Here is a 54,325-nt window from a genome sequence, read left to right on the forward strand (position 1 = left end):
GGCGAGGGCTTTCTCGTTCTCGATCAGCGGATCGATGACCGCGCTGATCGCCGCCGCGACCGGGTCGACGACACTGTCGTCGGCGTCGTCGGGGGAGTCTTCGGGAGTGGCATTCGAGGTGGCCATAGAGACAGAGAACCACCCAGCACCGACATCACCGATGTCAATGAGTCACTGGTGGAGAAGGTCGGAAAGACACACCTGTGGAGGAGGGCCGGCAACCCGGTCAGGCGAAGATTTCGACGGCTTCCGCCACGCTCGCGGGTCCGGAAATGAGGTGCAGCGTCGTGCGTGCGCCGGCTCCGGTGCGGATGAGTTCGGCCAGCACCGCGGCCACGTCGGCGCGGGGGATGCTGCCGCGCGGCTCGGGGTGCACGGCACCGCTTTCGTCCGGTCCGGTGCGCTCGAGGCGCACGAGACCGGTGGGCTCATCATCGGTGAGGGTGCCGGGGCGCACAATGGTCCAGGCGAGGTCGCGGTCCACCACGTCGATCTCGGCTCCCAGCTTGGCCTGCAGGTAGGCCAGGAAGTCCGCTGGCACTCCGTCGGGAGTAGCACCGTCGCGCACGAGGTCCGCACCAGTGGACGAGATCTGTAGGAAGCGGGGAACTCCGGCGGCTTCGGCGGCATCCGCCAGCAGCACCGATGCACCGAGGTCGACGGTGCCCTTGCGCGCATCGCCGCTACCCGCTCCGGCGCCGGCCGCGAAGACGGCGACGTCCGCGCCGGCCAAAACCGCGGCGAGGGCGTCGACGGAACTACTCTCCAGGTCGAGCACCACAGGCTCTGCCCCATCCAGCAGCAGGTCGGCGCTCTGCTCCTCCGAACGGATCAGCCCGAGGACGGTGTGGCCGGCACCGGTCAGGGCCCGCGTCAGAGATCGAGCAATTTTTCCATGTCCACCAGCTATAACGATTCGCATACCGAAGACAACAGGTGGATCGTCAACGGAATTCCCTCCCCCGGCGCAGGATAGGCTCGGCACCGTGTCAGAACCATCGCGCCGGGGGGCGTCGCCGCGTGTGCGTCGTCGGCGCGCCCTGGTCGCCGCCGGCGGGCTGCTCGTGATCGTTCTCCTGGCCGCCGCCGCCATCCACGGCCTGACCGGGAGGGATGCCACCCTCGCAGCACCCGGTCACAGGACCTCGTCGTCGGGACCGTCCACCGCCGCGACCGAGCCGCCGCGTCCCTCACCCTCGGCCACGCCCGTGGCCGCGCCGGCGCCCACCTTCGATCGTGAGGCGCACTCGATCGACGACCCGAACAGCATCTGGGTGGTCGTCGACAAGCTGCGTCCGCTCACCCCCACCGACTACATCCCCAACGACCTCGTCGAGGTGCCGGTGGCGTTCGCCAACCCGCCCGCTCTCCGGCACGAGGCATCTGGCGCCGTGGTGGCGCTGTTCGCCGCCTTCACGGCCGAAACCGGCCTGGCTCTGCAGTCCCAGAGCGCGTACCGCAGCTTCGAAGCCCAGACCCGGGTCTACAACGGTGACATCGCCACCCTCGGCCAGACCGGGGCAGACCTGAGCACGGCCCGGCCCGGTACCAGCGAGCATCAGACCGGTCTCACCATCGACATCAGTGCCCAGCCTGGCCAGTGCTCCCTCAGCGCCTGCTTCGGTGACACCCCGCACGGGCAGTGGCTGGCCGTCAACGCGTGGCGGTTCGGGTTCCTGCTGCGCTATCCGGCCGACAAAGTCGAGATCACCGGGTACGAGTTCGAACCCTGGCACTTCCGCTACATCGGGATCCCGCTGGCCACCGAGATGCACGACACCGGCGTCAGCACACTCGAGGAGTTCTTCGGTCTGCCGGCCGCGCCCTCATACGGCTGACTCAATGCGCGTGCATGGATTGCGCAGGCCCCGTACAGGTCCTTGCCATGAGCGGATGGTTGACTAACGGGTTCCAACCCCGCCGACGAGAAACGATTTTGTGCGCCCCGTTCCCCTTCCCGCTTCCCATGCATTCACCAGACGCCAGCTCAACCGCCAGCGGAAACGGACCCAGCGCAGGCTCCACATCGCGATCGTGGCGAGCCTGACCGCAGGCAGCACAGTGGTCGCGATCGTCGCAGGCCTCGCCGTCGACGGTGCCGATGTCCAGGCATCCGCCGGCGGAGGTGTGGCCACCGCCAGCGCGACGCCGACACCGACGCCCAGCGACACCATCACCATGCAGACGACCGTGGAACCGGCCCAGCCCATCGTGCGCAGCGCCGTCATCGTTGCCGACGGCTCCCCGGCCGGTCCGGTCACCGGCGGCACCGTCGTCACCGTCACCGGTACCGACCTGGCCGCCGTCACCGCGGCGAGCTTCGGCGACAACGCCGCGCAGGTGGTCTCGGCAACCGCGGATGCCGTGACCTTGCAGGCCCCCGCCGCCGCCGGACTGGCCACCGGCCCGGTGACGGTGAGCCTCTTCGTCAGCAGCGGTGCGTCGGTCACCGTGGCAGGGGGAACAGCCGCGGACGGCACGTCGAACAGCGCCGCCGCGACGGCCGCCATCGCCCGGGCCATCGAGCCCTCCGCAGAGTCCGCCATCACCGTACCGGCAGTGACCGCCGCAACGGCGGCGCCGACCCTCACCTTCACCTACGTCCCGGACCCGAAGATCACCGCGCAGATCGACTACGTGCTGGCGCACTGGCAGAACTACAACTCGGATGTCTACGGGTCGATCTCCGGCAACGACTGCGTGAACTTCACCAGCCAGTCGCTCATCGCCCGCGGTTGGACCATGGATGCGGAGTGGAACTTCACCGCCGGTACGTACAGCACCGCCTGGGCCAGTTCGACGGCTTTCGCCGCATACCTGACAGCTCACCCGGAACGGGCCACCCCGCTCACCTCCGCGCAGCGCGCCGAGGTGAAGGTCGGCGACATCGTCCAGTTCGACTGGGACAACTCCGGCGACAAGGACCACACCGGAATCGTGACCCGGGTTGAGAGCACGGCCACCGGTGTCGAGATCTACTACGCGGGGCACACCAACAACACCGATTACCGTTCGGTCGACGAATCGGTGGAGCTGACCGGTGCCGGCGTCACCTACTGGAGCGTGGCCTGAGGCCGACGGAAGAACTTTCCTGAGCTGATGGGTGGCTCACCGGCCTGTCCCAGACTGTTCGAGGCATGATGTGGTTTGCTTGAGAATTCGTCCCCCCCCCGAATAGAGGTAATTGTTGTGGCTGTAGCTCGACCAGCACGGATCGGCGTGGCCGCCCTCGTTCTCGGCGGAATCGTCGTCGGCGCCGTCGCCCTGGCCACGTCCGGTGGGGACCAGGTCACGACCGCAGAGTCCGCCAACACCGCAACATCGACCGCAACGCCGACGGCCTCCGCCACACCCACGGCCGAACCCCGCCAGACACCGGCGGCAACGGCCGAACCCGTCGCCGTGGACCCCGCTGTGCAAGCCCAGCTGAACTACGCGCTCGCGTACTGGACCGACTACAACACCGACGAGTACGGCGTGGTCACCGGCACCGACTGCGTCAATTTCACCAGCCAGGCCTTGATCGAACGCGGCTGGATTATGGACGAGGCCTGGTATGCCTCCGGCACCGGGTCGGACTTCGACTTCTCATCGCCGTGGGTGAGTTCGACGGCGTTCATGAACTACGTCGCAGACTCCGGCCGGGCCACCGCCCTGACCGATGACCAGCGCGACCAGGTGAAGCTCGGCGACGTCGTCCAGTTCGACTGGGACAACTCCGGCGACCGCGACCACACCGCCATCGTCTCGCGCATCGAAGGCACCGGCGACGACATCGAGATCTTCTACGTCGGGCACACCGACGACACCGACTACCGGTCGGTGGACTACGCGATCACTGAGAAGCACCCCGGCGGGACCGCCTACTACTGGAGCATCCCCTAGCCCAGCCTGCCCACCCACACGCGGCAAAATGCCCCTTCACGGATCGTGAAGGGGCATTTTCGCGCAGCTGGCGGGTAGGGCGTCAGCTGATCGCGGCGTCGACGATGGCCTTCGCCTCGGACTGCACGAGCTTGAGGTGCTCTTGGCCCTTGAACGATTCGGCGTAAATCTTATAGACGTCCTCGGTGCCGCTCGGGCGGGCAGCGAACCAGGCGTATTCGGTGAACACCTTCACTCCGCCGATCGCCGCACCGTTCCCGGGGGCGTTGCTGAGCGCGCCGATGATCTTGTCGCCGGCGAGCTCGGTGGCCGTGATGGCTGCACCGTCGAGCTTGCCGAGGGCCGCCTTCTGCGCGGGACTGGCGACGGCGTCGATGCGCTCATACGACGGCGCCCCGAAGTGCTCGGCCAGTTCGGCATATCGCACGCTGGGTGACTTGCCGGTCACGGCCACGATCTCCGCCGCGAGCAGGGCCAGTAGGATGCCGTCCTTGTCGGTGGTCCAGACGCTGCCGTCGAACCGCACGAAGCTGGCGCCGGCGCTCTCCTCGCCGCCGAAGGCGACCGAGCCGTCGATCAGCCCGGGCACGAACCATTTGAAACCGACGGGCACCTCCCACAGCTCACGGCCGAGGAACCCGGCGACCCGGTCGATCATGGTGGAGGAGACGAGGGTCTTGCCGATCGCGGCATCCGCCCGCCAGCCGGCGCGGTGGCTGTAGAGGTACTCGATGGCCACGGCCAGGAAATGGTTCGGGTTCATCAGGCCCGCGTCGGGCGTGACGATGCCGTGCCGGTCGGCGTCAGCGTCGTTGCCGGTGAGGATGTCGTAGTCGTCCTTGTGCGCCAGCACCGAAGCCATCGCGGACGGGCTGGACGGATCCATCCGGATCTTCTCGTCCCAGTCCAGGGTCATGAAGGCCCAGGTGGGGTCGACCAGGGGGTTCACCACGGTGAGGTTGAGCTCGTACCTGTCGCGGATCGCGCCCCAGTAGTTCACGCTCGCGCCACCGAGCGGGTCGGCGCCGATGCGGATGCCGCTGGCCTTGATGGCCTTCATGTCGATGATGTTCTCAAGGTCGGCGACGTAATTGCCACGGAAGTCGTAGGTCTCCACGGCGCTGGGCTCGGCCGCCAGGACCGCGCGCATGTCATCGGCGATGATCTCGTTGGCGCGGTTGGCGATCCAGGAAGTGGCGTCGCTGTCGGCCGGTCCGCCGTGCGGCGGGTTGTACTTGAAGCCGCCGTCCGCGGGCGGGTTGTGGCTGGGGGTGACGACGATGCCGTCGGCCTGGTCGTCGTTGCCGGCCCGGTTGTAGGCCAGGATCGCGTGGGACAGCGCCGGGGTCGGCACGAAGTCGCCGAACTCGTCGACCAGGACGCGCACACCGTTGCCGACCAGCACCTCGAGGGCGCTCGTGGTGGCCGGGGCGCTGAGCGCGTGGGTGTCCGCGCCGATGAACAGCGGACCGGTGATGCCCTGGCCGGTGCGGTACTCCACGATCGCCTGCGTGGTCGCCAGGATGTGGTTCTCGTTGAAGGCGGTGTTCAACGAGCTGCCGCGGTGGCCTGAGGTACCGAAGACGACCTTCTGGGCGGTCACCGAGACATCCGGTTTGAGGTCGTAATAGGCCCTGATGAGGGCCTCAACGTCGATCAAATCGGATTTTTGGGCCGGGGTGCCTGCTCGTTCGCTCATGGTCCCCAGTCTTGCACTCCAACTAGGCTGTGAGCCATGCCAGAGACTCCCGATGTGCACTACAGCTTCCTCGGCCCGGCGGGAACCTTCACGGAGGCCGCCCTCACGCAGGTGCCGGAGGCCCAGGGCCTGCCATGGCGGGCCGTCAACAACGTGGGCGAGGCGTTCGCCGATGTCGTGAGCGGCCGCAGCGTGGCCGCGATGATCGCGATTGAGAACTCCGTCGACGGCGGGGTCAGTGCCACCCAGGATGCGCTGGCGAGCGTTCCGAACCTGCGCATCATCGGCGAGTACCTGGTGCCGGTCAACTTCGTCCTCGTCGCCCGGCCCGGCACGACCCTCGACGACGTCAAAATCGTCAACGCGCACCCGGTGGCGTATGCCCAGTGCCGCAGCTGGCTCGAGACCACCCTGCCCCGGCACGGCCACATCCCCTCCTCCAGCAACGTCGCCGCCGCGGCCGCCCTGTTCGAACCGGGCGGCCCGGCGGATGCCGCGGTGGCGCCGCCGGGCATCGAGAAGCACCACGACCTCACGGTGCTGGCCCGCGACATCGGCGACAACCCCAACGCGGTGACCCGGTTCGTGCTGGTGGGCCGCACCACGGTCATCCCCGCGCCCACCGGCGCCGACAAGACCAGCGTGATCGTGGAGCTGCCCGAAGACCACGCCGGCGCCCTGCTCGAACTGCTCGAGCAGTTCGCCACCCGCGGTGTCAACCTGAGCCTGATCCAGTCCCGGCCGATCGGCGATGCCCTCGGCCGCTACCGGTTCGTGATCGACGCCGACGGCCACATCTCCGACGAACGCGTCGCGGATGCGTTGCTGGGCCTGCGAAGGTTCAGCCCCAAGGTGATCTTCCTCGGCTCGTATCCCCGGGCCGACCGGCAGCCCAACGAGTTCACCTCCCGGTATGACGACGAGGTCTTCATCGAAGCCAGGGACTGGTTGCGCGGCCTGGTGTCGGGGGAGCCGACGGCGTGACCGGGCCAGGGGGAACCGAGTCACCGGCCTTCGACCCGCGCCACGACGCCAGGTTCCAGCGTGGCTACGCACCCGGCGCCGGCGCACCTGCTCCGGCCGGGCCGCGCCTCGTCGGCGGCCCGGCGGCGCCGGTGGTCTCTCCCGCCATCGCCGCGGCTGACGGCGACCCGGACGTCGAAGCGAATTCGTTCGACGACCTCGCCTTCGACACCGAAGTGTTCCAGGACGAGCTCGAGCCATCCAGGTGGAACCCGTTCATCGCCCTGCTCTGGGCGATCGGGCTGCTCCTCCTGGGCGGCGCGCTGACGCTGCAGTGGCAGGCCGTGTCGAGCATGTTCAGCAACGCGTCGTACTCGGGAACCGGCCAGGTGCCCCTCGAGATGCAATTGCAGCAGCTGAGTTACATGGCGTCGCCGTCGCTGCTCACATCGGGCCTGATCATCATCGCCGGCCTGTTGTTCTGGCATGCGTCGGCCTGGCGGGTGCGCCGTCGCGCGGCGCCGACGGTCTGACGGGATCAGCCCGTCGTCACCGGCCGGCGGGTCGGCACCCGCACCAGCAGCGCCCCGGCATCCGCCCGCAGGAACACGCTCTTCACCAGCCCGAACTCGTCGCCGTCCAGCTCGAACTCCTGCGGCTTCTCCGGCACGATCCGGATGTCCGTGCCCAGCAGGGTGGTCATCGACCGTTCGTTGTCTTCCTCGGTGAACTCGATGATGCGCCGGCCCACCGCTGAGCGGCGCAGCACGCCGTTCTGCCAGGTGACCCGTCGCCAGATCTTCAGCCAGCCGAGGAAGCCCTTGGGCTGCAGCACCGCGATGTCGAGGATTCCGTCGTCGATGAGGGCGTCGGGCAGGAATTGGATGTTGCCCGGCAGCAGGCCGCAATTGGCGATCAGGATGGTGCTCACCTGCGCCTGGTGCTCGCTGCGGGTGCCCAGGTTGTAGCGAATCCGGAACGGTTCCGCCTTGGGAAGGGCCCGCATCCCGGCATCCACATATGCCAGCCAGCCCACCTGCTTCTTCAGGTCGGGACGGGTGGTGGCGATCATCTGGGCGTCCAGACCGAGGCCGGCCATGACCAGGAAGACATGGTCATCGATCCGCTCGTCCGGGTAGGTCACCGACGCGACGCCGAGGTCGATCGCCCGGGTGTCGCCGGTGAAGGCGATGTCGATCGCGTCCTCGAGGCTGTTCAGGGGCAGTTGCAGGTTTCGGGCCAGCAGATTCCCGGTGCCCACCGGCAGCACGCCCAGCGGCACCTCCTCCCCTCGCAGGGATTCTGCCACCGCGCGCACGGTCCCGTCTCCGCCTGCCACGAGCACCAGGTCGACGCCGTGGCGCAGGGCCCGGCGGGTCACCCGCTGCCCGGGGTCCGCCACCGACGTCTCGAACCAGAGCGTCTCGCCCCAGCCGGCCGCCGCAGCGGCGGCGATCACGCCGGCGCTCAACCGGGCGACATCCGTTTTCACCGGGTTGTAGACCACCGCGGCCCGACGCTCGGCTGGGGTGTCGTCGCTGGGGGCCGAATAGGAGGGCTGCACCCGCACAGGCTAGCAAGGCAGGCCAGAGCGCGCTTGTAGACTAACCGGGTGATTGATCCGGTGCTGCTACGCGAAAATCCCGACCTCGTCAAGCGATCGCAGGAGGCGCGAGGCGATTCCGTCGACGCCGTCGACGCGGCGCTGGCCGCCGACGCCGAGCGTCGGTCCGCCATCACGAGCTTCGAAGCGCTGCGCGCGTCGCAGAACGCCTTCGGCAAGACGGTCGCTCAGGCCCCACCCGCCGAGAAGAAGGCCCTCGTCGCCCAGGCGCAGGCCCTCGCCGCCGAGGTCAAGGCGGCCGGCGCCGTCGCCGCGGAGGCCGAGGCCCGGTTCACCACGGTGATGCGCAGTCTCGCGAACCCGATCATCGCCGGCGTGCCCGCCGGCGGCGAAGACAACTTCACCACCCTGCGCACTCACGGTTCGATCCCCACTTTCGACTTCGAAGCCCGCGACCACCTCGAACTGGGCGAGATGCTCGGCGCCATCGACATGGCGCGCGGCGCCAAGGTGTCCGGCGCCCGGTTCTACTTCCTGCGCGGCATCGGCGCCAGGCTCGAGATCGCGCTGATGAACATGGCACTCGACCACGCCCTCGCGGCCGACTTCATCCCCATGATCACCCCCACCCTGGTGCGGCCGGAGATCATGGACGGTACCGGCTTCCTCGGCGAACACGCCGACGAGATCTACCACCTGCCCGCCGATGACCTCTATCTCACCGGCACCAGCGAGGTCGCCCTCGCCGGGTATCACAGCGACGAGATCCTCGACCTCACCGACGGGCCGCTGCGCTACGCCGGCTGGTCCACCTGCTACCGCCGCGAAGCGGGCTCGGGCGGCCGGGACACCCGCGGCATCATCCGGGTGCACCAGTTCAACAAGCTCGAGATGTTCACCTATGTGCTGCCCGAGAACGCCGAAGCCGAGCACGACCGCCTGGTGGCGCTGCAGGAGAACATGCTGCAGGCCCTCGGCCTGAGTTACCGCGTGATCGACGTCGCCGCCGGGGATCTGGGTTCCAGTGCCGCCCGGAAGTACGACATCGAGGCCTGGGTGCCCACCCAGAACGCCTACCGCGAGCTCACCAGCACCAGTAACTGCACGACGTTCCAGGCGCGGCGCCTCGACATCCGCTACCGCACGGAGTCCGGAAAGACGGCACCGGTCGCCACCCTCAACGGCACCCTCGCCACCACTCGCTGGATCGTCGCCATTCTGGAGACGCACCAGCAGGCGGACGGCTCGGTTCTCGTGCCGGAGGCGCTGCGACCGTACCTCGGCGGGCTCGACGTGCTCACACCGCTGCGATGACCGTCCTCACCGACGCTCCCTGGCTGATCGCCCTCGACATCGACGGCACCACCCTGCACGAAGACGGCACCATCAGTGACGCCGTCATCCGGCAAATCCACCGAGTCTCGGATGCCGGCCACGAGATCATGCTCGCCACCGGCCGAAGCGCCGCCGCCACCCTGCCGGTGCTCGACCGGCTCGGTATCACGCCGCGCTTCCTCGTCTGCTCCAACGGCGCCATCACCCTGCACCGGGACGCGGATGCGCCGATGGGCTACCGGCGCGAATGGGTCGAAACCTTCAACCCCAGCGAGGTGCTGCTCTCCATCCGGTCGCACCTGACCAACGCCCGCTACGCGGTCGAAGACGAGCACGGTTACTACCGATACACCGAACCGTTCCCGGACGCCACCATCGGTATCGACAGCGAGCACGTCGACTTCGACGAGCTGCTGAACCGCGACGCCACCCGCGTCGTCGTGGTGTCGCCCGACCACGACATGGACGACTTCCTCGAGGTCGTCGAGCAGATGGGCCTCAACCGGGTCAGCTACGCCATCGGCTGGACCGCCTGGCTCGACATCGCTCCCGACGGCGTGAACAAGGCCACCGCCATGGAGCGGGTGCGGGCCGAACTCGGCATCCCGCGCAGCCGGGTGATGGCCGTCGGCGACGGCCGCAACGACATCGACATGCTGCTCTGGGCGGGCGCTCAGGGGCGCGGCGTCGCCATGGGCCAGTCCCCTGAGGACGTGCTCGAAGCGGCCAGCGAACTCACCGTGAGTGTCTACGACGATGGCCTCGCCGTGGTGTTGAGCAGCCTCTAGCACGCTCGCCGATCCCCATGCAGGACCTTGCCAGATAACAGTGTCAGGCTGCACATTCCGTGATCGGCTAAGATCGGGCGCAGTTCGAAGTTTGATCCCGCCTGTCACTAAGCGGCCCAGCATCGAACACGGGAGGGCTGTCCGAGCGGCCGATGGAGCCAGTCTTGAAAACTGGTGGGCAGAAATGTCTCGTGGGTTCGAATCCCACGCCCTCCGCGCCGTGAGGCGTTGTATCTGCATAACGACGAAAGGATCTGCGTGAGCGACCAATTGCGCCCCCGCTCGAAACGATCGAAGCAGATCAGCCCGATCGCCCGACACGGACGGCTCAAGCGCTCCAACGCATTCGCCAACGTCGCCAAGGTGCTCGCCGCGGCCCTCGCCGTGGTCATGGTCAGTGGAGTGTCTGTCGCGGCCCTCGCCACCCTCAACGTCGCCTCGAGCATCAAGGAGGGCGTGGTCCTCGACAACGAAACCGACGGTCCCATCCCGCAGATCGATTCGATCGATGGCGGCGCCAACCTGCTGCTGGTCGGCAGCGACAGCCGGGTCGGCCAGGGCGACGGCTACGGCGACCCCGAGGTGGAGACCGCCGTTCTCAACGACGTGACAATGCTCATGCACATCGCGGAGGACCACAGCAGCGCCACCGTGATCAGCTTTCCCCGCGACACATTCGTGGCCATTCCCGAATGCACCGGCCCCGAGGGCGAGACCTACTCCGCCATGAGTAGCCAGAAGATCAACACCACGCTCAACTACGGTGGCCTGTCCTGCACGGTATCGACGGTCGAGGCGCTCACCGGACTCTCCATCCCGTACGCCTCCCTGATCCAGTTCAACGGCGTCGCGGCGATGTCCGAGGCCGTCGGCGGCGTGCCGGTCTGCATCGCCGAACCAATTGTCGACGAGCACACCGACCTCGACCTCGCGGCCGGTGAACACGAACTCAAGGGCCTTGAGGCGTTGCAGTTCCTGCGCACCCGGTATGGCGTCGGCGACGGCAGCGACCTCGGCCGTATCAGCAACCAGCAGGTCTTCCTGTCCTCACTCGTGCGCACCCTGAAGAGCGCTGAGACGCTGAGCGACCCGATCAAGCTCTACTCCATCGCCAAGGCCGCCGTCGACAACATGGAACTGTCCACGTCGCTGCAGAGCATGGACACCATGGTGTCCATCGCCATGGCCCTCAAGGACATCCCGCTCGAGAAGGTCGTTTTCGTGCAGTACCCGGTCAATTACGTCGACGGCGGAGTCGCGCCGGACGAGATCGCCGCTGCGGATCTCATCGAGGACATCAACAACGATGTCTCTCCGACCCTTGCTCCCGGTGAGGCCGACTTCACGTCGGTGGGTCCCGTCGAGGAGCCGGTCGACCCCGCCGCACCCGTCGACCCCGCCGCACCGGTCGACCCGGCCGCCACTGAGGGGGCCCTGTCGTCGAACGTCTTCGGTCAGGACGCCTCAGAACTCACTTGCTCGGCCGGCCGGGCCCTGGAGAACCAGTAAGCGATCGCACCGTGGCATCCGATCGACCGATGTGCAATTGGATGCCGCGGTGCGGTTAGTATGGTGGATGTGCGTTTGCGAAAGCTCTCGCTCGGGAGACGTCGCATAGCCCGGCTTAGTGCACCACCCTGCTAAGGTGGAGTGCCCTTCACAGGGCACCGAGGGTTCAAATCCCTCCGTCTCCGCACTTCGAAAAAACCCGCCAGGTCACCTCGACCTGGCGGGTTTTTCCATGCCCGGTCGGGGCGCCCTCGTGTACGTTCGCCGTCTCATGGCACAGTCGAGAGCTCGACGATATTCACCGGGGTCAGGCCGACGGTGACTCTGTCGGGGTCGATGCCGGCGTCGGCCAGTGCCGTTTCCAGGTCGGCGGTGCCGGGGATCGGCGGGGTGCCCTGCACGTGCAGGAGCACCTCGGCGCCCTGCGTCGATACGCCCGTGACCGACCAGCCCACATCGGCGGCCCAGTCCTGGCCCACGGCGTGCACAGCGCCTTCCAGGTTGCTCTGCGCGGTGACGGTGACGCTGGTGAAGGTGACGGGATGCCGATGAGCACCAGCATGCCGGCGAGCAGAGCCGCCGGGGCCAGCAGGCTCGGTGTGCTGTGGTCGCCCGGCGCTCGCCGGCGAATGAGCCGGCTCACGCCGTAGACCGACCTCACCACGATGCCGGTGCCGAGGATCGTGACGACATTGGTGACGAACAACAGCAGGGCGCCGAGGAACTGGGCGACCGAACCCGATTCGAGCACGAGGCCGGCCACGCAGAGCGGCGGCACGAGGGAGATCGCGATCGCGACTCCGGGCAGCGTATCGGAGATGTCTCGGCGCACCAGCGCGACCGAGCCGACCACGCCGGTGCCGAGCGCCGCCAGCAGGTCGATCAGCCGCGGGCTCACCCGGGCGGCCACCTGGGCGTTGGTGCCGGCCAGCACCGGTGACTGCACGAGGAGCCCGACCGCGAAACCGATCAGCACGGCCGCCGCGGCACCGCCAAGCACGAGCAGCAGTGACCTCACGAGATTCGACCTGTCGCCCAGCACCGTCGCGGGCATGGTCCCGAGGATCGGGGTCATCAGGGGAGCCACGATCATGGCGCCGATGACGGTGGCCGTCGAGTCGCCCACGATGCCCGCCGAGGCGATGATCGAGGCAAGCACCAGCAGCATCCAGAACCTGGAGTAACGCGCGTGAGACGACGAGCCGTCGAAGAAGACGGCGTCGCGCATGTCAGCTGAGGTGTTGAACCGGTCGGCCACGCTGCGAATCTATCCCCGCGGCGACGGCGGGGGTAGGCGCGTCAGAATGGGGCATGGCTACCCGACTGCTGCTGATGTCCGACACCCACGTTCCCCGGCGGGCCCGGCAGCTGCCGGAGCAGCTCTGGCAGGCCGTGGAGAGCGCCGACCTGGTGCTGCACGCCGGGGACTGGGTGAACCTGGCGCTGCATGACGAGCTCTCCCGGCGGGCCCGGGCGCTGCTGGGCGTGTACGGCAACAACGACGGCCAGGAGTTGCGGGCGGTCCTGCCGGAGATCGCCACCGAAACCATCGAGGGCATCCGGTTCGCCATGATCCACGAGACCGGCGCCGCCACGGGCCGGGAGGCGCGTGCCGACGCCGCCTTCCCCGACACCGACGTCCTCGTTTTCGGGCACAGCCACATCCCGTGGGACACGGTGTCACCGGGCGGGATGCGGCTGCTGAACCCCGGCTCGCCCACCGACCGTCGTCGCCAGCCCGCAGGCACCTACCTCACCGCCATCGCCGATGCCGGCGTGCTCCGCGAGGTCGCCCTGGTGCCCCTGCCACCACGTCAGGGCAGCGAGCTCGACCGCGTGTCGAGGTAGGCGGTGACGAAATCGTCGGAGGGCACCGGGCGCGAATACAGGTATCCCTGCGCGTACCGGCAGCCCCGTTCGCGCAACCACTGGGCCTGCACCTCGGTTTCGACGCCCTCCGCGATGACGACAAGGCCCAGCGACGCGGCCATCTTGATGGTGAGATCGGCGACCGGCGAATCACGGTCCTCATCGATGACGGCGACGAAGGACTGGTCGATCTTGATCACGTCGAGGTCGATCTCGGTGAGCCGGGACAGGCTCGAGTGCCCGGTGCCGAAGTCATCCATCGAAATGAGCACGCCGGCGTCGCGCAGCACCCGGATGTTGTCGCGCACGGCCGCCACGTCGGAGCCGAAGTCGGTCTCGGTGACCTCGATGCGCACCAGGGCGGGCGGCAAGCCCGTCTCGGCGCATTCGGCAAGGACGAACCCGCCGTAGCCGGTGGTGGCCAACTCCCGGGCCGACGCGTTGATGGACACGCTGACCGGTTCGCGATCCCACCGGCGCCGCCGGCGCCAGGTTGCGGCAGCGGCGATCGACTCGTGCACGATCCAGCGCCCGAGGACCTGGATCGAGCCGCTCGCCTCGCACAGCGGGATGAACTCGGACGGTGGCACGAGGCCGCGGGTGGGGTGCTGCCAGCGCACCAGGGCTTCGGCCCCCACGGCGGCTCCGGTGGCCAGGTCGACCACCGGTTGGAAGCGCAGGAAGAACTCGTCGTTCCGCAGCCCATCGCGCACGGCGGCCGGGGACGCGTAGTAGCCGCCGTGGGTGATGACCCTGCCGCGGCCCACTCGTTGCGCTTCGAAGAGGGCCTTGCCGGCCCGGCCGAAAAACTCGCTCTGGGATTCGTCGCCCTCCCGCGCGGAGATGCCGGCCGAGAACCCGGCCACCTGACCTTGCACGCGCTCCAGTAGGTCACGCGCCTCGGCGGCGGTCTGCGAGGGCAGCAGGATGGCGAACGCGTCGCCCTCCATCCGGCCCATCGTGGCCCGGGCGGGCAGCGCCGCGGTGACTCCTGCGACGAAGGCCACCATGGCCGCATCGCCGCCCGCCAGGCCGGCCTGCCGGTTCACCAGCGCGAATTCGTTGATATCCAGCCGTACCAGCGACAGCGGCTCGTCGAGAGCGGCGTCCCGCATGGCGGCGCTGAGCACCTGCTCGAACCCGGCGAAGTTGGGGATACCGGTGAGTTCGTCGGTTTCTGCGAGGAGGGCGCTCCTGGCGAACCAGGTCAGGCCCAGACCCGTCGCCAGCATGAGCAGCGCCGACATGGCCACGTCGGCCGGGCTGGCGTTGGGGTGCATGGCGAGCGTGATGAGAGCGAGCGGGATGAAGATCATCGGGTAGAACAGCGATTGGGCCGCGGGGATCACCGCGAAGGCGATCAGGGCGAGCAGGCTCGGCGTCCACGCGAAGGTGAACGTGATCGGCTCGCCGCCGGTGGCCGCCTGGCAGAGGAGGCCGATGCCCCCGATCCAGCACAGGGCCAGGTGGCGCAGCGGTACGCGCATCCGGTGGCGCAAGACGGTGGTGAGCACGCCGGTGGCGAGTAGGGCCGCGCCGGCGACAAGAAGCACGCCGTTCGGCGAACCGCTCTGCAGGATTTCGTAGCCCGCATAGAGGAAGAGGGGCAGTCCGAAACCGAATTGCGCGGCCCCGAGGAGAATCCCGGCCGAATCTGCGGCGTCGAAAAGCCCGGGCCGATAGCCCACACCGGGGCGCCGGGTCGTGCGTGTCATGCGCGCACCCCCTGCCCCCATAGTCCTCCGCGCCATCACCGGGCTGATCTCAATCTAGCGCCCCACCCCCCGAAAGCGTGACATTCATCAATCTGCGGGTTTAAGCACCTCATTGGTGAAACCCTCGAGGCGCTCGAGCAGCCCGGCGCCCCGGGTGACGACCATCTCGGCGGGGTTCGGCTGCATCTGCGACGGCGGCGGCAGGATGCGGATCAGCGTGGAGCACGCCAGGTCGGAACAGATGTAGGTGCCGACGGTGTTGCCATCCCGGCCGGCCTGGCCGGCCTTGGGCACGCTGAATAGGCTGACCTGGTGCGCCGGCTGTTGTGTGCGGCAGAGTGAGCAGAACGCGGACATCGACCGTCCCGGCTCGCGACTCGCGGCTCGGAGCACCATGCCCACCGGGGTGTCGCCGCGCCAATAGACGATGTAGCCGCGCTGCGGTGACTGGGGGTCGCGCCAGCCCAGGTACTCACGCTCTGCCCAGATCGTCTCGTGCAGGCCCGGCAGTGGCATCCGGGCAATCTCGTCGGCGGTGGCATTGACGACGGAATCGCGGATTTCGGTCGCAGAAAGTGGCTTCATGATCTCCCTCCGATGATTCGTACAGCGTAGCCGAGCCCTTCCGCAGGCTCAACGCCTGCGCCCCCGCCGCGTGGAGCGGGCGGGGGCGCAGCGAGCCGCGACGCGTGGTGGGCTAGGCGATCGCGCGCAGGCCCTCGATCAGCGGAGTGGTGGGGCGACCGATGAGGGTGGCCAGCTCGGTGCTGCCGCCCGCCAGCAGACCGTCCCGGGTGTTGCCGTCGAGAGCGACGACGAAGCCGACGGTGCCGCCGTCCAGGCCAGCGCCGGTGAGGATGGCGGTGTGCTCGTCGGGGGACACGGCGCTGAACACGACGGGACGCCCGACGACCTCGGTCAGGGCGGCTGCCATGTCAGTGCCGGTCCAGGCCACGTCGCCGGCCAGCTCGTAGGTGACGTTCTCATGGCCGGGAGTGGTGAGCACCACGGCGGCGGCTTCGGCATAGTCGGTACGCGAGGCGCTGGCCACCCGGCCACCGCCCGCGCTGGTGAGGTAGACGCCGTTGTCGCGGGCCTGCTGCACGGCGGCGGCGTAGTTCTCGGTGTACCAACCGTTGCGCAGGACCGTGACGGGCACCCCGGACGCATGCAGGGCCTCCTCGGTGGCCTTGTGCTCCGGCGCCAGGATCAGCTCGGAGGTATCCGCCTTCGGGGCACTCGTGTAGACGATCCGGCCAATACCCGCGGCGATCGCGGCGGTGATGGCGTTGGTGTGCTGGGCGACGCGCTGGCCAACCTCGCTGCCGGAGACCAGCATCAGCACGTCGGCGCCGGTGAACGCTGCTGCGAGGCTGGCCGGGTCGGTGTAGTCGATGACCGCGGTGCGCACACCCCTCGCGGCCAGGTCGGCCAGGCGTGCGGTGTTGCGGCCCACGGCGGTGATCTCAGCCGGGGCGACGCCGCGGTTGATCAGGTGCTCGACGATGAGGTGACCCAGCTGGCCGGTGGCTCCGGTGACGACGATAGACATTGATGGTTCCCTTCGTGGCGCGCGTTCGCGTGCCTTCTGGGGGTGTAACCCACCAAGTCCGCAGTTACTTCCCAACCGAAGGTACCCACTTTTTGGTAAGCTCCTGCCATGACCGCTACCATGCCCGCCGCCGCTTCCCAGCCCGCCGCCGATGCGGCCGTGCGCGACCGCCTTGCCCGGCTCGTCGGCGACGCCGCACCGGCCCTGGACGGAACGCCGGCAGCAAACGTCTTCGCGGCCGGATGCGCCAGCCGGGTGGTGCTCGACCATGTCACCAGCAAGTGGGGCGTGCTGGTTCTTGTGGCGCTGTCGGAGACCAGCCTGCGCTGGGGCGAGCTGCGCCGGGGCATCGAGGGCATCAGCGAGAAGATGCTCGCGCAGACCCTGCGCGCCCTCGAGGCCGACGGCCTCGTGCACCGGGACGCGCAGCCGACCATCCCGCCGCGGGTGGACTACAGCCTCACCGGCCGCGGGCACGACCTCGCCGCGCACCTGCTCCCGCTGGTGCGGTGGGTCGGCGCGAACGCCGGCGACATCGTGGGCGGCCGCTGAGGCCGGCCCGGATCGACCGGTATCGGCTACAGGTCAGGCAGGAACTGCAGCCACGCCAGCCGCCGGTCGCCGCGAGGATCTGATTCCACCCGATCCTCCTCGTCGAAGATCAACGTCAGGCGGTCCTGCTCGGTGTAGACCGGCCAGCCCGGCCCGGTCAGGCCGGTGGCCATGAAACGCAACCAATGCGTGCGCATCCGGTCGCCGGTACGCAGAAAGCTCTCCCGCCCGCCCAGGGCCGTGAGCCGGCGTAATTGGCGGTCAGCGGCCGACGTGGAGAGGGCGAGCAGCTCGAGACCGTGGGTGGCATCGTAGCCGAGGAGGCGCAGCAGCCGGGGGGCCAGGTCGAAGCGGTAGAGGTACACCGGTGCCGACCGCGAGTGCAACTCGGCGACCTGCACGCTGGGAAACCAAAACGCGTAGTCGGCGCCGAAATCCACTTCGGCACGCAGCGCCGGCAGCGCCGAGTACACCAGCCGCATGCCGTCGTGCGAGCCGGGTGGGGCCTCGTCGAACAGTGACTGGATGCGCTGGATAGACCGGGGCAGGATGTCGATCCGGCCGCGGAACAGCGAGCCCTCCCGGTCGTTGGTGCCGATGATCAGCGGCAGCGGATGGGCGTGGCCCCGCCGGAAGGCGTCCAGCGGGCGCTCGGGCAGGAAATCCCCGTCGACGACGGGGGCCATACAGAAGGTTCCCGGGTCGACATCCGGAGTGCGCCGCTGCAGCACCACAGCGGCACGCACCAGAGCGGGCCAGGGAGCAGTGGCGAGCAGTTCGGCGGCGGGCCGCCGTCCGCCGGCGAGCTCCGTCCCGCGGCCCTGCCGCAGTACCTTGACAAAATCGGCTGCCCAACGACCGGCGAGCGCGGGTGAGTATGCGGCGTTCGACGGCGGGCTCTGGGCGATCGCCCGGGCGAACAGGCCGCCGGCCGCGGGCGTCGCGAGCAACGTGACCACGGCGTTGCCGCCGGCGGACTCGCCGGCCACGGTGACGTTGTCGGGGTCGCCGCCGAACGCGCGGATGTTGTCCCGCACCCATTCCAGGGCCGTGACCTGGTCGCGCAACCCGAGGTTGCTCTCGAAGCGGCGGCTGCGGGTACTGAATCGGCTGAAGTCGAGGTAGCCGAGGGCGCCCAGCCGATAATTGAGGGCGACGTAGATGGTCTGGCCGCTCTGCACGATGGTGCGGCTGCGATCCGTGAAATCCTGCGAGCATCCGGAGGTGTACCCGCCGCCGTGGATGAAGACCATCACCGGCAGGTCGGTGGCGCCCGGTCGGGCGGTGGGTCGTTGCACGTTCAGGGTGAGGCAGTCCTCGCCCATCCGGGTGCGGCGGTCGACCCCCTTGAATTGGGTGCCGCGGTCTTGCGGGGCGACGGGGCCGTAGGCGCTGGCGTCGCGCACGCCCGTCCAGGGGATCACCGGTTGCGGTGCCCGGAACCGCAGCTGGCCCACCGGTGGGGCGGCGTAGGGAATTCCGCGCCAGGTTTGCACCCCTGCGTCGGGGCGGCTGCCGCGCACCAGACCGCCGGTCACGCGCACCTGGAGCGGCCAGGACCGGGTTGCGGTTGGTGTTTGTTTCGCCGGGACGTTCTCCGGCAGAGGGCGGAACATGGTGTTTCCCTCCTGCCCCGGATCGGGTGCTCCGGGCCTTCTCGTCTCGTAGCGGTCCTCACGGATTCGGTTCGAACCCGAACCTCTCGCCGGCGTCCCAGGCTTCGCGCAGGTTGCCGTAGGCGGGGATGCCCCGGTTGACCTTGAGGATCGCCGCCAGGTGCATCAGGTTCCAGGTCATGAAGGTGGTGTTGCGGTTGGTGAACTCGTTTTCGGGGCCGCCCGATCCAGGATCGAGGTAGCTGGGGCCCGGACCGATCTCGCCGATCCAGCCGGCATCCGCGGCGGGTGGGATCGTGTAGCCGATGTGTTGCAGGCTGTAGAGCACGTTGGAGGAGCAGTGCTTCACGCCGTCCTCGTTGCCGGTGATGATGGCCCCGCCCACCTTGCCGTAGTAGATGTACTGGCCCTCGTCGTTGTACTCGCCCGACATTGCATACAACCGCTCGATGACCCGCTTGGTGACTGAGCTGTTGTCACCGAGCCAGATCGGCCCGCCGATCACCAGGATGTCGGCGGCGGCGACCTTGTCGAACAATGCCGGCCAGGCATCCGTCGCCCAGCCGTGCTCGGTCATGTCGGGATACACGCCGGTGGCGATGTCGTGGTCGACGGCGCGGATCTCCTCGACGTGCACGCCCTGCGCGCGCATGAGGTTGGCGCTGAGGCCGATGATGCCCTCGGTGTTGCTGATCACGGGGCTGCGCTTGAGGGTGCAGTTGATGAAGAGGGCGCGCAGGCCGTGGTACTCGAACGAGGCCTGGGTGTTCCGCGTCGTCGCCATGAGGGCAGTCAATCACCGGCCCCCGACCCCGTCTAGCCCGGTACGGATGCGCCGTGACTGAGGTCATTCGTGTTCGTTTGCAGACTTCCGGCCTTCGTTTCGGAAACGAAGGCCGGAAGCTCGCACAGGAACGACTCAGGCGCGGGCGGGCCGGCGTGACCCGAAGCGGTGAGCCAGGAACAGCACGGGGACGAGCAGTGCCGCCGGCAACAGGAAGGCGGCGGCGAGCCCGGTGGAGTCGGCGAGCAGGCCGACCAGGACGGCGCCGAGCACGGCTCCGGCGTAGTTGAACAGGTTCACCCTGGCGATCACCTCGTCGCTGCGGGCCTCGTGCAACTCGCCGGCCGCGCTGAACGCCAGTGGCACCAGGGCGCCCACCCCGAAGCCGGCGAGGGCGAAGCCGGCAACGGCCGCTCCGGCGGAGGGCAGTGTCGCGACGACAAGACAGCCGACGATGGCGAGGACGGTGGTGCAGACGGCGACGACCGTGCGCCCGTACCGGCGCACCAGCACGTCGGCGCCGATGCGGGTGACCAGGATGGCGGCCTGGTACGCGGCGTAGCCGAGCGGGGCGATCACGGCGCCGGAGAGCAGCACGTCGTGCAGGTACACGGTGCTCCAGGTGCTCACCGCGGAGTCGACCACGAACGCCGCGAGCACCACGGTGCCGAACAGGGCGATGCCGCGGTGGGGGAGCTTGCCTTGCGGAGCCGCATCCGGAGCGGGCACTCTGGTCAGTCGCGGGTCGAATCCGCGCACGCCGAGGATCGCGACGCCCAGGGCCACAGCGGCGCCCGCCACCAGGGCGATGCTCGCGTTGCTGGCGGTGCCGGCGACGGCCGACACCAGCAGGGCGCCCAGGATCGCGGCGCCGGTGTACCAGGCGAAGAAACCGGCCATCACCGACACCCCCGCTCGTTGCTGCACGAGAACTCCCTGCATGGCGCCGCCGGCGTCGACGATTCCCAGGCCCACCCCGTAGATCGCGAACGCAGCGATGAATTCCGGCAGACCCACCGGCGAGGCGATCAGGGGCAGCGCGACCGCCTTGAGCAGCAGGCCCACTACCAGCGCCACCCGGCTGCCCCAGCGCAGGGCGAGTCGGTCGGCCAGCACCGAGCCGCCGGCTGCCGCCACACAGACCAGCAGCACGATAAGAGACACCACGGTGTCATCGATGGCATACCGGCTCTTGAGGTTGGGTAGCGATGTCACAACCACGGCGTAGCCAAAGCCCTGGGCGGCGTAGCTTGCGCTCACCGCAACCCGGGACCGCTCTAAACCGACCGAGGACTGGACGGTGGTCGGTGCGCTCATGGGCGGCTCCAGGTCGGTGGGTAAACGCACGCTGCCGAGGGGCCGTGGGCGATCTCGGGGTTGTCTTAAGTGGCTGCGGGCTCCAATCTGGTCTATCTGTCGCGAAGCCACAAGCGAAAGTGACTTCCGGCCTCCATCCGGGGCGCTGTGGGCTCCGGGCTCCCGCGGCTAACCTGCTGGAAACATCCGCCTCGTACGCTGTGAGGTCTCGGCGGCCGCGCGGTGCGGCGCCCAACCGAAAGGCCCCCATGGAGACCGAATTCACCCTGTCGCTGCCGAGGTGGCTGGCCGACCTGATGCCGGGCCTCCCGACGGCCCTAACCACCCTCGACGAGCGGATGGCGCTGGTCAACTCGCTGGCCGACCGGAATTTCCGCGAGGGCAACGGCGGCCCGTTCGCGGCGATCGTCGTCGACGCCGTCTCCGGGGAGCTGGTGTCGGTGGGCGTGAACGTGGTGCTGTCCTCCGGCATCGCCGGGGCGCACGCCGAGATCATGGCTCTCGGCCTGGCGCAGCGGGCCACAGGGTCATGGGACCTCGGTGCCGACCCGGCCCGGCCGCTGGAGCTGGTGGTCAACTGGCGCCCGTGCGTCATGTGTTACGGGGCAACCATGTGGTCCGGCGTGCGGCGCCTGGTCGTGGCCGGCTCGGGTTCAGAGCTCGAGGCGCTCACCGGTTTCGACGAGGGCCCCATGCGCGAGGACTGGGCCGAGCAATTTGAGGCCAGAGGCATCACCGTGGTGCAGGGCGTCGGTCGGGACGAGGCACTTCGGGTCTTCCGCGAGTACGGCGAAGCCGACGTGCTGGTGTACAACGCCCGTGGTGGGGTTGACTAGCGGGATGACCCCCAGTCAGCGGCGCGTCCTCGTGGTGGCCATCCTGGCGTCCTTCGTGGCATTCCTGGACGGCTCGATCATCAACGTGGCGCTGCCGGCCATCTCCCGCGACCTCGGCGGCGGGCTCGCACTGCAACAGTGGGTTGTTGACGGCTACCTGCTCAGCCTGGGCGCGCTTATCCTCGTCGCCGGCTCACTCTCCGACACCTTCGGCCGGGTGCGCGTGCTGCGGGCGGGGCTGCTCTGGTTCGGCATCACCTCGCTGGCCTGCGGCCTGGCACCCACCGGCGTGGTGCTGGTCGTCGCCCGGCTGCTGCAGGGGGTGGCGGCGGCGCTGCTGGTGCCGAGCTCGTTGGCCCTGATCACGGCGCGGTTCAGCGGTGTTGCGCAGGGCAAGGCCATTGGCGCCTGGACCGGCTGGACCGGGGCCGCCGGCATCGCCGGCCCGCTGTTGGGCGGCGTCCTCGTGGACGCGGCCAGCTGGCGGCTGGTGTTCTTCATCAACGTGATCCCGATCGCGGTCACCATGGTCCTGCTGCGGCGGGTGGAGGAACCCAGCATGCCCGTCGCGGGCGCCCGGATCGACCTGCTCGGCGCCGGTCTGGCCGTGCTGGGGCTCGGCGGGCCGGTCTTCGCTCTCATCGAGCAGGGCCGGTTCGGCTGGGGGAGTCCGGTCGTCTACCTGCCCATGGCGGTCGGATTGCTCGCGTTCGCAGCCTACCTCTGGTGGGAGGCCCGCGCGCCGCACCCGATGATGCCGCTCGGGTTGTTCCGCGTGCGCAACTTCGCCGTGGGCAACCTCGCCACCGTCGGCATTTACGCCGCCCTCAACCTCGGGTTCTTCCTCTTCGCCCTGTATCTGCAGCAGGTGGCGGCGTTCTCGGCCACGCTCGCCGGGTTCGCCGGGATCCCGGCGACGGTGATGATGATCTTCTTCGCCACCCTGGCCGGCCGGCACGGGCCGCGGCTCTTCATGACCGTCGGCCCGTTCGTGGCCGGCGCCGGGTTCCTGTTGCTGCTCACCGCGGTGCCACCGGTCGACTTCTGGCTGCATGTTTTGCCCGGCATCCTGCTGGTGGGCCTGGGCCTGGCGATCACGGTGGCGCCGCTCACGTCCGCGGTACTCGGCTCCATCCACCCCGGCCAGGCCGGAATCGGCTCGGCCGTCAACAACGCCGTGGCCCGGGTGGCCGGCCTCGTCGCCATCGCCATGACCGGCACCATCGTCGGCTCGGCCCTGGACGTCGCCGGCTTCCAGCGCGCGATGGTGGTCGTGGCCGCGCTGATGTTCGCCGGGGGCATCGTGTCGTGGTTGGGCATCCGCGCCCCGGCGCCGAGACCGGGTGCACCGGCGCCGGCCGTCGAGGAGCGGGCATGACCCCCGCGCACCCGCTGCTCTTCGACGAACCGGATGCGGCGCTGGACCGCCTGCGGGCGGTGTGCCTGGTCTTGCCCGAGGCCGTGGAGGTGCTCGCCTGGGGCCGCCCCACCTTCCGCGCCGGCAAGAAGATCTTCGTCACCGCCGGCGCCAGCATGGACCGGCCGCACAGCATCGTCTTCAAGCCCGACCCCGAGGAACGACGGGCCCTCGTGCAGGACCCGCGGTTCTTCGTCCCGCCGTATTACGGGCCCGCGGGCTGGCTCGCCATCGACTTCGGCGCGCCCGACACCGACTGGGTGGAACTGGCCGAACTAGCGGAGACGTCGTACCGGCAGGTGGCCCTCAAGCGTCAGCTGGTCGAATTGGACCGCCGACGGGCGAACCTGGCATCGGAGGGCCACGAATAGCTGCTATAGTTTTCAAGTTGTCTTCGAGCGTTTGCGCTGCAGGAGTCACCACTGCGCCCGTAGCTCAACGGATAGAGCATCTGACTACGGATCAGAAGGTTGGGGGTTCGAATCCCTTCGGGCGCACAGAGAATCACCGGCCGTACAGCCGGGAAGTACCCCGCGATCGCACAGATCGCGGGGTTTTCTGTTTCCCGGACGCCGCGCTTCTGCTGCTTGGTCAGGCGCGTTGATGCGCCAGTTCGGCGAGGACGCCGGCCAACCGGCGGCCAAACTGCGGCGGCACGTTCTCCGGCAACGCCGCCACCGGCCACCAAGCCACATCCTCGCTCTCGGCGCTCGCCACCGGCGCCGCCTCCGGCCGGGCGATCGCGGCAAAACCCACGTCCCAGTGCACGCTGCAGCGGAACCCGCCGCCCAGGCCGTGCCGGTCCACGTCGAGTAGGGCGCCGATGGGGGACAGGTCGTCGATGCCGCACTCTTCCCGGGCCTCCCGGTACGCGGCCTCCGCCACCGACCCGTCGACGGGCTCGACGTGACCGCCCAACTGCACCCAGAACCGGCCCTTCTTGTGGAAACAGAGCAGGACCCGCGCCAGGTCGGGCGTGAAGACGAAGCAGCTTCCGGTGACGTGCTCCGGGCCGCCGTCCCGCGCCAGCGCCGTGTGCGGAGAACCGCCGACGAACGAGAGGTACTCGTCGCGCAGGGCCGCCTGCTCCGGTCCGAGCGGCAGCCACTGTCGTAGCCGCGTGACGAGGTCGGCGGCGGGAGCGGGAAGTGCGGCAGTGGTCATGTTCGAGCGTAGCCGCCGCCGTGGGGCGCCAGGTGAATCCGGCCAACTGTGCCCAGTGCGGACAATTGGTCCCGGTGTGCCGGGTGCACTTGTCCGCGCGGGCAACAGATGTGCGCCTGCGCCACCGGTCAGTGCACCTTCTCGATGATGAAATCGGAGCCTGGGAACACCAGGGATTCGTGTCCGTCATCGAACGTGACCAGATACGGCGGTTCTCCGTCCTGGCCGCGGACCTCGCGAACCGTACCGTGCCGGTCGGCAGTCGTATCGGTTTTGCCTCTAATGATGATGCGGTCGTTTTCTGTTGCGCGCATGACGCCACCTCCTGAGGGGCAGGCTACGCTCGCGCCCTCCGGATGGACAGGGCCACCGACCGCAGACTCGCGCGCCGGGCGCGGAGGTAAAATGAGATAACCTTAGTTCCGTTGCGCGAACGAGGCAGGCCGACGGGGCGGCGTCGGACCGGCAGCACGGCTGCGGTCCACTCGGTTCGTCCGCACATAGATTCCCGGCCAGGCAACGTTCGGGTCGCCAGACCGGGGAGGCAGTCCCCGCAAGGGAGTGCCACGGCGGGGCGAGGGGTAGGGCCCTTGTCTCGCCGCTTAAGCCGAACACCAGATGGGCCGGTCAGTGGCCCAGACAGTGGTACCGGTGAACGGTGCCGATCAACTCAGAGCGGCTGGTCCGGGCCCAGTCGAAGGCGGTCGCAGAGGGCGGTGAGCTGCAGCAGTTCGTCGGTGCTCAGCGTGTCGCCCACGCGGGTCGTGATCGACGACATGTGGTCAAGGGCAACCCGTCGGAACAGCGCATAGCCGGCGTCGGTCAGTTCGACGATTGCGCCGCGGCCGTCATCGGGGTCGGCGTGCTTGTGCACGTACCCCCGGGAGGCCAGCCGGTCGACGAGACGGCTGACGCTGGGCTGGGTGAGCAGCACGTGCTTGTTGAGCTCCCGCAGACGGATGCTCCGCTCCGGCTGGCGGGACAGGTTGAACATGACGTCGTACTCGTTCATCGAGATCTCGCGGGAAGGGAACTCCTCGGCGAGGCTGCGCATGATGGCGACCTGGGCCCGAAACAGCGACTCCCAAGCGCCGACAGCTACCGCTCGATCGACCATGTTGCCTCCTCTCGGTGCCCCCGGGCATCCTGTCTTCAAGAGTATGGGACGCATGGAGCGTCCCGCCGCAGCCTAGCCCGTTGTCGCGGATTCTCGGCAGGGCATCGGCTCGGTATTCGTCAGGTGGGAGCACGCCAGGCGGTCAGAGGTCCCGCACGGCGCTGCCTGGGTAGTCCAGGATGAGGCCGGCCGCGTCGAATCTGAGCTCGCCGGCGTAGTCGAAGGTGGTCGACTCGTAGTCGAACGTCGACCCGACCGGGGTGCTGCTGCGGAGCGTGTAGCGCTGCTCGAGTCGGTGCACGCTGAGGTCGTTGACGGACACGAACGCGGCCGCCACCTGCACCGGCTGGCCCGGAACAAACTGCAACCGGTGCAGGGGGAGAGTGTTCGTTCCGTTCGACGACTCGACATCGACGTCGACGCATCCCTCGAGATCGGGCCGTGCTTGGCCGTCGACGGTCCAGTAGGTGCCGGTGGCCTGCACGGTCACCCGTCGCTCGCCCGAGATCGTCGTGGCGATCACCAGCGCTCGCCGGGTGTGCCAGCGCCGGTCGAGGTCGATTCGGTAGCCCACCGACCAGCCCCTCCCCGACTCGGTCGCCGTCGTCACGCCGCCAAGCCGCCAAGCGGGGCAGATCGGTCAACTCCATGCGCTGACCATAGAACGATCACTGCGCCGCGGCACCGGCGATTCTCTGAATCCGGTCACAAAACCCGAAGCCACCCGGTCTTAGTACATGACCGACCGGTTCTCCCGGGCGGGGTGCGGCGGTGGCCGGCATGGATGACTACTTCGAACAGGCGGATGCGTGGACGAGCAAGCAGACCAGCGTGACCTCGGGTGGGCCGTGGAGACGTTCGGCATGGTGCCACCGCGGCTATTCGGGATCGCGTACCGCATGCTGGGCAGCGTGGCGGAGGCCGAAGATATCGTGCAGGAGACCTGGCTCCGCTGGCAGGCGACCGACCGGCACATTGTGGACACACCGCCGGCGTTCCTGGCCACGATCACGACCAGGCTGTCGATGAACCAGGCCCAGTCTGCGCGTGCACGACACGAAACCTACATCGGGCCATGGCTGCCCGATCCGATCGACACCAGCGCCAACCCCGAGCTTGGCGCGGAACGTGGTGAGGCCCTCGAATACGCGGTGTTGCTGCTGCTGGAAAAGCTCACCCCGGCCGAACGTGCCGCGTATGTGCTGAGGGAGGCGTTCGACTACCCCTATCAACAGATCGCCGAGATCGTGCAGTCGAGCGAACCGGCGACCCGCCAACTGGTCGGCCGCGCCCGGAAACACCGTGCGCCTCTCGCACGCCCTCATCCAGCCCATCGCGGCCGAGGACGTGGCCGGTGCCGTCGGTCGCACCGCCGTCGGCCCGCCGCTGAACGGCACCATTGAAGTCGCCGGGCCCATCCAGCTCGGACTCGACGTACTCATCCGCGCGGCTCTCGAGTTGCGCGGCGACCCGCGCGAGGTCGTCGTCGACACGGCCGCCCCGTACTTCGGGGCGATCCTGTCCGAGCGCACCCTGGTACCCGGGCCGGACGCGCTGATCTTCGGGACCACCTTCGAGCAGTGGCTGGCGGCGCAGGCCACCCCCGCGATTTAGGCGTCACCGATACCGGGCTGGTGCCGGGTCGGTGCCCGGACGGTGGTCGTCGATCCGCTCCAGCGGCACGTCGGCGACCACCTCGCCCGCTTCCCGGGCTGCCCGCGGCGGGCCCGGCCCCGCATCCCCTCTACAATTTCTGTATGTCTAAGGTTCTGAGCAGTCTTCCCGTCGGTGAACGAGTCGGCATCGCATTCTCCGGAGGGCTCGACACGTCGTGCGCTGTTGCGTGGATGCGGGAGAAGGGTGCCGTGCCCTGCACCTACACCGCGGACATCGGACAGTACGACGAGCCGGACATCGACTCGGTCGCCGCCCGCGCCACCCAGTACGGCGCCGAGATCGCCCGACTGGTCGATGCCAAGAGCGCCCTGGTGGAGGAAGGCCTGAACGCCCTGCAGTGCGGTGCGTTCCACATCCGCTCCGGCGGCAAGACCTACTTCAACACCACCCCGCTCGGCCGCGCCGTGACGGGCACGCTGCTGGTGCGGGCGATGAAGGAAGACGGCGTCGACATCTGGGGCGACGGCTCCACCTACAAGGGCAACGACATCGAGCGGTTCTACCGCTATGGGCTGCTCGCAAACCCGCGCCTGCGCGTCTACAAGCCGTGGCTGGATGCCGACTTCGTGAACGAGCTCGGCGGCCGCACCGAGATGAGCGAGTGGCTCGTCGCCCGCGGGTTCCCGTACCGCGACGCCACCGAGAAGGCGTACAGCACCGACGCCAACATCTGGGGAGCCACCCATGAGGCGAAGCTCCTCGAGGAGCTGAGTCACGGCCTGGACCTTATCGAGCCGATCATGGGCGTCGCCGCCTGGCGGGATGACGTCGAGGTGCAGACCGAGGTCGTGAGCGTCCGGTTCGAGGCGGGACGCCCCGTCGCGATCAACGGCGTCGAGTTCACCGACCCCGTGAAGCTGGTCCTCGAGGCCAACACCATCGGTGGCCGGCACGGCCTCGGTGTCTCCGACCAGATCGAGAACCGGATCATCGAGGCCAAGAGCCGCGGCATCTACGAGGCACCGGGCATGGCGCTGCTGCACATCGCCTACGAGCGACTGCTCAATGCCATCCACAACGAGGACACCGTCGCGAATTACCACGCAGAGGGCCGCAAGCTGGGCCGCCTGATGTACGAAGGCCGCTGGCTCGACCCGCAGGCGCTGATGCTGCGCGAGTCCCTGCAGCGCTGGGTCGGCTCCGCCGTCACCGGTGAGGTCACCCTGAAGTTGCGTCGCGGCGACGACTACACGATCCTCGACACCACCGGCCCGTCGCTGAGCTACCACCCGGGCAAGCTGTCGATGGAACGCGTCGGCGACTCCGCGTTCGGCCCCGGCGACCGCATCGGCCAGCTCACCATGCGCAACCTCGACATCGCCGACTCCCGCGCCCGCCTCGAGCAGTACGCGGCGGCCGGCATCATCGGCGGAGCCACGGCCGAACTCGTCGGCGAGCTCGCGGTCGGCGAGGCCGGCGAGATTCTGGACCGCACCGGCGCAGCCGACGACAGCGCCGACGCCCTGCAGCGGGCCACCGACGCCGCCTCCGAAAGCGCAGCGTTCGACGCCGGCACCGACTAGAGGTCGTCTCAGCGGTCAGCGCCGGCGGCGACCGTGACGCCGTCCCGATGACCCGCGATTTCATCGTCAGGGAGGGCAGCCGACAGTCGTCGGCGTTCTTTTGTCGAGAGATCAGGTCGACGGAGCCGATATTCTCGTCGCAACGCGGGGTGCTGTTCAGGCCGGCAGCAGCGCCGCGACCGCGCTCACCTCGATGAGGGCGCCCGGCACGCCCAAGCCTGCGACCCGGGCCGCCGTGACCAGTGGTGGGGCGCCGGCGCCGGCCAGACGCGGCGCAATAGCGCCGTACGCCGCACCGAGGTCGGCTTCCTCGGCGATGAGTACCGTCCACTGCAGCACGTCGGTGAGGGATGCCCCCGCCGCCTGCAGCGCGACAGTGACATTATCGATCGCACGGCGCGACTGCTCCGCGACATCCACGGAGACTACCGAGCCGGTGGCATCAACTCCGTTTTGGCCGCCCACATAGATGGTCGTCGCGCCCGCGGGCACGATCGCGACGTGACTGAATGCCGGACTGACGACCAGGCCGTCGGGCTGCAGCCGGGTGATCTCCATGGGTCCTCCGTCGCCGGGGCGCTCTCACCCGAGCCGAAGTACGCCGCCCTGCGCCGCCAGACTAGGCGCTGGCCGGTGGGCGCCCACGCCCTAGGGAACCCCAAGCGAACGCTCGGTGAACTCGCAGGAAAATAACGATTGGATAACTGGCGCTCCGTTACCTCTTCGTTATACATTCGTAGTGCGTCAACCGTTTGCTGTGGCGGAAGACGCGAATGTGATTGCAGGACACTCTTGGTGCAAGGGAAGAGGGTCGGTCGTTTGCCTCTACGACCGGCCCTCAACCACGTTAACCGCCGGTGAAACGCCACGCCCGAGGTCGTCGATCGTCGCTGGTCGAGCGTGTCGCTACCTTGTGACCGCGCGTCGGTCGAAATCGTCGAGACCTCGACAGGCTCGACCAGCGGAGTGCCGCGACGAGTTGAGCGGCGGCCGTGGCGGGATCTCCGCGGTGATCAGAAGCGGTCGGGGCTGGGGGTGCTGGCCTGGCGGATCGACACATCGGCGTGACGGTCGAAGCGGTAGCCCACGCCGCGCACGGTGCGCACGATGTCTTCGTAGCGGCCCAGCTTGGAACGCAGACGACGAACATGCACGTCGATGGTGCGCTCGTTGGGCGCATCCTCTTCGCTCTCGGCGTCCCACAGCTTGGAGATCAACTCGGCGCGTTCAATGGTGCGGCCTTCGCGCAGCACCAGGTACTGCAGCAGCTCGAACTCCTTGTAGGTGAGCGCAGCGGTCTCGTTGTCGAGGATGACGCGCTTGCGAGAGATGTCGACCACCACGCCGCCCGGTGCGCGGTCGGCGTCGTCTGCCGGGTTGCGGTGCTTGGCCAGGGCAGCCGGGTCCTGCAGTGCCAGCCGGACGACGTCGACGTCCCGACCGCCGACACCGTCGGGTGCCAGCGCGACCGCAGCGTGGGTCTCCGACGCCGGCGCGATCGCCTGGGTCAGCTTCTTGAGCTCCTCGACGATGCGGTGCAGGCTCGTGCCGGCGGCCGCGGCCTTGGCCTCGTCGATGCCCACGTAGAGCACAAACCCGCGGGCCTGGCTGCCGTCCGGCACCGCACGGATGCGCGGGGCGGCCGGTGCCGGCGCCGGCGCGATGGTGAGCTCGGGGCGGTAGGACTGGATGGAGCGGGCGGAGTCGATGTGTGCGAGTGACATGGGAGGAATCCTTGACTGTGATGATGCGGGTGACCCGGCGCGTGGCGCTCATGGGTTCGAGAAATGGCGGCCCGACGGGCCAACGATGCGGGCGAAGTACCCGAGAGCAGATTCTTCAGCGGCTGCAGGAGAGCGGGTGAAGGGCTATCAGCTCGGCGACGGTGTCAGAAGTTCAGCGACACATTCGGCAACACGCCATCACGCTGCCGGGCATCATCATGCCGGCTGTGCCCAAAGCCTCGGGGGAGGTCGGGATGCGTGTGGAGGAAGTCATGTCTGTGAGTAAAGCCGACTATGACGAGTTGTGTCAATTCAAGGACGGACATTACGCATAAAGGCGTTGCAACACGTTCACGGGGTCGGCATGAATTCGGAGTATCTCGCACAAAAGCGGATTCTGTAAAAGAAAACCCTTCCAATCGGAGGGGTTTCAAAGTTTCGTGAATTTTTCTGCCACCGGCGTGGTGTCGGTCGCAGGATCTGCGGCGAGCGGGCGCGCCACAGATGGCGATGCCGGGACGGCGCGGTTAGACCAGCCCGTACAGTCGGTCACCGGCGTCACCGAGGCCGGGGACGATGTAGCCGTGCTCGTCGAGACGCTCATCGACGGCGCCGAGCACGATGGTGACCTCGCGCCCCGCCAACGCCGCTTCGACGGCCGCCAGGCCCTCGGGGGCGGCCAGGATACAGATCGCGGTGACGTCGACGGCGCCGCGCGCGAAGAGGAACTCGATGGCCGCGATCAGCGAACCACCGGTGGCCAGCATCGGGTCGAGCACGAAGCATTGACGGTCGGACAGGTCATCCGGCAGGCGCTCGGCGTACGTGGTGGGCTGCAGGGTCTCCTCATTGCGGGCCATGCCCAGGAAGCCGACCTCGGCGGTGGGCAGCAGCTTGACCATGCCCTCGAGCATGCCGAGTCCGGCACGCAGGATGGGAACCACGAGCGGCTTGGGGTCGCTGATCTTCACGCCGTGGGCGATCGCCACCGGCGTCTGCACGGTGACCGTTTCGACGCGAACGCCGCGGGTGCCCTCGTAGGCGAGCAACGTCATCAACTCTTCCACCAGCGCCCGGAACATCGGCGACGAGGTGCTCTGATCACGCAGCACCGTGAGCTTGTGGGTGATGAGCGGATGGTCGGCTACGTGGACTCGCATAGGCTCAATCTACTAGCTCACATGGGCATCCGGCTCTAGTGGGTGCCGGGAGCGAGGTAGCGGGGTGCGGCACAGCGATGAACACGCGGGCTGGATGCGCCTCGCCCTCCGAGAGGCGCTGGGCGCTTTGGCCAGCGGGGACGTTCCGGTGGGCGCCGTGGTGCTGGATGCGGCCGGCCGGGTAATCGGGCGGGGGCGCAACGAGCGCGAACTGCACCAGGATCCCACCCTGCACGCCGAGGTCGTGGCGATCCGGGAGGCCGCCGCCGCCACCGGCGACTGGCACCTCACCGACTGCACCCTCGTGGTGACCCTCGAGCCGTGCGTGATGTGCGCCGGCGCCATAGTGGCCGCCCGGCTGCCCAGGGTCGTCTTCGGTGCGTGGGACGAGAAGGCCGGCGCCGCGGGATCGCTGTACGACGTGTTGCGGGACCGCCGGCTCAACCACCGGGTCGAGGTGGTGCCCGGGGTGGCCGAGGCCGAGTGCGGCCAGCTGCTCAGGGAGTTTTTCGAGGATCCGTCGCGCCGCCCGGCAGCGCCGCCAGCCACTCGCTGAACAGGGCGCGGGAGGCCTTCTGCATGGCGTCGGAGTGCTCGGCGCGGTCGCGGCGGAGGGCTTCGGGATCAAGGCCCTCGGCACGCACCTCTGCTTCGGAGGAGGCCAGCCAGGTTTCGTGCATCTCGGCGGTCACCTCGGGGTGGAACTGCACCGCCAGCGCCCAGTCCCCGATCGCGAAGGCCTCATTGCCGTAGGCGGTTGAGCCGGCCAGCCGGGTGGTGCCAGCGGGCAGGTCGAAGGTGTCGCTGTGCCACTGCATCATCGGGATGCCGGTGACATGGCGCAGCGGCCCGTCCTGGCCGGCCTCGGTGGGTTCGACCAAACGGTAGCCGATCTCGTTGCTCGGACCCCGGTAGACGGTGGAGCCGAGGGCGCTGGCCATCAGCTGGGCACCCAGGCACACGCCCAAGACCGGCCGGCGTGCTTCGAGCCGCTGGGCCAGCAGGGCGATCTCGTCGGCGAGAACCGGAAAGCTCTCGGTCTCGTAGGCACCCATCTCGCCGCCGAGCACGACGAGCAGCTCGGCGTCGTCCGGATCGATGCCGCGCGCTCCGTCGGCGCCCAGCGTGTCGACATAGCGCACCGTGTAGCCGTGCTCGACAAGCACCTGCTCCAAATTGCCGAGGTGGATTTCGTCGGCGTGCCGTAGCACCAGTGCGACGCGGGTCATGCGGTCACGCTCACTCTCGGCCCTTGATGACGATCGCATCCGTGGGCGGGTTGACGGTGGCCGGGCCGATGTACACGTCCGGCTCGAGGTAGATCACGCGGGCGCTGGGCACGGCCTCGCGGATGCGCACCTCGATGGCATCGATCCCGGCGGCCACGTCGGAGAACCGCTGGCCGGAATCGAAGGCCAGTTTGGCGGCCACGAGCAGCTCGTCTGGGCCGAGGTAGAGGGTCTTGAGATGAATGAGGGTGCGGGTCTCCGGCCCGGCGAGGATGGCGGCCTTGATGGCGTCGACATCCTTCGCGTTGGCTCCCTCGCCCACCAGCAGGCTCTTGGTCTCGATGCCCAGGATGATGGCGACCAGCACAAGCAGCACACCGATCGCGAGGGTGCCGAGGGCGTCCCAGGTGGCGTCCCCGGTGATCACGGTCAGGCCGACGCCGCTCAATGCCAGCACCAGTCCGGTGAGCGCGGCGACGTCTTCGAGGAGCACGACGGGGAGCTCCGGAGCCTTGGAGTGGCGGATGAACTGCACCCAGGACTCGCCCTTGCGGGTGTGGTTGGACTCCTTGATCGCGGTGCGCAGCGAGAACGACTCCAGGCCGATCGCGATGACCAGCACCAGGATCGGCAGCCAGGCGTTCTCGAGCTCGTGCGGGTGCTGCAGCTTCTCGATGCCCTCATAGATCGAGAACACGCCACCGACGGAGAACAGGATGATCGACACCACGAACGCGTAGACGTAACGCTCGCGGCCGTAGCCGAACGGATGATCGCTGTCGGCCGCTTTCTTCGACTTGCGCCCGCCGATCAGCAGCAAGATCTGGTTGCCCGAGTTGGCGAGAGAGTGCACGCCCTCGGCCAGCATCGAGGACGATCCCGAGACGAACCAGGCGATGAACTTGGTGACCGCGATACCGAGATTGGCGAGCAGCGCGGCCACAATCGCCGTGTTTCCACCAGACGCACTCATGCGCACAATCCTAGAACCGTCTCGCCGGGCCGCGGGCCAGTGTGGCGACCAGTGGATGGGTCGGGTCGGAAACCTAAACTGGCAGCATGACTTCGACCACTCCCGTCACCCTGCCCGCCATCGCCTTCCTGGGCGCCGGATCGATGGCCAGGGCCGTTCTGGCCGGGCTGCTCAAGCCTGGTGTCACGGTGGAGGGCGGCATCCGCACCACCAACCGGTCCGCCGCCAAGGCCGCCGAACTGGCCGGCACGGACGGCGTCACCGCGTTGGCGACCGAGACGGAGCCCGACGCCAACCGGCAAGCGGTGGCCGGCGCCGGCATCGTGATCGTGGCGGTCAAGCCGGCGATGGTGCCCGACCTGCTCGCCGAGATCGCCGGCAGCCTCACGCCGGGCACCCTCGTGGTGAGCGTGGCCGCCGGGGTGACCATCGCGACCTTCGAGAAGCACCTGCCGACGACCGTGGCCGTGATTCGGTCGATGCCGAACACGCCCGCCGTCGTGGGCATGGCCGTCACCGGGCTCAGCGCCGGCACTCGCTCCACGCCCGAGCAGATGGCACTGGCGACCGCGCTGTTCGAGACCGTGGGGGAGGTGCTGGTGGTGCCGGAAGACCAGATCGACGCCCTGAGCACCATCTCCGGGTCCGGCCCGGCCTACGTGTTCTACCTCATCGAGCAGCTCACCCTCACGGCCATCGACAAGGGCTTCACCGCGGAGCAGGCCGCGACCATGGTCAACGGCACCTTCCTCGGCGCCAGCGCCCTCCTGGCGGTCTCCGATCGCACGCCCGGAGAGCTGCGCCACCAGGTGACCAGCCCCAAGGGCACCACCGAACGAGCCGTGCAGCAGCTGGAGACCGGCGGCCTCAAGGACCTGTTCGACAAGGCGACGGATGCCGCTCTGGCGCGGGCTCGGGAACTCGCCGCCTCCTGATCCCGGTCAGGAGCCGAGGGCGGCGAAACGTTCGATGTCGCCCTCGGTGCCGGCGACGATGATCAGGTCGTGGTCGGAGACGATGGTCTCCGCGGTGGCGTACGAGAACGGCCGGCCGGGGCTCTTCACGCCCACGACGGTCACGTGGTGTTTGGAGCGCACGCCGGATTCGGTGAGGTTGAGCCCCCGGATCGGCTTGGGCGGGTACATCTTCACCAGCGCGAAGTCGTCGTCGAACTCGATGAAGTCCAGCATCCGCCCGGAGACGAGGTGGGCGACGCGCTCGCCGGAATCGGCCTCGGGGTAGATGACGTGGTTGGCGCCGATGCGTTCGAGGATCTTGCCGTGCGTCTGCGAGATGGCCTTGGCCCAGATCTGCGGGATCTTCAGGTCGACGAGGTTCGCGACGATCAGAACGCTGGCCTCCACCGAGGACCCGACGGCGCAGACGGCGACGGAGAAGTCCTGGGCGCCGATCTGGCGCAGCGCGTCGATGGACTTCGCGTCGGCCTGGACGGCGTGCGTGATGCGCTCGGACCACTTCTGCACGAGACCCTCGTTGCTGTCGACGGCGAGAACCTCGCGGCCCAGCCGGTCGAGCTTGCCGGCGGTGGCTGCTCCGAACCGGCCGAGTCCGATGATGAGCACGGGTGCGTCGTGCTTGATCCGGTCAACCAACGATGGGCCTTTCCTCTGGGCGTTTGAACAACTGTCTGCTCTGGCTCGCTGCCAGCGCCGCCGCGAGTGTCACTGTACCAACCCGGCCCATGAACATCGTCGCCGCGAGCACATAGACGCCCTCGGGGGGCAGTTCGGCGGTGAGACCCGTGGACAGTCCGACGGTGGCGAAGGCCGAGATGACGTCGAACAGCACCAGGTCCAGCGACTGTTTGGAGATGTGCAGGATGAGGATGCTGGACACCGCGACGGTGGTCGCGCCCCACAGCACCACGCTGACGGCCAGGCGCAGGATGTCGCTGGGGATGCGACGGCCGAACGCCTCCATCTGCTCTTTGCCCTGCGCCTCGGCGAAGGCGGCCAGGAACAGCACCGCGAGGGTGGTGACCTTAATGCCTCCGGCCGTGGAGGCCGAGCCGCCGCCGATGAACATCAGCATGTCGCTGAGCAGCAGGCTGGAGCCGTGCAGGTCGGCGATGTCGATGGTGGCGAAGCCGCCCGACCGGGTCATCACCGACATGAACAGGGATTGGAAGATGGTGTCGCCGGCGCCCAGCGACCCGAACGTCTTGGGGTTGTCGAACTCCAGGATGATGTAGAAGATCATGCCCACGACCATCAGCAGGGTGGTCGTCCACAGGGTCAGCTTCACGTGCACCGACCACCGCCGGGGGGTGCGCCAGTGCCGGGCGAAGGTCATGATCACCGGAAAGCCCAGGCTGCCCAGGAACACGCCGACCATGAGGGCGCCGAGGAACCAGTAGTCGTTGGCGAACTGGCCGATGCCGCCGGCGTTCGGGCTGAAGCCGGTGTTGGTGAAGGCCATGGCGGCGTAGTAGATGCTTTGCCAGAGCGCTTCGCCGACGGGTACGCCGTCGATGAGCATCCGCGGGAACAGCAGCAGTGTGACGGCGGCTTCGATGGCCAGGGTGCTGATGGCCACCGTGAGCAGCAGGCTGCCGACCTCGCCGAGGCGCACGGCCTGGCCCTCGTTGACCGGGCCCATGTGGATCCGGGACGGGTTCGAGTCGCTGGCGGCCATCAGCTTGGCGCGGAGGCCCAGGCGCCGGGAGATGACCAGGCCCATCAGCGAGGCCAGGGTGAGCACGCCCACACCGCCGATGTTGACGCCGACGACGACGAGCACGTGCCCGAACGCCGACCAGTGGGTGGCCATATCGACGGTGCTGAGGCCCGTGACGCAGATCACCGACACCGCCGTGAAGACGGCGTCGTGCAGGGGTGTCTCCGTGTCGCCGGCCGACGCGATCGGCAGGGAGAACAACAGGGTGAACAGCAGGATCAGCGCGGTGAACACCAAGATCGCGAACCGGGACGGCGATTTGCGCACGACACCGTCGACGGAGTCGCGGATCCGCCCATACCAGGAGTTGGAATGGTGAGTGAATCGTACGGTGGGGGCCTGCGTTTTCACTTAAATCCCCGAGACTGGCCGGTGGTCGTTGACAACTTGTCATAGTACCCGCACCGGGAATGACTACCCTTGGGGCATGGCAGACATCTTTGGCGTGGTGGCGGACTCGACCCGACGCGATATCTTACGCATTCTCCTCGAGCGCTACAACCAGTCCAGCGCGTCCAAGGGGGAGCTGAGCGTCTCCGACATCGTCAGCTCGCTCGGACTGAGCCAGCCCACCGTTTCCAAGCACCTCAAGGTGCTGCGGGAGGCCGGCCTGGTCGGTGTGCGCGAAGAGGGCCAGCACCGGTACTACCACCTGGACTACGCCCCACTGGAGGAAATCGAGGATTGGTTGATTCCGTTCCTCAGCATCGACGTGGCCACCTCGATCACCGGTGTGGACGAAACCGAGGTCCTCAAGGACGAGCAGCGCGCGTTTGCGGCGGCGATCGGCAAGGCCTTCGCGGACACGTCATTCCAGATGTCGAATGTCGTCAAGGATTCCGCGGTGAAAAAGAGCGTGAAGAAGTGGCGCAAGAACGACTAGCGGCCACACCCGGTTCGTCCTAGAGTTGCGGCAGAATCACAGCCGAAACGACGGGGGCCGCGTATGTCACACGAGCTTTCCGACTCGCGGTTCGACGACCTCCGGTTCCTCACCGTCGCCGAAGTGGCCCTGGTCATGCGGGTGTCCCGGATGACCGTCTACCGACTTGTACACGCCGGAAACCTACCCGCCGTCCGGTTCGGCCGCTCCTTCCGGGTGCCCGAATCGGCGGTCCTGAAGGCCATCGAACCTCCGATTGCAGGCAGTGCGTAGGACAGGACTTTCTTTTTCCGTTAGAATGGGGTTTTCGTGTCGGTCGCGAATCCCGCGGCTTAACCAAAACTTTGTGAGGTCCGTGTGGGTTCTGTAATCAAGAAGCGACGCAAGCGTATGGCGAAGAAGAAGCACCGCAAGCTGCTTCGTAAGACTCGCCACCAGCGTCGTAACAAGAAGTAGACGGTCTCGACCGTTTTTTAGAGCTGAGCGCTAGGTCTGTGACCTAGCGCTTTTTGCTTGCGCGGGCGGCTGTGGTCTTGGCGGCCTTGATCTGGGCGAGTTTCATGTGCATGATCGGCCAGCCGCGCGCCAACGCGTAGCGGCGCAGGATTGTGTCCGGGTTCACCGCGACCGGGTTGCCGACCAGTTCGAGCAGCGGAATGTCGTTGTGCGAATCGGAGTATGCCCAACAGTGGGCCAGGTCGATTCGGCGCGTCGCGGCCAGGTCTCGAGCCACGTCCGCCTTGCGGCTGCCGTGGCAGATCCCGTCAAGCAGCCGCCCCGTGAAGATTCCGTCGACCGAGTCCAGCTGGGTGCCGAGGGCGCCCGTGAGGCTCAGACGTTCCGCGATCACATCCGCGACCTCCTGCGCCGTCGCGGTGACCAGCCAGACCTCCCGCCCGGCCTTCAGGTGTGCGTGCGCCACGGCGACGGTTTCCGGCCAGAGCCGCTGGATGAGCCGGCTATCGAAGATGTCGTGGCTGAGCGTGACGAGTTCGTCTCGGGTATGCCCGGTCACGATCTCCATGGCGCGCACCCGCAGCCGGGCGATGTCGACGCCGGTCTCACCGACCGTGAGGAACCGGGTCTGGTTCCAGCCGAAGGAGAGGATGTCGGCGAGCGAGATGAATCGCATCCGCCAGGCGCCGACACCGACGTGGTACAGGCTCGCGCCGCGGAGCAGGGTGTTGTCCACGTCGAAGAACGCGATCGCGCGAGGGCCGGATTCTTCGGACATTGCGCCTGAGTCTACTCATGCCCACGGACGCCCGGCGGCCTAGGCTGGGGGCATGTCCACAGCGCACCTGACCCTGATCGGCAAGCCGGGGTGCCACCTCTGCGACGACGCCAGGGCTGTGATCACGACGGTGCTCGCCCAGGTGGCGGCCGAACCCGGCACGCCCAGCGTGGTGTTCGACGAGAAGTCGATCCTCGAGGACGCCGAACTACACGAACTCTACGTCGAAGACATCCCGGTGCTGCTTCTCAACGGGCGGGTTCACAACTACTGGCGCATCGACCCGGCGCGCCTGCACACCGCACTCCTGGAGGTTCGATGACCATCGTGCATATCGTGTCGTGGAAGCTCGCGGCCACCGACCCCGCCGAGAAGGCGGAGCACGCGGCTGGCATGGTGGCGAGGCTCGGCGGTCTCGTCGGTGTGATCGACGAGATCCGCTCCCTGCGCATCGGCCCCGATGTGGTCGGCGGCGCCAACTGGGACATCGCCCTCGTCGCGGAGTACGACGACGAAGCGGCACTGGCCCGCTATCAGGTACACCCGGCCCACGTGGCGGCGGGCGCGTACGTGAAGTCGGTCACCGCCGAGCGGATGGCCGTCGACTTCGTCGTCTAGCCTGGCGCTGATGGACGGCGCCGGGGTCGCGTCGCTCCCGGCGGTCGAGCTTGACGAGACCCCGTGACGTGCGTGTGGGTCGGTCCCCCCTCTCGCTGGTCGAGCTTGTCGAGTTGCTCGACCAGCGAAACCAGCGAAACCAGCGAAACCAGTGAGACCAACGAGACCAACGAGACCGGCTAGATCCGCGGCGCGGCCTGACGCACGAGTCGCGCCCGTCCGGGGACGAGCGCGACTGGTCGAGCGGAATGCGAGGGTTACGGCTCCAGTCGGGTCGGGCCGCGGAACAGGTAGGTGACCTCGCGGATGGATGCCTGGTGCAGCATCAGCATCAGCACGCGGGCCAGGCCCATGCCGAAGCCACCGTGGGACGGCACGCCGTAGCGGAAGAAGTCCAGGTAACCCGAGACCTCGGCGGGGTCCAGACCCTTTTCCACCGCCTGCTCGATGAGCACGTCGATGCGGTGCTCGCGCTGCGCGCCGGTGGAGATCTCGGTGCCGTTGAAGATCAGGTCGTAGCTCTTGGTGAGACTCGCGTCGCCCTCATGGCGCATGTGATAGAACGGGCGGATGCTCGACGCATAGTCGGTGAGGAACACGAACTCGTGCCCGTAGGTCTCGGCGACGTACGCGGCGATCTGGCGTTCACCCTCCGGGTCCATGTCGTCGTCGTCGCGGGGAACCTCATAGCCGCGGCTCTTGACGATCTCCTTGGCCTCGGCGAGCGGGATGCGCGGGAACGGGGTGCTCGGAACGGTGACCTCGACGCCGAACAACGCGAGCACCTCCTCGCCGTGCTTGGTCTTGACCGCGGTGAACGCGGCCACGAGCAGGTCTTCGTGCAGCTGCATGACGTCTTCGTGGCTGTCGATCCAGCTGATCTCCGAGTCGACGCTGGTGAACTCGGTGGCGTGGCGGCTGGTGAACGACGGGTCGGCCCGGAACGCCGGCCCAACCTCGAAGATCTTGCCCAAGCCGGAGGACTGCGCCATCTGCTTGAAGAACTGCGGGCTCTGCGCCAGGTAGGCCTTGCGGTCGAAGTACTCCACCTCGAACAGCTCGGCGCGGGACTCGCTCGCGCTGGCCATCAGCTTCGGGGTGTGCAGCTCGATGAAGTCGTGCTCGATCCAGTACGTGCGCAGGGCGTGCTCGAACGTGGTCTGGATGCGGAAGATGAGGTTCGACTTGGGCTGGCGCAGGTCGAGGAAGCGCCAGTCCATGCGCTTGTCCAGGCTGGAGTCAGCCGCGATCGGGGTCTCCGGGATCGCCAGGGTGACGACCTCGAGGGAGGCGAGCTTGATTTCGATGCCGCCGAGCTTGACCCGCTCGTCGTGCTTGAGCTGGCCGGTCACGGTGACGAAGCTACCCTGGGACAGGGCGGAGATCGTGGTGGCCGGCTCGTCGTCGACGACGACGCCCTCGGCATCCGTCGTGCGTGGATTCACCAGCTGCACGGCGCCCGATTCATCGCGCAGCACGACGAACTGCACCTTCTTCTGGTCCCGGACGGTTTCGACCCATCCGGACACGGTGACGAGACCATCGTCGAGGGCAGCAAGGTTCTTGATCAGTACGCGCGCATTCACCCCGCAAGTTTAGCCGCACAGCTCTCGGCTAATTCGCGGGGAACCTCTCCGTAGACTGGAGCGTGTGGTAGCTAGCCAGGTACATCTCGTGCGTCACGGTGAGGTTTTCAACCCCCAGCGCGTGCTTTACGGCAGACTTCCCGGCTACAGATTGTCCGATCTAGGGCTCCTGATGGCCGAGGCGGCTGCCGCAGACCTCGTCGAACGCGGACGCCCCGTCGTGCGGATCGTCGCGTCGCCGTTGCAGCGCGCCCAGGAATCGGCCGGTCCGATCGCGCGGGCCTTCGGCCTGCCGGTGGACACCGACGAGCGCATCATCGAACCCACCAACCACTTCGAGGGCAAGCGGATGCGCGGCCAGGGCGGTGCGCTGCGCGACCTGCGCAATTGGCCCAGCCTGGTCAACCCGGCCCGGCCCAGCTGGGGTGAACCCTTCACCTCCATCTCCAACCGGATGCTCGCGACCATCGGTGAGGCGTTCCAGTCCGTCGACGAGGGCGACGTCGTGCTGGTCAGCCACCAGCTGCCGATCTGGATCGTGCACCGCGCCCTGGCCAGGGACCGCCTCGCCCACGACCCGCGGAAGCGCCGCTGCGACCTCTCCAGCATCACCACGCTGTCCTGGCGCGAGAACGGGCCCGTCGAGGTCGCGTACACGAGCCCCGCCGCCGCCCTCCTGGTGCCGGCCAACGACGTGGGTGCCGTGTGAGCCGCCGACCACGCCGGATTCGGGCGGTCCTGGCCGGTGTCGCTGCCGTCGCCCTGGCCCTGACCGGGTGCACCACATCCGACGACCTCGCCGACCAGTACACCGCCGGCAACAGCAAGGGGTACATCGCCGGCGACGGCAGCGTCACCGAGATCCCCGCCGACCAACGCGAGGCGGCCGTCGAGTTCAACGGCGCCCTGGAAGACGGCAGCGAGGTGAGCTCCGCCGACTACGCCGGCGAGGTGCTCGTGGTCAACTTTTGGTACGCCGCCTGTGCCCCCTGCCGCGCCGAGGCTCCGGCACTGAAGAAGATCAGCGAACAATTCGCCGACCAGGGCGCCAGCTTCCTCGGCGTGAACGTGCGCGACCAGGCGGCCAGCGCCATCGCCTTCAATGAAAGTTACGAGATCAGCTATCCGTCGGTGATGGATGTCGACGGAAACATGCAGCTCGCCTTCAGCGGCAGCATCCCCCCGAACGCCGTGCCCACCACCCTGGTGCTCGACTCCTCCGGCCGGGTGGCCGCGCGCATCCTCGGCCAGGTCAACTCGCCGTCCATCCTGGAGACCCTCATCGAAGACACGATTGCCGAGGACGGCTAGGCGTGGGTAATCCGTTCGGCGAGATCGTCTTCAGCGGGCAGCTGTACCTGGCGATCCCAATCGCCGTGCTCGCCGGGCTGGTGTCGTTCGCATCCCCCTGCATCCTGCCGCTGGTTCCCGGCTACCTCGCGTACATCGGCGGGTTCGCCGACGGTCGCACCGGCTCGGCGCTCAGCGCCCGCCGAGGCCGCAGCCGGCTGCTGCTCGGCGTGGCCCTGTTCATTCTCGGGTTCACCCTGGTGTTCGTGCTCACCGGTGTGGTGTTCGGGTTCGCCGGGTTCTGGCTCAACCAATACCGCGACCTGATCACCCGCCTGGCCGGTGCCCTGGTGATCCTGCTCGGCCTGGTCTTCGTCGGCCAGTTCGCACGCATGCAGCGCACCGTCAAGTCGTCCTGGCGGCCGCGGATGGGCCTGGCCGGGGCGCCCCTGCTCGGCGCGGTGTTCGCGATCGGCTGGACCCCGTGCACCGGACCAACGCTCACGGCGATAAACTCGCTCAGCCTGAGCACCGGGTCGCCCTGGCAGGGCGGCCTGCTGGCGCTGTTCTACGCGCTGGGCCTGGGTATCCCGTTCCTGCTCATCGCCCTCGGCCTGAACTGGGCCACCGGGGCCGTAGCCTTTCTCAAGCGTCACATCCGAGCGATCAACCTGTTCGGCGGCGTGCTCCTGATCGTCATCGGGGTGCTCATGGTGAGCGGCGTGTGGAATGCCTGGCTCCTGAACCTGCAAGGGGTGATTGGCGGCTATGTCCCGGCCATCTGACCATATCGACTCGGCGCCGGCCCCGGACCAGGGCGGCGTCACCCAGCCGAAGCTCGGCTTCGCCGGCACCCTGCGCTGGTTCTGGCGCCAGCTCACCAGCATGCGCACGGCCCTGTTCCTGCTGCTGCTGCTCGCGATCGCCGCGGTGCCGGGCTCGCTGGTGCCCCAGCGCAGCTCCGACCCGAACGGCGTCACCCAGTACTTCACCGACAACCCCGACCTCGCCCCGATCCTGGACAAGATCCAGGCCTTCGACGTCTACTCCTCGGCGTGGTTCTCCTCCATCTACCTGCTGCTGTTCATCTCGCTGATCGGCTGCGTCATCCCGCGCACCAAGCACCACCTGCAGGCGCTGCGCGCCAAGCCGCCCAAGACCCCGGCCCGGCTCGCTCGGCTGGCCGGCTTCACCAGCCGCACGGCCCCGGCGGGCACGGATGCCGCCACCGCCGTCGCCACCGCCCGCACCGTGCTCAAGCAGGGCCGCTACCGGGTGGCCCTGTTCGAGGGACCAGGGGAGTTCTCGGTTTCGGCCGAACGCGGATACCTGCGCGAGACCGGCAACCTGGTCTTCCACTCCGCCCTGGTGGGTCTGCTCGTTGTCGTCGGCTTCGGCAGCGGCTTCGGCTTCAGCGGCCAGCGGGTGCTCGTGGAGGGCCAGACCTTCGTGAACACGTTGCTGGCCTACGACTCGTTCAACCCGGGCCGGTTCTTCAACGACACCGAGCTGGACCCGTACAAGCTCACCCTCGACGACTTCGAGGTGAGTTACGAGACCCAGAACCTGGAGGCGTTCGGCCAGCCCGTCGACTTCACCGCCGGCGTGACGGTGACCCCGCGCGGCGGCGACGCCGCGCCCGGCGCCGTGCGGGTGAACGACCCGCTGCGCACCGGCGGCACCAGCGTGTACCTGCTCGGGAACGGCTATGCGCCCACGATCACGGTGCGCGACCCGGAGGGCACCGTGGTGTTCACCGACTCCGTGCCGTTCCTTCCGCAGGACGCCAACCTCACGTCCTTGGGCATCGTGAAGGTGCCGGATGGCCTGGCGGACCAGGTGGGCCTGGTCGGGTTCTTCTACCCGACCCAGGATGAGACCACCACCGGCTCGTACTACTCCAGCTTCCCCGACCTGGAATATCCGGTGCTCACCCTCAATGTCTACTCCGGCGACCTCGGCATCAACGACGGCGTGCCCACTTCGGTGTACGCCCTCGACACCGATCACATGGAGCCGCTGGCCACCCGCACCAGCGACATCCAGCCGCTCGAGCTGAAGCCCGGCGACACCCAGGCACTGCCGAACGGGCTGGGAACGGTGACCTTCGAGAACGCCACGCCGGATGCCGCCGAAGGCGACTACTCGGGGTCGGTGCCGCGGTTCGCTTCCTTCGACATCCACCACGACCCCACCCAGGGGTGGGTGCTGCTGTTCGCGTCGCTCGTGCTCGGCGGGCTGCTCACCTCCCTGTTCGTGCCGCGCCGGCGCCTCTGGGTGAAGGCCGTCGAGCGGGCGGACGGCTCGGTGCAGCTCGAATACGCCGGTCTTGCCCGCGGTGAGGATCCTGGCCTGGAGTCGGCGGTGACCGCTCTCGCGGACCGCCACGCGGCGCTGTTGGAGCGCTCGGCACCGAAGGATGCTGTGCCGGTCGGTAATCCGGGCGAACCCGCTTAGGCTGTAGAACGTGAATCTGAACGAGCTCTCGATCCTCAGCCTGTATTCGGCCATGGCTGTGTACGCGTTGGCGTTCATCGCCTATTCGATCGACCTGGCCAAGCGCAGTTCGGCGGTGAGCGCGGCGGATGTCGCGGGCACCGCATCCGCTGGCACCGCGACCACCGCCGTGGCCGGCGGAAACACCACCACGCTCACCCGCATCAGTGCCCGCATCGCCAACGACGCGGCGACCCCGTACGGCCGCTCCGCGAGCCTGCGCGTCGGCGTCTCGCTGACCGTGCTGGCCTGGGCCCTGCACCTGGTGGCCGCCGTACTGCGCGGCATTGCCGCCGAGCGGGTGCCGTGGGCGAACATGTACGAGTTCGCGATGACCGGCACGCTGCTCATCGTCACGGTGTACCTCATCGTCCTCACCCGCACCGACCTGCGGTTCCTGGGCACCTTCGTCATCGGACTGATTCTGATCCTGCTCGGCATCGGCGCGCTGCAGTACTACGTGGAGGTGGCCCCGCTGCCGCCGGCGCTGCAGTCGGTGTGGCTGGTCATCCACGTGTTCGTCGCGTCGCTGGGCACCGGCTTCTTTGCGCTCGGCTTCGCCCTGTCGTTCGTGCAACTGTTGCAGTCCCGCCGCGAGGAACGCGTCGGCGGCGTGAAGCCGGGCGGGCTCAAGTTCCTCTCGACCCTGCCCTCGGCCTTCACCCTGGAGAACCTGTCCTACCGCGTCAACATCATCGGCTTCATCCTGTGGACCTTCACCCTCATGGCCGGCTCGGTCTGGGCGGAGCGCGCCTGGGGCCGGTACTGGGGCTGGGATACCAAAGAGGTCTGGACCTTCATCATCTGGGTGATCTACGCGGGGTATATCCACGCGCGGGCCACCCGCGGCTGGCGCGGATCGCGTTCGGCCTGGCTGGCCATCATCGGGTTCGCCGCCGTGATGTTCAACTTCGGCATCGTGAACGTCTTCTTCAAGGGCCTGCACGCCTACTCCGGCCTCTGACCCGGCAGGGCCGCTCGGGCGTGGGTCGCGCGGCCGAATCGCGTCGCGCGGGCGCCACGCCGCTGCGCGGGTGGCGCGCCGCCCGCGAAGCGGCGTGCGGCCCGCGCAACCCGACGAGCGGCGCTCAGTCGGCGAGCAGGGCGTAGGTGCGGGTGATGCGCGCGAGCCACCAGTCGCGGCGCTCCGCGCTGGCCGCGTAGGTGTCCAGGAGGCCGGCATCCGGACGCACCCGGCGCACCGGGATGCTGCCGTCGACCGGCAGCAGCGGGTCGGCCGTCACATCGGCGGCCAGCAGTGAGGCCGTGGCCAAGCCGCAGTCGTAGTCCAGTTCCGGCAGCGCACCGGCCAGGAACGCGCCCATCGAGATGCCCACCGAGGTGTCCAGGGCGCTGGAGACGATGAGGGGCAGGCCCGTCTCGGCCTGGATCGCAAGCACCGCACGGATGCCGCCGAGCGGCTGCACTTTGACCACGAGAAGGTCGGCGGCACCGGAGCGCGACACCAGCAGGGGATCGGATTCCTTGCGTACGCTCTCGTCCGCGGCGATCGGCAGGTCGAGGTAGTCGGTGCGGCGGCGGATCTCGGCGAGCTCCTCGATGCCCGCGCACGGCTGTTCGACGTATTCGAGGTCGAACTCGGCCAGCGCGTGGATCGCGTGTTCGGCCTCGTCGACGTTCCACAGCCCGTTCGCGTCGACCCGGATGCGTCCCTCGGCGCCCAGCACCTTCCGCACCGCGCGCACCCGCTCCACGTCTTCGGCCAGGGTCTGGCCGGGGTCGGCGACCTTCACCTTGGCGGTGCGGCAGCCGGGGAACCGCGCCAGCAGGGCGGGTACGTCGGCGGCGTCGATCGCCGGAACCGTGGCGTTCACCGGCACCCGGTCGCGCAGCAGCGGCGGGGTTTCCTGCCAGCCGAATTCCAGGGCGGCCCGCAGCCACCCGGTGGCCTCCTCGTCGTCGTACTCCACAAATGGGGAGAACTCGCTCCAGCCGGCCGGGCCCTCGATGAGCACGGCCTCCCGGCTGGTGAGGCCGCGGAACCGGGTGACGAGGGGGAGGTCGACCACTCGGGCGGTGGCGAGCACGTCGTGCAGTGAGGGGAGCATGGCTCTAGTGTGTCAGCATCCGCTCGTGGCACCCCGACGGTGCGGCCGCCGGCGGCCGGTCATTCGGTAGGGCTCGCAATGAAGGTTTCTTCGTCGGTGAACACCACGTCCGGACCGTTCGGTTGCACGTCCACGATGGCGACGGGGGTGCCGGCGGAGATCAGCAGGTAGGCGTCCTGGTAGCGGCCTGCTCCGCTGTTCACCCGCAACCAGGAGGGAACCCCGGACGCGACCGCCTCGGCGATTTCGGCCCGCACCGACTCCACGGTGCGGTCACCGAGGGTGTACGGCTTGCCGCCATAGACGATGTCGATGCGGTTCACGAGTCGTCCTTCCCGGTCGTTCCGTTCGTCGTGGTGCCCAGCCGGTGCGGTTCTGGCACGATTTGCAGGCCTCCCGACGAATTCGCGGTCAGCATCAGCGCTTCGATCCAGTCGCGGTTCAGGCTCGGCGAACGACCCCCGAAGTACTTGTAGGCCAACGGGATACTGGGATGCATCCAGATCGTGCTGCGGCCATCACCACCCTGGGGGTCGTCGCGCCAGGTGAAGTAGAACGCCTCGCCCCGGCGCAGCTTCGCGCCGATGACCACCTGGATGTGCGCGAGGACTCGATCATCGAAGTCTGCCGTGAGGTTCGAATCGTACGTCAGCTTGCCCATTGCACCACTCCGTTTATCGGGTTAGCTGCCACGCTACGCCGGTTCTCGCTCCTAGTCCCTGAGATAGCGCTCGAGTCGTGGCACCTTTAGGAGGGCCAGCGCTCGCTTCTCGATCTGGCGGACCCGCTCCCGGGTGACGCCCTGGATAACCGCGATCTGATCGAGGGTGCGCGGCTCATCCCCGGTGAGCCCGAATCGTGCGGTGAGGATGGAGCGTTCCCGGTCCGGGAGCGCGTCCAGGTAGAACGTGATGTCCGCGGCCCGCAGGGTGATGGTGGCGCACTCGTCGGGTTGCGGCAGGTCGTCGTCGATGATCAGTTCGGCGATGTCCCCGATGCCGTCGCCGACGGGCGCGTGCAGCGAAATAGGCTCGTTGTCGTACTGCAGCAGCCGGGACACGTCCCGCACCGCGATCTGGGAGAGCTCCGCGATCTCCTTGAGCGTCGGCTCCCGGTCGAGGGTGCTGGTGAGGTCCCGGCGGATGCGCTTGATCTTGTTGAGCTTCTCGGCCGTGTGCACCGGGATGCGGATCATGCGCGACTTGTCGGCCATGCCGCGGTGGATCGCCTGGCGGATCCACCAGGTGGCGTAGGTGGAGAACTTGAAGCCCGTCATGAAGTCGTACTTCTCCACGGCGCGCACCAGGCCGATGTTGCCGTCCTGGACGAGGTCCATGATTGGCACGCCCCGGCCGGAGTAGTGCTTGGCAATGCTCACTACCAGCCGCAGGTTGGCCTCGATGAAGTGGTTCTTCACGCGGCGGCCCTCGAACACCAGGGTCATCAACTCACGCTTGAACTCGGGGCTGACCGGGTTCCCGTCGGCGTCGGCGCGGTTGATCTTTTCCTCAGCGAACAGACCCACCTCGATCTTGCGGGCCAGGTCGACCTCGTCCTCCGCGGAAAGCAGCGGGCCCTTGCCGATGCGGCGCAGGTAGTCGCCGAAGGCATCCGTGGAAGCCCTGCTGTACCGGGAGGTGGCTGCGGCGCTGGCCGCCGCCGATGGCGCGCGCGTCGGTGTCGACGGCTCGGGACGCTCGGTGGTCGTCGCCGGCCGCGGTGCGGTGCGGGCGGCCGGGGCGCGGGTGGCCGCCGTGCGCGGTTCGGTGGTGCGGATGTCATTGGTGTGAACGATGGTGCTCATGCGAGGACCCCCCGGGGGCGAAGGCTGGCTGTGGCGCGGTCAAATGAGGTGAAGTACGCCCGCTCCCGCGGACGACCGAGGCTGGTGACCTCGAAGGCAGTGCCCACGACCTGGATGAATCCCAGCAGGGCGTGCGGGTCGTCGTGCTCGATCGCGTGTTCCGCGATGCGCCACTCGGTGTCAGAGATGGCGGTGATCTCAACCTCCGCCGGGTCGGCGGCGACGACGCCGGCCGGGATCGGCTGAAGCTGGACAGGGGTGCTGTGGTGTGCGAAAAGCGGGTGCTGTGCGTCGGCGCTGATGACGGGTGCGTGTTCGGGTAACGCGGTGTCGGGTGCCGAGGGGCTGTTGTCAAACATGACCACCTCCGGGTCTTTCGGGTGAGATAAGTACACCGCCCGGCGATTGAGCCGTTCAAGGGGTTGACGGGAGCCCAGCCGAGGATGTAGAAATGACGACCGCTCATCTATGAGAGCGGTATCACTCCTCCTGGAAGCCTGCCGAGGAGCGAATACGGCCCCCGAAGCGGGGGATCGAACGCGAGCCGCCCCCGAAAGCAGGGGTTCGAATTCAGCTGCGCGCTGCCGCGTAGTCTGGAGCTATGCCCGAACAGGTTTCAGAGATCTTCGACCCCAGCCAGTGGCGATCGGTGCCCGGCTTCAACGCGCTCACGGACGTGACCTACCACCAGGACGTCACCGGGCGGATCGCCCGGGTCGCGTTCAACCGCCCCGAGGTGCGCAATGCGTTCCGGCCGCACACCGTGGACGAGCTGTACGCCGTGCTCGAGGATGCCCGCACGAACCCGCAGATCGGTGTGGTGCTGCTCACCGGCAACGGCCCGAGCCCGCGCGACGGCGGCTGGGCGTTCTGCTCCGGCGGCGACCAGCGGATCCGCGGCCGGGACGGCTACAAGTACGGTGACGGCGAGACCGCGAGCGGCATCGACAAGGCTCGTGGCGGTCGCCTGCACATCCTCGAGGTGCAGCGGCTCATCCGGTTCATGCCCAAGGTCGTCATCGCCGTGGTGCCCGGCTGGGCGGCCGGCGGCGGGCACTCCCTGCACGTGGTGTGCGACCTCACGATCGCCAGCGCCGAGCACGGCAAATTCAAGCAGACGGATGCCGATGTCGGCTCCTTCGACGGCGGCTACGGCAGCGCCTACTTCGCCCGTCAGGTCGGCCAGAAGGCCGCGAGAGAGGTCTTCTTCCTCGCCCGCGAGTACTCCGCAGAGCGTGCTCTCGCGATCGGGGCGATCAACGCCGTCGTTCCGCACGCCGAGCTGGAGAACGAGGCGCTGGATTGGGCGCGCACCATCCTGACCAAGTCGCCCACGGCCATCCGGATGCTCAAGTTCGCGTTCAACGCCGTCGACGACGGCATGGTCGGCCAGCAGATCTTCGCCGGTGAGGCGACGCGGCTGGCCTACGGCACCGACGAGGCCGTCGAGGGGCGGGACTCGTTCCTTGAGAAGCGCGAGCCCGACTGGGCGCCGTACCCCTGGCAGTTCTAGGCCAGCCGTGAGGCCTGTGCGCGTTCTGCCGGTGGGGGACCCGGCCGAGTTCCTGGCCGAGTTGCGCCTGGCCCTGTCCGCGACCGACGAGGCGCTGCTGCCGGTACCCGAGGCCCCGGCCCCGGCCGGCCGTGACCGGTTAGGCCAGGTGCCGCACAACGTCGCCGTGGTGATCGAGACGTCGGGCTCCACCGGCGTGCCCAAACGGGTGATGCTCAGCACCGACGCGCTGCTGTCCTCGAGTGCGGCGTCGGGCGTGGCGCTCGGCGGTGACGGGCAATGGCTGCTCGCGCTGCCCGCGCACTACATCGCCGGGGTGCAGGTGCTCGTGCGGTCCATCGCGGCGGGCACCGAGCCGGTGTTGCTGCCGCCCGGGCACTTCGATCCGGTCGTTTTCGCCGAGTATGCCGGGCGGCTCGAGCACCCGCGTCGCTTCACGTCGCTGGTGCCCGTGCAACTGGCCAGGCTGCTGGATGCGGCGGTCGGCGACGCGGGCATCCTCGCGGCCCTCACCCGCTTCACCGGCATCCTGGTCGGCGGTCAGGCCGTCTCGGCCGAGTTGGTCGACCGCGCCGAGCGGGCCGGGATCCGGCTGCTGCGCACCTACGGCTCGTCGGAGACGGCCGGCGGCTGCGTCTACAACGGCGTGCCGATCGGCAATACCGTGGTGCGCGCCGTCGGCGGGCAGCTCGAGATCAGCGGTTCGGTGCTCGCCGAGGGCTACCTGGACGATGCGGACCGGACCCGGGACAGGTTCATCGACGAAGAAGGCGTCCGCTGGTACCGAACCGGTGACCTGGGTGTCGTGGCCGCGGACGGCACCGTGCTCGTCTCCGGCCGCGCCGACAACGTGATCATCTCCGGGGGCGAGAAGGTGTCCCTCGACGCCGTCGAGACCGTGGTACGCGGCCTGCCCGGCCTCAGCGGGGCCGTCGTCGTGCGCGCCACCGACCCGGTCTGGGGCCAGGTCCCCGTTGTGGTGCTGGCCGGCCCTGACACCCCCGAACCGGACCTCGACGTCGTGCGGGTCGCGGTCGCTGCGGCGCTCGGCAACCCGGCCCGGCCCGCGCGGATCGTCACCGTGCCGGCCATCCCGGTACTGCCCTCAGGCAAGCCGGACCGGCAGGCCCTGGCGCTCGTCGCCGGAAGCTGAGCTCCGGACGTCACGTCCGCACCGACTGCTTCGAGGCGGCGGCCAGTAACATGAAGGCGTGGCACATGGATCCCGGCCGAACGGCCCCAAACAGCAGAAGTCCCCCCAGAGCAGCGCCAACGCGGTGGGCGCCAAGCCCGGCACCCCGCACAGCGCCCGGCCCCAGAACGCGGCCAAGTCCGGCAACCCGGCTCGCCGGAACGGGACGGCCGGCGTCGTGCACGGCGGCCCTGCGGGACTCGGCGGCTGGATCTCGGGCGCACGCCTGCGCACCCTGCCCCTGGCCATCGCCCCCGTGGCGCTCGGCACCGGCGCGGCCGTCGTGGCCGGGGACGGTGGCGAGTTCCACTGGGTGCGCGCCCTGTTCGCCCTGCTGGTGGCGGTGAGCCTGCAGATCGGCGTGAACTACGCCAACGACTATTCCGACGGCATCCGCGGTACCGACGATCACCGGGTGGGCCCGGCCCGCCTCACCGGTGGGGGTGCGGCGAAGCCGCGCGCGGTGCTCACCGTTGCGCTGGTGTTCTTCGGCGTCGCGGCCGTCGCGGGCCTGGCGTTGATCGTGGTCAGCCAGCACTGGTGGCTGCTGGTCGTGGGCGCGGCGGCCATCGTGGCGGCCTGGTTCTACACCGGCGGCAAGCGACCGTACGGCTACCTGGGGCTCGGCGAAATCTTCGTCTTCGTCTTCTTCGGCCTGGTCGCGACCACCGGCACCACGTATGTGCAGGTGGACACCGTCAACCTGGAGAGCTGGCTGAGCGCCGTGGCGATCGGCCTGATGGCTTGCGCCGTGCTGATGGTGAACAACCTGCGCGACATCAAGCCGGACAAGGTCGCCGGCAAGCGCACCCTCGCCGTGCGGATCGGCGCGCGGGCATCCCGCGTGGTGTTCTGCGTGTTCCTGCTGGTGCCGTTCGTGGTCGCCGCGTTCTTCGCGCTGTTCTACCCGCTGGCCTGGTTCACCATGTTCGTGCTGCTGCTGGCACTGCCTGCCAGCCTCATCGTGGCCACCGCAACCACGGCGAAGGAACTGATCCTCGCACTCAAGCTCACCAGCCTGGCCGCCCTGCTCTACGGCGTCGCGCTGGGCCTGGCCTTCGCCCTGTAAAGCGCCAACTGTTGCCCGTGCGGACAATTGTGGCCGGTGTGCCGGCCGCAATTGTCCGATTCGGGAACAGTCAGCGGCTCCGCGACCCGGTCAGGACTGGCCGGTGCGGTCGTCGGTGCGCGGGTCGGCGGCGGCGCTGGCGCGGTCGACCGCAGCGTCCTCGGACTCGGCGTCCGGGTGCACCGGCTCCTTGTCGCGGTGGCGCACCTCGTACAGCCCGCGGGCCACGGACTCTCGCGGCTTGCGCAGGAAAATGTAGGACAGGCACAGGCTGATCACGGCGGACAGCAGCGCCGCCAACCAGCCCTCGAACCCCAGCACGAGCAGCAGGACGAACGGGACCACGAACATCAGGACCCGGAGCACCGTGAACACCAACCAGGCGGGAAAAGCTTTCATACACCCAGCTTAAACCGTGGGTCACACCGCACTCACCGATCTCACGGCTGACCGGCTTACAATTGCAGCATGTTCCGCCTGTTGTTCGGCCTCGGAGTCGTAGTCGTCATTCTCACCATCTACACGTTGGTGGACTGCGCGGTGTTCGACCGCAACCGCATTCGCGGCGTTCCCCGGTGGGTGTGGATCTTCATGATCATCCTGCTCCCGATTCTCGGCCCCGTGCTGTGGCTGCTGATCGGGCGTGGTCGCCGCGCCAGCGCCGGCCCTGCGGCCGGCCGCGTCATGCGGTCGGTGGCGCCGGACGATGATCCTGACTTCCTGCGCGGCCTGGACTGGGCCAAGGCCGAGAACCAGCGCATTCGCGACCTCGAGAAGGAGCTCGCGGACCTGGACGAGTCCGACACTCCCGACGACGGGCCGGCGGCACGCCCCGGAATCGCCGGCGTCGATCCGAAGAAGACCGACCCCGGTGAGGGTGACCAGCCGGGCCGACGGGATGCCTGAGGCGATACCGGAGACCGCCCCGACATCCTCGCTTGACCGGGCAGCCCTGTTCGAAGAATCGGCGCCCAGCGGTAGCCCCGCAACCGACTTCAGCGTCGCCCTGCTGGCCGGATTCGTGCGGCACGGCGTGCGAGATGTGGTGCTCAGTCCGGGCTCCAGGTCCCAGGCCCTCGCCCTGGCCGCGGCCGAATTCGAACGCCTCGGCCTGCTGCGCTTGCACGTGCGCATCGACGAACGCTGCGCAGGTTTCCTCGCGCTCGGGCTCGCCATCGAGAGCCGCCAGCCCGCCCTCGTCGTCTGCACCTCGGGCACGGCCGTGGCGAACCTGCACCCCGCAGTGCTCGAGGCGCACCACGCCGGGGTGCCCATGGTCCTGCTCACGGCCGACCGGCCGGCCGAGTTGCGCGGCATCCGCTCGAACCAGACCACCGTGCAGCCCGGCATCTTCGCCGGCGCGGTGCGGATCTGTGAGGACGTGCCCGCCCCCGACGGAGCGCCCGGTGAGGCCGACATGGTGGCGGACCTGGCGCACCGCGCCTACGAGAGCGCGACGGGCGCCGGCACCCGCAACCCCGGACCGGCGCAGCTCAACCTGGCCTTCCGCGAACCGCTCTCCGCCGCCCTCACCCTGACGCCCGCCGCAGACGGGGCGGCCGAACGAGCGGATGCCGCAGCGACGGTCGTCGACCCTCCAGCACTGCTGGGCCCCGGCCCCCGCACCGTGATCGTCGCCGGCGCCGGGGCGGGCCCGGGCGCCGAGGAGCTCGCCCGCACGGCCGGCTGGCCGCTTCTGGCCGAGGTGTCCAGCGGCGCCCGGTTCGGCCCGAACCTCGTGGTGGCGTACCGCGAGCTGCTCGGCGAGGCGGAGTTCGGCGGGCAGGTGCAACGGGTCATCGTGTTCGGCCACCCCACCCTGAGCCGGGAGGTGCCGGCGCTCGTGCTGCGCGAGGACGTGGAGACGATCGTCGTGGCCCCGACCGGTGCCGAGTGGTACAACCCG

62 protein-coding genes and 3 tRNA genes (1 of these 65 cut by a window edge) are annotated in these 54,325 nt (G+C 68.5%); 36 read left to right on the plus strand and 29 right to left on the minus strand.

The window, feature by feature from the left end; translation table 11 throughout:
• Positions 1-226: 226 nt before the first annotated feature.
• Positions 227-922 carry an NAD(P)H-binding protein gene (locus tag JWP54_RS02910; RefSeq protein WP_297366968.1) on the minus strand — a complete coding sequence of 232 codons (696 nt, stop codon included), beginning with the start codon at positions 920-922 and terminating at the stop codon, positions 227-229.
• Between the two features lie 64 nt (positions 923-986).
• Between JWP54_RS02910 and JWP54_RS02915 the strand changes: the two genes are divergently transcribed.
• The 3 genes from JWP54_RS02915 (at position 987) to JWP54_RS02925 (ending at position 3,885) form a co-directional block, all read left to right on the plus strand.
• The gene (locus tag JWP54_RS02915) at positions 987-1,838 is read left to right on the plus strand and encodes a M15 family metallopeptidase (RefSeq protein WP_297366970.1); all 852 of its coding nucleotides are present in this window, start codon (positions 987-989) and stop codon (positions 1,836-1,838) included.
• 196 nt (positions 1,839-2,034) lie between these two features.
• Entirely contained in the window at positions 2,035-3,072 is a 1,038-nt protein-coding gene (locus tag JWP54_RS02920) for an amidase domain-containing protein (protein ID WP_297366973.1), read from the plus strand.
• Between the two features lie 147 nt (positions 3,073-3,219).
• Positions 3,220-3,885 carry an amidase domain-containing protein gene (locus JWP54_RS02925; RefSeq protein WP_297366976.1) on the plus strand — a complete coding sequence of 222 codons (666 nt, stop codon included), beginning with the start codon at positions 3,220-3,222 and terminating at the stop codon, positions 3,883-3,885.
• A gap of 82 nt (positions 3,886-3,967) precedes the next feature.
• On the opposite strand, the gene pgm is transcribed toward JWP54_RS02925, so the two are convergent.
• On the minus strand, positions 3,968-5,584 hold the full coding sequence (gene pgm / locus JWP54_RS02930) for a phosphoglucomutase (alpha-D-glucose-1,6-bisphosphate-dependent) (protein WP_297366979.1): 1,617 nt from the start codon (positions 5,582-5,584) through the stop codon (positions 3,968-3,970).
• A gap of 36 nt (positions 5,585-5,620) precedes the next feature.
• On the opposite strand from pgm, the gene pheA reads away from it, so the two are divergent.
• Together pheA and JWP54_RS02940 are read left to right on the plus strand one after the other, a co-directional pair.
• On the plus strand, positions 5,621-6,568 hold the full coding sequence (gene pheA, locus JWP54_RS02935; protein WP_297366982.1) for a prephenate dehydratase: 948 nt from the start codon (positions 5,621-5,623) through the stop codon (positions 6,566-6,568).
• Entirely contained in the window at positions 6,565-7,080 is a 516-nt protein-coding gene (locus tag JWP54_RS02940) for a hypothetical protein (protein ID WP_297366984.1), read from the plus strand. Before pheA ends, JWP54_RS02940 begins: the two co-directional genes overlap by 4 nt.
• Positions 7,081-7,085: 5 nt before the next feature.
• On the opposite strand, the gene JWP54_RS02945 is transcribed toward JWP54_RS02940, so the two are convergent.
• Positions 7,086-8,111: a diacylglycerol kinase family protein gene (locus JWP54_RS02945; RefSeq protein ID WP_297366987.1), complete on the minus strand. Its 1,026-nt coding sequence runs from the start codon at positions 8,109-8,111 to the stop codon at positions 7,086-7,088.
• Positions 8,112-8,159: 48 nt separating this feature from the next.
• Here JWP54_RS02945 and serS point away from each other — a divergent pair, with 48 nt between their 5' ends.
• The 5 genes from serS to JWP54_RS02970 all read left to right on the plus strand — a co-directional run bounded on the left by serS (position 8,160) and on the right by JWP54_RS02970 (position 11,928).
• Positions 8,160-9,425, plus strand: coding sequence for a serine--tRNA ligase (gene serS / locus JWP54_RS02950; protein ID WP_297366991.1), 1,266 nt, complete (start codon positions 8,160-8,162; stop codon positions 9,423-9,425).
• Positions 9,422-10,234 carry an HAD family hydrolase gene (locus tag JWP54_RS02955; protein WP_297366994.1) on the plus strand — a complete coding sequence of 271 codons (813 nt, stop codon included), beginning with the start codon at positions 9,422-9,424 and terminating at the stop codon, positions 10,232-10,234. The genes serS and JWP54_RS02955 overlap by 4 nt, the downstream gene beginning before the upstream one ends.
• 131 nt (positions 10,235-10,365) lie before the next feature.
• Positions 10,366-10,450, plus strand: a tRNA-Ser gene (locus JWP54_RS02960).
• Positions 10,451-10,492: 42 nt separating this feature from the next.
• Positions 10,493-11,743 (plus strand): LCP family protein, encoded by a 1,251-nt coding sequence (locus tag JWP54_RS02965; RefSeq protein WP_297366997.1) that lies wholly within the window; start codon positions 10,493-10,495, stop codon positions 11,741-11,743.
• 94 nt (positions 11,744-11,837) lie between these two features.
• Positions 11,838-11,928: transfer RNA gene (locus tag JWP54_RS02970), tRNA-Ser, on the plus strand.
• A gap of 122 nt (positions 11,929-12,050) precedes the next feature.
• Here JWP54_RS02970 and JWP54_RS02975 read toward each other — a convergent pair.
• Positions 12,051-13,001 (minus strand): DUF389 domain-containing protein, encoded by a 951-nt coding sequence (locus JWP54_RS02975; RefSeq protein ID WP_297367001.1) that lies wholly within the window; start codon positions 12,999-13,001, stop codon positions 12,051-12,053.
• A 53-nt stretch (positions 13,002-13,054) separates the two neighbouring features.
• On the opposite strand from JWP54_RS02975, the gene JWP54_RS02980 reads away from it, so the two are divergent.
• Positions 13,055-13,591 (plus strand): metallophosphoesterase, encoded by a 537-nt coding sequence (locus JWP54_RS02980; protein ID WP_297367004.1) that lies wholly within the window; start codon positions 13,055-13,057, stop codon positions 13,589-13,591.
• Here JWP54_RS02980 and JWP54_RS02985 read toward each other — a convergent pair.
• The 3 genes from JWP54_RS02985 to JWP54_RS02995 all read right to left on the minus strand — a co-directional run bounded on the left by JWP54_RS02985 (position 13,558) and on the right by JWP54_RS02995 (position 16,879).
• Positions 13,558-15,327: a bifunctional diguanylate cyclase/phosphodiesterase gene (locus tag JWP54_RS02985; protein WP_297367008.1), complete on the minus strand. Its 1,770-nt coding sequence runs from the start codon at positions 15,325-15,327 to the stop codon at positions 13,558-13,560. The two genes, JWP54_RS02980 and JWP54_RS02985, sit on opposite strands and share 34 nt — an antisense overlap.
• An 87-nt stretch (positions 15,328-15,414) precedes the next feature.
• Positions 15,415-15,912 (minus strand): FBP domain-containing protein, encoded by a 498-nt coding sequence (locus tag JWP54_RS02990; RefSeq protein ID WP_297367011.1) that lies wholly within the window; start codon positions 15,910-15,912, stop codon positions 15,415-15,417.
• A gap of 112 nt (positions 15,913-16,024) precedes the next feature.
• A complete protein-coding gene (locus JWP54_RS02995) occupies positions 16,025-16,879 on the minus strand; it encodes an SDR family oxidoreductase (protein WP_297367014.1) in 855 nt (284 codons plus the stop codon).
• Positions 16,880-16,987: 108 nt separating this feature from the next.
• Between JWP54_RS02995 and JWP54_RS03000 the strand changes: the two genes are divergently transcribed.
• A complete protein-coding gene (locus JWP54_RS03000) occupies positions 16,988-17,431 on the plus strand; it encodes a helix-turn-helix domain-containing protein (RefSeq protein ID WP_297367017.1) in 444 nt (147 codons plus the stop codon).
• 26 nt (positions 17,432-17,457) lie between these two features.
• Here the strand turns inward: JWP54_RS03000 and JWP54_RS03005 are convergent, their stop codons facing one another.
• The 3 genes from JWP54_RS03005 to JWP54_RS03015 form a co-directional block, all read right to left on the minus strand.
• The gene (locus tag JWP54_RS03005) at positions 17,458-18,969 is read right to left on the minus strand and encodes a carboxylesterase/lipase family protein (protein WP_297367020.1); all 1,512 of its coding nucleotides are present in this window, start codon (positions 18,967-18,969) and stop codon (positions 17,458-17,460) included.
• Between the two features lie 136 nt (positions 18,970-19,105).
• On the minus strand, positions 19,106-19,831 hold the full coding sequence (locus JWP54_RS03010) for a flavodoxin family protein (RefSeq protein WP_297367022.1): 726 nt from the start codon (positions 19,829-19,831) through the stop codon (positions 19,106-19,108).
• 135 nt (positions 19,832-19,966) lie between these two features.
• Positions 19,967-21,148 carry an MFS transporter gene (locus tag JWP54_RS03015; RefSeq protein WP_297367026.1) on the minus strand — a complete coding sequence of 394 codons (1,182 nt, stop codon included), beginning with the start codon at positions 21,146-21,148 and terminating at the stop codon, positions 19,967-19,969.
• 248 nt (positions 21,149-21,396) lie between these two features.
• Between JWP54_RS03015 and JWP54_RS03020 the strand changes: the two genes are divergently transcribed.
• The 4 genes from JWP54_RS03020 (at position 21,397) to JWP54_RS03035 (ending at position 23,898) form a co-directional block, all read left to right on the plus strand.
• The gene (locus JWP54_RS03020) at positions 21,397-21,984 is read left to right on the plus strand and encodes a nucleoside deaminase (protein ID WP_297367029.1); all 588 of its coding nucleotides are present in this window, start codon (positions 21,397-21,399) and stop codon (positions 21,982-21,984) included.
• A 4-nt stretch (positions 21,985-21,988) separates the two neighbouring features.
• On the plus strand, positions 21,989-23,362 hold the full coding sequence (locus JWP54_RS03025) for an MFS transporter (protein WP_297367032.1): 1,374 nt from the start codon (positions 21,989-21,991) through the stop codon (positions 23,360-23,362).
• Entirely contained in the window at positions 23,359-23,772 is a 414-nt protein-coding gene (locus JWP54_RS03030; RefSeq protein ID WP_297367035.1) for an MmcQ/YjbR family DNA-binding protein, read from the plus strand. Before JWP54_RS03025 ends, JWP54_RS03030 begins: the two co-directional genes overlap by 4 nt.
• A 53-nt stretch (positions 23,773-23,825) precedes the next feature.
• A tRNA-Arg gene (locus JWP54_RS03035) sits at positions 23,826-23,898 on the plus strand.
• A gap of 94 nt (positions 23,899-23,992) precedes the next feature.
• On the opposite strand, the gene JWP54_RS03040 is transcribed toward JWP54_RS03035, so the two are convergent.
• The 4 genes from JWP54_RS03040 to JWP54_RS03055 form a co-directional block, all read right to left on the minus strand.
• Positions 23,993-24,565, minus strand: coding sequence for an NUDIX domain-containing protein (locus tag JWP54_RS03040; RefSeq protein ID WP_297367038.1), 573 nt, complete (start codon positions 24,563-24,565; stop codon positions 23,993-23,995).
• Positions 24,566-24,693: 128 nt separating this feature from the next.
• A complete protein-coding gene (locus JWP54_RS03045) occupies positions 24,694-24,879 on the minus strand; it encodes a DUF1918 domain-containing protein (RefSeq protein WP_297367041.1) in 186 nt (61 codons plus the stop codon).
• A 356-nt stretch (positions 24,880-25,235) separates the two neighbouring features.
• Positions 25,236-25,682, minus strand: coding sequence for a MarR family transcriptional regulator (locus JWP54_RS03050; RefSeq protein ID WP_297367044.1), 447 nt, complete (start codon positions 25,680-25,682; stop codon positions 25,236-25,238).
• Between the two features lie 142 nt (positions 25,683-25,824).
• Positions 25,825-26,319, minus strand: a complete 495-nt coding sequence (locus tag JWP54_RS03055; RefSeq protein ID WP_297367138.1) for a putative glycolipid-binding domain-containing protein — start codon at positions 26,317-26,319, stop codon at positions 25,825-25,827.
• 211 nt (positions 26,320-26,530) lie between these two features.
• Between JWP54_RS03055 and JWP54_RS03060 the strand changes: the two genes are divergently transcribed.
• The 3 genes from JWP54_RS03060 to argG all read left to right on the plus strand — a co-directional run bounded on the left by JWP54_RS03060 (position 26,531) and on the right by argG (position 28,882).
• The gene (locus JWP54_RS03060) at positions 26,531-27,085 is read left to right on the plus strand and encodes a sigma factor-like helix-turn-helix DNA-binding protein (RefSeq protein WP_297367047.1); all 555 of its coding nucleotides are present in this window, start codon (positions 26,531-26,533) and stop codon (positions 27,083-27,085) included.
• Entirely contained in the window at positions 27,030-27,296 is a 267-nt protein-coding gene (locus tag JWP54_RS03065) for a hypothetical protein (RefSeq protein ID WP_297367050.1), read from the plus strand. Before JWP54_RS03060 ends, JWP54_RS03065 begins: the two co-directional genes overlap by 56 nt.
• 143 nt (positions 27,297-27,439) lie before the next feature.
• Positions 27,440-28,882 (plus strand): argininosuccinate synthase, encoded by a 1,443-nt coding sequence (gene argG, locus JWP54_RS03070; protein ID WP_297367053.1) that lies wholly within the window; start codon positions 27,440-27,442, stop codon positions 28,880-28,882.
• A 156-nt stretch (positions 28,883-29,038) separates the two neighbouring features.
• On the opposite strand, the gene JWP54_RS03075 is transcribed toward argG, so the two are convergent.
• The 3 genes from JWP54_RS03075 to upp all read right to left on the minus strand — a co-directional run bounded on the left by JWP54_RS03075 (position 29,039) and on the right by upp (position 31,766).
• On the minus strand, positions 29,039-29,440 hold the full coding sequence (locus tag JWP54_RS03075; RefSeq protein WP_297367056.1) for a RidA family protein: 402 nt from the start codon (positions 29,438-29,440) through the stop codon (positions 29,039-29,041).
• Positions 29,441-29,895: 455 nt separating this feature from the next.
• Positions 29,896-30,606: a winged helix-turn-helix domain-containing protein gene (locus tag JWP54_RS03080; RefSeq protein WP_297367059.1), complete on the minus strand. Its 711-nt coding sequence runs from the start codon at positions 30,604-30,606 to the stop codon at positions 29,896-29,898.
• A 527-nt stretch (positions 30,607-31,133) separates the two neighbouring features.
• Positions 31,134-31,766 carry a uracil phosphoribosyltransferase gene (gene upp, locus JWP54_RS03085; protein WP_297367062.1) on the minus strand — a complete coding sequence of 211 codons (633 nt, stop codon included), beginning with the start codon at positions 31,764-31,766 and terminating at the stop codon, positions 31,134-31,136.
• A 64-nt stretch (positions 31,767-31,830) separates the two neighbouring features.
• On the opposite strand from upp, the gene tadA reads away from it, so the two are divergent.
• On the plus strand, positions 31,831-32,322 hold the full coding sequence (gene tadA, locus JWP54_RS03090; protein ID WP_367274175.1) for a tRNA adenosine(34) deaminase TadA: 492 nt from the start codon (positions 31,831-31,833) through the stop codon (positions 32,320-32,322).
• On the opposite strand, the gene JWP54_RS03095 is transcribed toward tadA, so the two are convergent.
• On the minus strand, positions 32,264-32,995 hold the full coding sequence (locus JWP54_RS03095) for a glutamine amidotransferase (RefSeq protein ID WP_297367065.1): 732 nt from the start codon (positions 32,993-32,995) through the stop codon (positions 32,264-32,266). The two genes, tadA and JWP54_RS03095, sit on opposite strands and share 59 nt — an antisense overlap.
• 10 nt (positions 32,996-33,005) lie before the next feature.
• Entirely contained in the window at positions 33,006-33,968 is a 963-nt protein-coding gene (locus tag JWP54_RS03100; RefSeq protein WP_297367069.1) for a cation diffusion facilitator family transporter, read from the minus strand.
• Positions 33,969-34,054: 86 nt separating this feature from the next.
• Here JWP54_RS03100 and proC point away from each other — a divergent pair, with 86 nt between their 5' ends.
• Positions 34,055-34,903: a pyrroline-5-carboxylate reductase gene (gene proC / locus JWP54_RS03105; protein ID WP_297367072.1), complete on the plus strand. Its 849-nt coding sequence runs from the start codon at positions 34,055-34,057 to the stop codon at positions 34,901-34,903.
• Between the two features lie 6 nt (positions 34,904-34,909).
• Here the strand turns inward: proC and JWP54_RS03110 are convergent, their stop codons facing one another.
• Both JWP54_RS03110 and JWP54_RS03115 read right to left on the minus strand, forming a co-directional pair.
• Positions 34,910-35,581, minus strand: a complete 672-nt coding sequence (locus tag JWP54_RS03110) for a TrkA family potassium uptake protein (RefSeq protein WP_297367075.1) — start codon at positions 35,579-35,581, stop codon at positions 34,910-34,912.
• Positions 35,574-36,956 (minus strand): TrkH family potassium uptake protein, encoded by a 1,383-nt coding sequence (locus tag JWP54_RS03115; RefSeq protein ID WP_297367145.1) that lies wholly within the window; start codon positions 36,954-36,956, stop codon positions 35,574-35,576. Before JWP54_RS03115 ends, JWP54_RS03110 begins: the two co-directional genes overlap by 8 nt.
• A gap of 136 nt (positions 36,957-37,092) precedes the next feature.
• Here JWP54_RS03115 and JWP54_RS03120 point away from each other — a divergent pair, with 136 nt between their 5' ends.
• From JWP54_RS03120 to JWP54_RS03130, 3 genes are all read left to right on the plus strand, one after another.
• Positions 37,093-37,548 carry a helix-turn-helix transcriptional regulator gene (locus JWP54_RS03120; RefSeq protein WP_297367077.1) on the plus strand — a complete coding sequence of 152 codons (456 nt, stop codon included), beginning with the start codon at positions 37,093-37,095 and terminating at the stop codon, positions 37,546-37,548.
• A 63-nt stretch (positions 37,549-37,611) separates the two neighbouring features.
• Positions 37,612-37,821 (plus strand): helix-turn-helix domain-containing protein, encoded by a 210-nt coding sequence (locus tag JWP54_RS03125; RefSeq protein ID WP_297367080.1) that lies wholly within the window; start codon positions 37,612-37,614, stop codon positions 37,819-37,821.
• Positions 37,822-37,905: 84 nt separating this feature from the next.
• Complete coding sequence (locus tag JWP54_RS03130) at positions 37,906-38,004, plus strand: AURKAIP1/COX24 domain-containing protein (protein ID WP_003792170.1); 99 nt, start codon at positions 37,906-37,908, stop codon at positions 38,002-38,004.
• Positions 38,005-38,047: 43 nt separating this feature from the next.
• On the opposite strand, the gene JWP54_RS03135 is transcribed toward JWP54_RS03130, so the two are convergent.
• A complete protein-coding gene (locus JWP54_RS03135; protein WP_297367083.1) occupies positions 38,048-38,782 on the minus strand; it encodes an HAD family phosphatase in 735 nt (244 codons plus the stop codon).
• A 52-nt stretch (positions 38,783-38,834) separates the two neighbouring features.
• Between JWP54_RS03135 and JWP54_RS03140 the strand changes: the two genes are divergently transcribed.
• Both JWP54_RS03140 and JWP54_RS03145 read left to right on the plus strand, forming a co-directional pair.
• The gene (locus tag JWP54_RS03140; protein WP_297367085.1) at positions 38,835-39,104 is read left to right on the plus strand and encodes a glutaredoxin family protein; all 270 of its coding nucleotides are present in this window, start codon (positions 38,835-38,837) and stop codon (positions 39,102-39,104) included.
• Positions 39,101-39,400 (plus strand): Dabb family protein, encoded by a 300-nt coding sequence (locus JWP54_RS03145; RefSeq protein WP_297367087.1) that lies wholly within the window; start codon positions 39,101-39,103, stop codon positions 39,398-39,400. Before JWP54_RS03140 ends, JWP54_RS03145 begins: the two co-directional genes overlap by 4 nt.
• Positions 39,401-39,657: 257 nt before the next feature.
• On the opposite strand, the gene aspS is transcribed toward JWP54_RS03145, so the two are convergent.
• Positions 39,658-40,986, minus strand: coding sequence for an aspartate--tRNA(Asn) ligase (gene aspS, locus JWP54_RS03150; protein ID WP_297367090.1), 1,329 nt, complete (start codon positions 40,984-40,986; stop codon positions 39,658-39,660).
• A gap of 64 nt (positions 40,987-41,050) precedes the next feature.
• Here aspS and JWP54_RS03155 point away from each other — a divergent pair, with 64 nt between their 5' ends.
• Genes JWP54_RS03155 through ccsB form a run of 5 tightly spaced genes read left to right on the plus strand, consistent with a single transcriptional unit; the run spans position 41,051 to position 45,736 of the window.
• Positions 41,051-41,695 carry a histidine phosphatase family protein gene (locus JWP54_RS03155; RefSeq protein ID WP_297367093.1) on the plus strand — a complete coding sequence of 215 codons (645 nt, stop codon included), beginning with the start codon at positions 41,051-41,053 and terminating at the stop codon, positions 41,693-41,695.
• Entirely contained in the window at positions 41,692-42,297 is a 606-nt protein-coding gene (locus tag JWP54_RS03160; protein WP_297367097.1) for a TlpA disulfide reductase family protein, read from the plus strand. The genes JWP54_RS03155 and JWP54_RS03160 overlap by 4 nt, the downstream gene beginning before the upstream one ends.
• A gap of 2 nt (positions 42,298-42,299) precedes the next feature.
• Entirely contained in the window at positions 42,300-43,061 is a 762-nt protein-coding gene (locus JWP54_RS03165) for a cytochrome c biogenesis CcdA family protein (protein ID WP_297367100.1), read from the plus strand.
• Positions 43,045-44,733 carry a cytochrome c biogenesis protein ResB gene (locus JWP54_RS03170; protein ID WP_297367103.1) on the plus strand — a complete coding sequence of 563 codons (1,689 nt, stop codon included), beginning with the start codon at positions 43,045-43,047 and terminating at the stop codon, positions 44,731-44,733. Before JWP54_RS03165 ends, JWP54_RS03170 begins: the two co-directional genes overlap by 17 nt.
• Positions 44,734-44,785: 52 nt before the next feature.
• Complete coding sequence (gene ccsB, locus JWP54_RS03175; RefSeq protein ID WP_297367148.1) at positions 44,786-45,736, plus strand: c-type cytochrome biogenesis protein CcsB; 951 nt, start codon at positions 44,786-44,788, stop codon at positions 45,734-45,736.
• Positions 45,737-45,860: 124 nt separating this feature from the next.
• Here ccsB and JWP54_RS03180 read toward each other — a convergent pair whose 3' ends face one another.
• Genes JWP54_RS03180 through JWP54_RS03200 form a run of 5 tightly spaced genes read right to left on the minus strand, consistent with a single transcriptional unit; the run spans position 45,861 to position 49,004 of the window.
• Positions 45,861-46,841: an o-succinylbenzoate synthase gene (locus JWP54_RS03180; RefSeq protein WP_297367106.1), complete on the minus strand. Its 981-nt coding sequence runs from the start codon at positions 46,839-46,841 to the stop codon at positions 45,861-45,863.
• A gap of 59 nt (positions 46,842-46,900) precedes the next feature.
• The gene (locus JWP54_RS03185; protein ID WP_297367109.1) at positions 46,901-47,164 is read right to left on the minus strand and encodes a hypothetical protein; all 264 of its coding nucleotides are present in this window, start codon (positions 47,162-47,164) and stop codon (positions 46,901-46,903) included.
• Positions 47,161-47,502 carry an ATP-dependent DNA ligase gene (locus JWP54_RS03190; RefSeq protein WP_297367111.1) on the minus strand — a complete coding sequence of 114 codons (342 nt, stop codon included), beginning with the start codon at positions 47,500-47,502 and terminating at the stop codon, positions 47,161-47,163. The genes JWP54_RS03185 and JWP54_RS03190 overlap by 4 nt, the downstream gene beginning before the upstream one ends.
• 51 nt (positions 47,503-47,553) lie before the next feature.
• Positions 47,554-48,645: a sigma-70 family RNA polymerase sigma factor gene (locus tag JWP54_RS03195; protein WP_297367114.1), complete on the minus strand. Its 1,092-nt coding sequence runs from the start codon at positions 48,643-48,645 to the stop codon at positions 47,554-47,556.
• Positions 48,642-49,004, minus strand: coding sequence for a hypothetical protein (locus tag JWP54_RS03200; protein WP_297367117.1), 363 nt, complete (start codon positions 49,002-49,004; stop codon positions 48,642-48,644). The genes JWP54_RS03195 and JWP54_RS03200 overlap by 4 nt, the downstream gene beginning before the upstream one ends.
• Positions 49,005-49,246: 242 nt before the next feature.
• On the opposite strand from JWP54_RS03200, the gene JWP54_RS03205 reads away from it, so the two are divergent.
• From JWP54_RS03205 to JWP54_RS03215, 3 genes are all read left to right on the plus strand, one after another.
• Entirely contained in the window at positions 49,247-50,158 is a 912-nt protein-coding gene (locus JWP54_RS03205) for a 1,4-dihydroxy-2-naphthoyl-CoA synthase (protein WP_297367120.1), read from the plus strand.
• A gap of 7 nt (positions 50,159-50,165) precedes the next feature.
• Positions 50,166-51,311 carry an AMP-binding protein gene (locus tag JWP54_RS03210; RefSeq protein ID WP_297367122.1) on the plus strand — a complete coding sequence of 382 codons (1,146 nt, stop codon included), beginning with the start codon at positions 50,166-50,168 and terminating at the stop codon, positions 51,309-51,311.
• A gap of 217 nt (positions 51,312-51,528) precedes the next feature.
• Positions 51,529-52,419, plus strand: coding sequence for a 1,4-dihydroxy-2-naphthoate polyprenyltransferase (locus tag JWP54_RS03215; protein ID WP_297367151.1), 891 nt, complete (start codon positions 51,529-51,531; stop codon positions 52,417-52,419).
• 90 nt (positions 52,420-52,509) lie between these two features.
• Here the strand turns inward: JWP54_RS03215 and JWP54_RS03220 are convergent, their stop codons facing one another.
• Complete coding sequence (locus tag JWP54_RS03220) at positions 52,510-52,818, minus strand: DUF4229 domain-containing protein (protein ID WP_297367125.1); 309 nt, start codon at positions 52,816-52,818, stop codon at positions 52,510-52,512.
• A 69-nt stretch (positions 52,819-52,887) separates the two neighbouring features.
• Between JWP54_RS03220 and JWP54_RS03225 the strand changes: the two genes are divergently transcribed.
• Together JWP54_RS03225 and menD are read left to right on the plus strand one after the other, a co-directional pair.
• Positions 52,888-53,325, plus strand: coding sequence for a PLD nuclease N-terminal domain-containing protein (locus JWP54_RS03225; protein WP_297367129.1), 438 nt, complete (start codon positions 52,888-52,890; stop codon positions 53,323-53,325).
• A protein-coding gene (gene menD / locus JWP54_RS03230) for a 2-succinyl-5-enolpyruvyl-6-hydroxy-3-cyclohexene-1-carboxylic-acid synthase (RefSeq protein ID WP_297367132.1) crosses the window boundary here: on the plus strand, positions 53,291-54,325 show its 5' portion. It continues 756 nt past the right edge of the window; 1,035 of the gene's 1,791 nt are visible here — the first part of the coding sequence; the start codon lies at positions 53,291-53,293; its stop codon lies off the right edge, out of view. The genes JWP54_RS03225 and menD overlap by 35 nt, the downstream gene beginning before the upstream one ends.

Origin of the sequence: Cryobacterium sp., assembly GCF_025463825.1 — a bacterium.
Taxonomy (GTDB): Bacteria; Actinomycetota; Actinomycetes; order Actinomycetales; family Microbacteriaceae; genus Cryobacterium.

Excerpts from the sequence above, each read along its gene's own strand:
- JWP54_RS03135 (WP_297367083.1), bottom strand. The coding sequence starts at position 38,782 with ATGTCCGAAGAATCCGGCCCTCGCGCGATCGCGTTCTTCGACGTGGAC.
- JWP54_RS03075 (WP_297367056.1), bottom strand. The coding sequence starts at position 29,440 with ATGGAGATCACCCGGCTGCAGCCCGACGGCCTGGTCGTCAGTCCGGCA.
- JWP54_RS03220 (WP_297367125.1), bottom strand. The coding sequence starts at position 52,818 with ATGAAAGCTTTTCCCGCCTGGTTGGTGTTCACGGTGCTCCGGGTCCTG.
- argG (WP_297367053.1), top strand. The coding sequence starts at position 27,440 with ATGTCTAAGGTTCTGAGCAGTCTTCCCGTCGGTGAACGAGTCGGCATC.
- JWP54_RS02985 (WP_297367008.1), bottom strand. The coding sequence starts at position 15,327 with ATGACACGCACGACCCGGCGCCCCGGTGTGGGCTATCGGCCCGGGCTT.
- JWP54_RS03190 (WP_297367111.1), bottom strand. The coding sequence starts at position 47,502 with ATGGGCAAGCTGACGTACGATTCGAACCTCACGGCAGACTTCGATGAT.
- JWP54_RS03225 (WP_297367129.1), top strand. The coding sequence starts at position 52,888 with ATGTTCCGCCTGTTGTTCGGCCTCGGAGTCGTAGTCGTCATTCTCACC.
- JWP54_RS03100 (WP_297367069.1), bottom strand. The coding sequence starts at position 33,968 with ATGAGTGCGTCTGGTGGAAACACGGCGATTGTGGCCGCGCTGCTCGCC.
- proC (WP_297367072.1), top strand. The coding sequence starts at position 34,055 with ATGACTTCGACCACTCCCGTCACCCTGCCCGCCATCGCCTTCCTGGGC.
- JWP54_RS02990 (WP_297367011.1), bottom strand. The coding sequence starts at position 15,912 with ATGAAGCCACTTTCTGCGACCGAAATCCGCGATTCCGTCGTCAATGCC.
- JWP54_RS02955 (WP_297366994.1), top strand. The coding sequence starts at position 9,422 with ATGACCGTCCTCACCGACGCTCCCTGGCTGATCGCCCTCGACATCGAC.
- JWP54_RS03040 (WP_297367038.1), bottom strand. The coding sequence starts at position 24,565 with ATGACCACTGCCGCACTTCCCGCTCCCGCCGCCGACCTCGTCACGCGG.
- JWP54_RS02980 (WP_297367004.1), top strand. The coding sequence starts at position 13,055 with ATGGCTACCCGACTGCTGCTGATGTCCGACACCCACGTTCCCCGGCGG.
- JWP54_RS03120 (WP_297367077.1), top strand. The coding sequence starts at position 37,093 with ATGGCAGACATCTTTGGCGTGGTGGCGGACTCGACCCGACGCGATATC.
- JWP54_RS03080 (WP_297367059.1), bottom strand. The coding sequence starts at position 30,606 with ATGTCACTCGCACACATCGACTCCGCCCGCTCCATCCAGTCCTACCGC.
- JWP54_RS03180 (WP_297367106.1), bottom strand. The coding sequence starts at position 46,841 with ATGCTCCCCTCACTGCACGACGTGCTCGCCACCGCCCGAGTGGTCGAC.
- JWP54_RS02995 (WP_297367014.1), bottom strand. The coding sequence starts at position 16,879 with ATGTCTATCGTCGTCACCGGAGCCACCGGCCAGCTGGGTCACCTCATC.
- JWP54_RS03050 (WP_297367044.1), bottom strand. The coding sequence starts at position 25,682 with ATGGTCGATCGAGCGGTAGCTGTCGGCGCTTGGGAGTCGCTGTTTCGG.
- JWP54_RS03025 (WP_297367032.1), top strand. The coding sequence starts at position 21,989 with ATGACCCCCAGTCAGCGGCGCGTCCTCGTGGTGGCCATCCTGGCGTCC.
- pgm (WP_297366979.1), bottom strand. The coding sequence starts at position 5,584 with ATGAGCGAACGAGCAGGCACCCCGGCCCAAAAATCCGATTTGATCGAC.
- JWP54_RS03140 (WP_297367085.1), top strand. The coding sequence starts at position 38,835 with ATGTCCACAGCGCACCTGACCCTGATCGGCAAGCCGGGGTGCCACCTC.
- JWP54_RS03145 (WP_297367087.1), top strand. The coding sequence starts at position 39,101 with ATGACCATCGTGCATATCGTGTCGTGGAAGCTCGCGGCCACCGACCCC.
- JWP54_RS03010 (WP_297367022.1), bottom strand. The coding sequence starts at position 19,831 with ATGGCGACGACGCGGAACACCCAGGCCTCGTTCGAGTACCACGGCCTG.
- JWP54_RS03000 (WP_297367017.1), top strand. The coding sequence starts at position 16,988 with ATGACCGCTACCATGCCCGCCGCCGCTTCCCAGCCCGCCGCCGATGCG.
- upp (WP_297367062.1), bottom strand. The coding sequence starts at position 31,766 with ATGCGAGTCCACGTAGCCGACCATCCGCTCATCACCCACAAGCTCACG.
- JWP54_RS03170 (WP_297367103.1), top strand. The coding sequence starts at position 43,045 with ATGTCCCGGCCATCTGACCATATCGACTCGGCGCCGGCCCCGGACCAG.
- JWP54_RS03195 (WP_297367114.1), bottom strand. The coding sequence starts at position 48,645 with ATGAGCACCATCGTTCACACCAATGACATCCGCACCACCGAACCGCGC.
- JWP54_RS03030 (WP_297367035.1), top strand. The coding sequence starts at position 23,359 with ATGACCCCCGCGCACCCGCTGCTCTTCGACGAACCGGATGCGGCGCTG.
- JWP54_RS03205 (WP_297367120.1), top strand. The coding sequence starts at position 49,247 with ATGCCCGAACAGGTTTCAGAGATCTTCGACCCCAGCCAGTGGCGATCG.
- JWP54_RS02910 (WP_297366968.1), bottom strand. The coding sequence starts at position 922 with ATGCGAATCGTTATAGCTGGTGGACATGGAAAAATTGCTCGATCTCTG.
- JWP54_RS03095 (WP_297367065.1), bottom strand. The coding sequence starts at position 32,995 with ATGACCCGCGTCGCACTGGTGCTACGGCACGCCGACGAAATCCACCTC.
- ccsB (WP_297367148.1), top strand. The coding sequence starts at position 44,786 with ATGGCTGTGTACGCGTTGGCGTTCATCGCCTATTCGATCGACCTGGCC.
- pheA (WP_297366982.1), top strand. The coding sequence starts at position 5,621 with ATGCCAGAGACTCCCGATGTGCACTACAGCTTCCTCGGCCCGGCGGGA.
- JWP54_RS03125 (WP_297367080.1), top strand. The coding sequence starts at position 37,612 with ATGTCACACGAGCTTTCCGACTCGCGGTTCGACGACCTCCGGTTCCTC.
- JWP54_RS03200 (WP_297367117.1), bottom strand. The coding sequence starts at position 49,004 with ATGTTTGACAACAGCCCCTCGGCACCCGACACCGCGTTACCCGAACAC.
- JWP54_RS03045 (WP_297367041.1), bottom strand. The coding sequence starts at position 24,879 with ATGCGCGCAACAGAAAACGACCGCATCATCATTAGAGGCAAAACCGAT.
- JWP54_RS03020 (WP_297367029.1), top strand. The coding sequence starts at position 21,397 with ATGGAGACCGAATTCACCCTGTCGCTGCCGAGGTGGCTGGCCGACCTG.
- JWP54_RS03015 (WP_297367026.1), bottom strand. The coding sequence starts at position 21,148 with ATGAGCGCACCGACCACCGTCCAGTCCTCGGTCGGTTTAGAGCGGTCC.